35 protein-coding genes and 1 pseudogene (1 of these 36 running past the window's edge) are annotated in these 57,671 nt (G+C 72.4%); 15 read left to right on the plus strand and 21 right to left on the minus strand.

Going from position 1 to position 57,671, the window contains the following annotated elements; genetic code table 11:
- From ACF1CT_RS22605 to ACF1CT_RS22620, 4 genes and pseudogenes are all read right to left on the minus strand, one after another.
- Positions 1–298 (minus strand): annotated as a pseudogene (locus ACF1CT_RS22605) (hypothetical protein); the annotation flags it as partial.
- A 380-nt stretch (positions 299–678) separates the two neighbouring features.
- On the minus strand, positions 679–1,785 hold the full coding sequence (gene prfB, locus ACF1CT_RS22610) for a peptide chain release factor 2 (RefSeq protein WP_391785706.1): 1,107 nt from the start codon (positions 1,783–1,785) through the stop codon (positions 679–681).
- A 151-nt stretch (positions 1,786–1,936) separates the two neighbouring features.
- Positions 1,937–3,175 (minus strand): serine/threonine-protein kinase, encoded by a 1,239-nt coding sequence (locus ACF1CT_RS22615; protein ID WP_391785707.1) that lies wholly within the window; start codon positions 3,173–3,175, stop codon positions 1,937–1,939.
- Between the two features lie 268 nt (positions 3,176–3,443).
- Positions 3,444–5,102 (minus strand): serine/threonine-protein kinase, encoded by a 1,659-nt coding sequence (locus tag ACF1CT_RS22620; protein ID WP_391785708.1) that lies wholly within the window; start codon positions 5,100–5,102, stop codon positions 3,444–3,446.
- A gap of 653 nt (positions 5,103–5,755) precedes the next feature.
- Between ACF1CT_RS22620 and ACF1CT_RS22625 the strand changes: the two genes are divergently transcribed.
- The 6 genes from ACF1CT_RS22625 (at position 5,756) to ACF1CT_RS22650 (ending at position 18,249) form a co-directional block, all read left to right on the plus strand.
- Positions 5,756–9,313 carry an FHA domain-containing protein gene (locus ACF1CT_RS22625; protein WP_391785709.1) on the plus strand — a complete coding sequence of 1,186 codons (3,558 nt, stop codon included), beginning with the start codon at positions 5,756–5,758 and terminating at the stop codon, positions 9,311–9,313.
- A gap of 425 nt (positions 9,314–9,738) precedes the next feature.
- Complete coding sequence (locus ACF1CT_RS22630) at positions 9,739–11,103, plus strand: ABC transporter substrate-binding protein (RefSeq protein WP_391785710.1); 1,365 nt, start codon at positions 9,739–9,741, stop codon at positions 11,101–11,103.
- 4 nt (positions 11,104–11,107) lie between these two features.
- Entirely contained in the window at positions 11,108–12,526 is a 1,419-nt protein-coding gene (locus tag ACF1CT_RS22635) for a carbohydrate ABC transporter permease (protein ID WP_391785711.1), read from the plus strand.
- A complete protein-coding gene (locus ACF1CT_RS22640; protein WP_391785712.1) occupies positions 12,523–13,422 on the plus strand; it encodes a carbohydrate ABC transporter permease in 900 nt (299 codons plus the stop codon). The genes ACF1CT_RS22635 and ACF1CT_RS22640 overlap by 4 nt, the downstream gene beginning before the upstream one ends.
- Before the next feature lie 205 nt (positions 13,423–13,627).
- Entirely contained in the window at positions 13,628–15,937 is a 2,310-nt protein-coding gene (locus tag ACF1CT_RS22645) for a CDP-glycerol glycerophosphotransferase family protein (RefSeq protein ID WP_391785713.1), read from the plus strand.
- Between the two features lie 92 nt (positions 15,938–16,029).
- On the plus strand, positions 16,030–18,249 hold the full coding sequence (locus tag ACF1CT_RS22650) for a CDP-glycerol glycerophosphotransferase family protein (RefSeq protein WP_391785714.1): 2,220 nt from the start codon (positions 16,030–16,032) through the stop codon (positions 18,247–18,249).
- A gap of 24 nt (positions 18,250–18,273) precedes the next feature.
- On the opposite strand, the gene ACF1CT_RS22655 is transcribed toward ACF1CT_RS22650, so the two are convergent.
- The 5 genes from ACF1CT_RS22655 to ACF1CT_RS22675 form a co-directional block, all read right to left on the minus strand.
- Entirely contained in the window at positions 18,274–18,648 is a 375-nt protein-coding gene (locus ACF1CT_RS22655; protein WP_391785715.1) for a hypothetical protein, read from the minus strand.
- Positions 18,649–18,748: 100 nt separating this feature from the next.
- Positions 18,749–20,263 (minus strand): methyltransferase domain-containing protein, encoded by a 1,515-nt coding sequence (locus ACF1CT_RS22660; RefSeq protein ID WP_391785716.1) that lies wholly within the window; start codon positions 20,261–20,263, stop codon positions 18,749–18,751.
- 108 nt (positions 20,264–20,371) lie between these two features.
- Positions 20,372–21,610, minus strand: a complete 1,239-nt coding sequence (locus tag ACF1CT_RS22665; RefSeq protein ID WP_391785717.1) for a hypothetical protein — start codon at positions 21,608–21,610, stop codon at positions 20,372–20,374.
- A gap of 111 nt (positions 21,611–21,721) precedes the next feature.
- On the minus strand, positions 21,722–25,357 hold the full coding sequence (locus ACF1CT_RS22670; RefSeq protein ID WP_391785718.1) for a CDP-glycerol glycerophosphotransferase family protein: 3,636 nt from the start codon (positions 25,355–25,357) through the stop codon (positions 21,722–21,724).
- 146 nt (positions 25,358–25,503) lie between these two features.
- Positions 25,504–27,618: a CDP-glycerol glycerophosphotransferase family protein gene (locus ACF1CT_RS22675; protein WP_391785719.1), complete on the minus strand. Its 2,115-nt coding sequence runs from the start codon at positions 27,616–27,618 to the stop codon at positions 25,504–25,506.
- 372 nt (positions 27,619–27,990) lie between these two features.
- Here ACF1CT_RS22675 and ACF1CT_RS22680 point away from each other — a divergent pair, with 372 nt between their 5' ends.
- Positions 27,991–31,506: a CDP-glycerol glycerophosphotransferase family protein gene (locus ACF1CT_RS22680; RefSeq protein ID WP_391785720.1), complete on the plus strand. Its 3,516-nt coding sequence runs from the start codon at positions 27,991–27,993 to the stop codon at positions 31,504–31,506.
- Positions 31,507–31,679: 173 nt separating this feature from the next.
- Here the strand turns inward: ACF1CT_RS22680 and ACF1CT_RS22685 are convergent, their stop codons facing one another.
- Positions 31,680–32,285 carry a TetR/AcrR family transcriptional regulator gene (locus tag ACF1CT_RS22685; protein WP_391785721.1) on the minus strand — a complete coding sequence of 202 codons (606 nt, stop codon included), beginning with the start codon at positions 32,283–32,285 and terminating at the stop codon, positions 31,680–31,682.
- 238 nt (positions 32,286–32,523) lie between these two features.
- On the opposite strand from ACF1CT_RS22685, the gene ACF1CT_RS22690 reads away from it, so the two are divergent.
- The 3 genes from ACF1CT_RS22690 to ACF1CT_RS22700 all read left to right on the plus strand — a co-directional run bounded on the left by ACF1CT_RS22690 (position 32,524) and on the right by ACF1CT_RS22700 (position 34,720).
- A complete protein-coding gene (locus ACF1CT_RS22690; protein WP_391785722.1) occupies positions 32,524–33,465 on the plus strand; it encodes an ABC transporter permease in 942 nt (313 codons plus the stop codon).
- Positions 33,458–34,264 carry an ABC transporter ATP-binding protein gene (locus ACF1CT_RS22695; protein ID WP_391785723.1) on the plus strand — a complete coding sequence of 269 codons (807 nt, stop codon included), beginning with the start codon at positions 33,458–33,460 and terminating at the stop codon, positions 34,262–34,264. Before ACF1CT_RS22690 ends, ACF1CT_RS22695 begins: the two co-directional genes overlap by 8 nt.
- A 195-nt stretch (positions 34,265–34,459) precedes the next feature.
- Complete coding sequence (locus tag ACF1CT_RS22700; protein ID WP_391785724.1) at positions 34,460–34,720, plus strand: hypothetical protein; 261 nt, start codon at positions 34,460–34,462, stop codon at positions 34,718–34,720.
- 234 nt (positions 34,721–34,954) lie between these two features.
- On the opposite strand, the gene ACF1CT_RS22705 is transcribed toward ACF1CT_RS22700, so the two are convergent.
- The gene (locus tag ACF1CT_RS22705; RefSeq protein WP_391785725.1) at positions 34,955–39,967 is read right to left on the minus strand and encodes an NAD-glutamate dehydrogenase; all 5,013 of its coding nucleotides are present in this window, start codon (positions 39,965–39,967) and stop codon (positions 34,955–34,957) included.
- A gap of 390 nt (positions 39,968–40,357) precedes the next feature.
- Here ACF1CT_RS22705 and ACF1CT_RS22710 point away from each other — a divergent pair, with 390 nt between their 5' ends.
- A complete protein-coding gene (locus ACF1CT_RS22710; RefSeq protein ID WP_391785726.1) occupies positions 40,358–40,927 on the plus strand; it encodes a DJ-1/PfpI family protein in 570 nt (189 codons plus the stop codon).
- 31 nt (positions 40,928–40,958) lie between these two features.
- Here ACF1CT_RS22710 and ACF1CT_RS22715 read toward each other — a convergent pair whose 3' ends face one another.
- A complete protein-coding gene (locus ACF1CT_RS22715; RefSeq protein WP_391785727.1) occupies positions 40,959–41,630 on the minus strand; it encodes an HAD family hydrolase in 672 nt (223 codons plus the stop codon).
- A gap of 234 nt (positions 41,631–41,864) precedes the next feature.
- The gene (locus tag ACF1CT_RS22720; RefSeq protein WP_391785728.1) at positions 41,865–42,371 is read right to left on the minus strand and encodes a DUF6912 family protein; all 507 of its coding nucleotides are present in this window, start codon (positions 42,369–42,371) and stop codon (positions 41,865–41,867) included.
- 290 nt (positions 42,372–42,661) lie between these two features.
- On the opposite strand from ACF1CT_RS22720, the gene ACF1CT_RS22725 reads away from it, so the two are divergent.
- Complete coding sequence (locus ACF1CT_RS22725) at positions 42,662–43,090, plus strand: Rv3235 family protein (RefSeq protein WP_391785729.1); 429 nt, start codon at positions 42,662–42,664, stop codon at positions 43,088–43,090.
- A gap of 292 nt (positions 43,091–43,382) precedes the next feature.
- Here ACF1CT_RS22725 and secA read toward each other — a convergent pair whose 3' ends face one another.
- Entirely contained in the window at positions 43,383–46,202 is a 2,820-nt protein-coding gene (secA, locus tag ACF1CT_RS22730) for a preprotein translocase subunit SecA (RefSeq protein ID WP_391785730.1), read from the minus strand.
- 239 nt (positions 46,203–46,441) lie between these two features.
- On the opposite strand from secA, the gene ACF1CT_RS22735 reads away from it, so the two are divergent.
- Positions 46,442–47,065, plus strand: a complete 624-nt coding sequence (locus ACF1CT_RS22735) for a GNAT family N-acetyltransferase (RefSeq protein WP_391785731.1) — start codon at positions 46,442–46,444, stop codon at positions 47,063–47,065.
- Between the two features lie 102 nt (positions 47,066–47,167).
- Positions 47,168–48,343 (plus strand): winged helix-turn-helix domain-containing protein, encoded by a 1,176-nt coding sequence (locus ACF1CT_RS22740; RefSeq protein ID WP_391785732.1) that lies wholly within the window; start codon positions 47,168–47,170, stop codon positions 48,341–48,343.
- A gap of 138 nt (positions 48,344–48,481) precedes the next feature.
- Here the strand turns inward: ACF1CT_RS22740 and ACF1CT_RS22745 are convergent, their stop codons facing one another.
- The 7 genes from ACF1CT_RS22745 to mtnA form a co-directional block, all read right to left on the minus strand.
- Entirely contained in the window at positions 48,482–49,255 is a 774-nt protein-coding gene (locus tag ACF1CT_RS22745; protein ID WP_391785733.1) for a response regulator, read from the minus strand.
- 186 nt (positions 49,256–49,441) lie between these two features.
- A complete protein-coding gene (hpf, locus tag ACF1CT_RS22750) occupies positions 49,442–50,131 on the minus strand; it encodes a ribosome hibernation-promoting factor, HPF/YfiA family (protein WP_391785734.1) in 690 nt (229 codons plus the stop codon).
- A 330-nt stretch (positions 50,132–50,461) separates the two neighbouring features.
- Positions 50,462–51,196 carry a ComF family protein gene (locus ACF1CT_RS22755; RefSeq protein ID WP_391785735.1) on the minus strand — a complete coding sequence of 245 codons (735 nt, stop codon included), beginning with the start codon at positions 51,194–51,196 and terminating at the stop codon, positions 50,462–50,464.
- A gap of 133 nt (positions 51,197–51,329) precedes the next feature.
- Positions 51,330–53,096, minus strand: a complete 1,767-nt coding sequence (locus ACF1CT_RS22760; protein ID WP_391785753.1) for an LpqB family beta-propeller domain-containing protein — start codon at positions 53,094–53,096, stop codon at positions 51,330–51,332.
- A gap of 85 nt (positions 53,097–53,181) precedes the next feature.
- Complete coding sequence (gene mtrB, locus ACF1CT_RS22765) at positions 53,182–55,206, minus strand: MtrAB system histidine kinase MtrB (protein WP_391785736.1); 2,025 nt, start codon at positions 55,204–55,206, stop codon at positions 53,182–53,184.
- Position 55,207: 1 nt separating this feature from the next.
- Positions 55,208–55,897, minus strand: coding sequence for a two-component system response regulator MtrA (gene mtrA, locus ACF1CT_RS22770; RefSeq protein WP_187438793.1), 690 nt, complete (start codon positions 55,895–55,897; stop codon positions 55,208–55,210).
- A gap of 4 nt (positions 55,898–55,901) precedes the next feature.
- On the minus strand, positions 55,902–57,047 hold the full coding sequence (gene mtnA / locus ACF1CT_RS22775; RefSeq protein ID WP_391785737.1) for an S-methyl-5-thioribose-1-phosphate isomerase: 1,146 nt from the start codon (positions 57,045–57,047) through the stop codon (positions 55,902–55,904).
- Between the two features lie 140 nt (positions 57,048–57,187).
- On the opposite strand from mtnA, the gene ACF1CT_RS22780 reads away from it, so the two are divergent.
- Positions 57,188–57,671 carry the start of a glycerophosphoryl diester phosphodiesterase membrane domain-containing protein gene (locus ACF1CT_RS22780; protein ID WP_391785738.1) on the plus strand. Its footprint extends 719 nt past the window's final position, so 484 of the gene's 1,203 nt are visible here — the first part of the coding sequence; its start codon is at positions 57,188–57,190; its stop codon lies off the right edge, out of view.

Consider the following 57,671-nt stretch of genomic DNA (forward strand, 5'->3'; position numbering starts at 1 on the left):
GCTCACCGGCACCGCCCTGCTGGCCCGCGCCACCCTGCTCACCGGCGCCACCCTGCTGGCCACCCTGCTGGCCGCCCTCGCCGGTGCCACCGTTGTCGACACCGCCGAGGTCGCCGCCCCCGGTGGGCTCGCCACCGAAGTTGGCCTGAGCACTGACCGAGGCGTCGTCGGCCTCCACTCCGATACCGAGGTCGACACCCACGGCCTGCGCCGCGCCCGCGGCGGTGAGCGAGGCACCCGCGGCGATCACCGCACCAGCGGCTATCCGCGCGACGCGAACACGCGTCTTCTTGGTCATCTGTTGCTACCCCCAGTAGCTGAATTCGTCATTGGAGCAGCCCTATGCGGTCCACGGCCCTGCGGGGTCACTCGCTCCGCGGGGCCACGACCGTGCCGTGTCCATCCCGCTCCGCCCCCGATCACACCTGTCCCAGACATAAGCGTGCTGCCCTAGCACCCTGTCCACAGTTAAGGATTACGTCAAGGCCGTTTCGGGGTGTACAGACAGGTATGAGGGCTCTTGACGGGTATTCGGGACCACGACTGTGACCCGTTCGGCACACCGTGTCCCCAACTCGGCGGCGCCCGGGGGCGGGACGTCCGGCGGTGGGAAGGGAGGCACAACGCGTCGAGCCCGGGCGGAGGACCCGCCCGGGCTCGACGACCGTACGGATACGGCTACTTCTCGCTCTGCTTGCGCCAGCGGATGCCCGCCTCCAGGAAGCCGTCGATCTCGCCGTTGAAGACCGCCTCCGGGTTGCCCATCTCGAACTCCGTACGCAGGTCCTTGACCATCTGGTACGGGTGCAGGACGTAGGACCGCATCTGGTTGCCCCAGGAGTTGCCGCCGTCGCCCTTGAGGGCGTCCATCCTTGCCTGCTCCTCCTGGCGGCGGCGCTCCAGGAGCTTCGCCTGGAGGACGTTCATCGCGGACGCCTTGTTCTGGATCTGCGAGCGCTCGTTCTGGCAGGAGACGACGATGCCGGTCGGGAGGTGGGTCAGGCGCACCGCGGAGTCCGTGGTGTTGACGCCCTGGCCGCCGGGGCCGGAGGAGCGGTACACGTCGACCCGCAGCTCGGACTCGTCGATCTCGATGTGGTCGGTCTGCTCGACCACGGGCAGCACCTCGACGCCCGCGAAGGACGTCTGGCGGCGGCCCTGGTTGTCGAACGGCGAGATCCGGACGAGCCGGTGGGTGCCCTGCTCGACGGAGAGCGTGCCGTAGGCGTACGGGGCCTGGACGGCGAAGGTCGTCGACTTGATGCCGGCCTCCTCCGCGTACGACGTCTCGTAGACCTCGGTCTTGTATCCGCGCTGCTCGGCCCAGCGCAGGTACATGCGCTGGAGCTTCTCGGCGAAGTCGGCGGCGTCCACGCCACCGGCCTCGGCCCTGATGTTGACCAGGGCCTCGCGGGAGTCGTACTCGCCGGAGAGGAGGGTACGGACCTCCATCTCGTCCAGCGCCTTCCTGACGGACTCCAGCTCGGACTCCGCCTCGGCCAGGGCGTCGGCGTCGCCCTCGTCCTGGGCGAGCTCGAAGAGGACTTCGAGATCGTCGATGCGGGCGCGGAGCGCCTCGGCCTTGCGGACCTCGGCCTGGAGGTGGGAGAGGCGGCTGGTGATCTTCTGCGCCGCCTCCGGGTCGTCCCAGAGGGAGGGCGCTGCCGCCTGCTCCTCGAGCGCGGCGATGTCCGCCCTCAGCGCATCCAGGTCCAGGACGGCCTCGATCGACCCCATGGTCGAGGAGAGGGACTTCAGCTCTTCGGAAATATCGACGACTGCCACGGGTCCAGCGTAACGGCTGTCGGCGCGGACCATCCCCGGACCGCCCCTCCCGCGCGGATCGGCGCCGTCGGGCCGCACCCTCCGCGCGACGGACGTCCGCGCACCGGCCGCCGTGCGCGTCCCGTCACGGACCGTTCCGCCGGGACGGTCCTCACGGTGCCGCGGGGGCCGATTCCTTCGTGTCCTGCGGGGGCGCGCCCCCGTCGTCACCGCCGAACGCCAGCCGGCCGCCCACGCCCAGTACCGCCACCAGCACCAGCGCCGCGGCCCCCAGGGTCAGGCGGCGTTTGCGGACGGCCGCGGACTTGTTGCGGGCCGAGCCGGGGCGGGGCGCACCCGGGGAACGGGGGGCACGGGCGGTGCCGTGCGGGCCGCCGGAGAGTTCGTCGGCGGCCGGGACGCGCATGCTCGTGTGCGTGTCGCGGTTGGAGTCGGTGGACGAGCCGGGGACCAGCGGGACCGCGCCGCGGCGGCGGGGCTCCTCGGGGGCGGGGGGGTACTGCTGCTCGTCGTGGGCCCGGGGCTCCGGCTCGGTGTCCGGTTCGTCCACGTCCAGCGGCGGGATGCCCGCCAGCTGCGGGAGCTGCTCGCGCAGCCGGGACGCGAGCTCGGAGGCGCGCAGTCGCGAGGCCGGGGCCTTGGCCAGGCACTGGACCAGGAGCTGCCAGAGTTCCTCGGGTATGCCGGGGAGCGGGACGACCGTCTCCGTCACGTGGCGGCGCAGCACCGCGCCGGGGTGTCCGCCGCCGAACGGGGTGAAGCCGGCGAGGAGTTCGTACAGGACGGTCGCGAGGGCGTAGATGTCGACTGCGGCGCGGGGCGGGAGGCCCTCGACTATCTCGGGAGCCAGGTAGTCCGGGGTGCCGATGATCTTGCTGGCCTTGGTGCGGCGGGGCGTGTCGATCAGTTTGGCGACGCCGAAGTCGGTGAGCAGCGCCGGATGCGCGTTGCCGGGCCCGAGCGGTCCCTCCATGTCGAGGAGGATGTTCTCCGGCTTGACGTCGCGGTGGACCACTCCGGCGGCGTGCGCGGCGGCCAGGCCGTCGGCGACGTCCGCGATGATCGCGACGGCGGCCTCGGGCGCGAGGCGGCGTTCGCGGTCGAGACGGGTGCGCAGGTCGGTTCCCCGCACCAGGGTCATGACGAGGGCGAGGTCGTTGCCGTCGACGACGAGGTCGCGGACGGCGACGACATGGGGGTGGTCCAGTCCGAGCAGGGCGGTGCGCTCCTGGACGAAGCGGCCCACCAGCTCCTGGTCGGACGCGAGGTCCTCGCGGAGCAGTTTGATGGCCACCGGGCCCTCGGGGCCCTCCCCGAGCCAGACCGTGCCGGCGCTGCCGCGCCCCAGGATCTGGTGGGCGGTGTACCGGCTGCCGATATTCCGTGCCAAGACTGCTCCCTCAGCGGCTGGCGATGGACCGTCGCTCGTGACCCCCGGTCGACAAAGTTACGCGTCGGCCGGGGGGTTGAGTGCCCGGGACGGTGCCGGTCCTCACTTCCGCGGGCGAATTGCGGGGGATTTACCGGGGAATCCGCCGTCGGAAGTCGACATGACTACAGAGTTGATGATGTTTCGGTGGCTCAGAGCCTGCCGGGTGGCCTTCGTCCGGAAGGCGGACAGGACGTGGCCGCCCGGTCAGGGGTCACCTGACAGGCTCTCAGGAGCCGCCCAGCTCCGAGATCCAGTCGGTGACGGTGGAGAAGGCGTCGCTGATCGCCTCCCAGTAACCCTTGCCCTGGCCGATCCAGTCCTGGAGCGGGGTCAGTTCCCAGATCAGCCAGGCCGCGACGAAGAGCAGGACCAGCGTGAACAGGCAGCCCTTGAGACAGCCGAGGCCCGGGATGCGCATGGGGTTGGCGCTGCGCTGCCGCGGCTCGCGGGGCTGGCGCGGCGCGGGCTGCTGCGGAGGGGCCGGCTGCTGCGGCGGCGCGTACTGCTGACGCTGCGGCGGCTGGTACTGCTGCTGGGGCGGGGGTTGCGGCTGGTACTGCTGCTGCGGGGGCGGGGCGTACTGCTGCTGCGGGTACTGCTGGTTCTGCGGGGGGTACTGCTGGTGCTGCGGTGGCTGCTGCCGACGCTGGGGCTGGGGCTGGTGTTGTGGCTGGGGCCGCTGGGGGCGACGGCGCAGCGGGTCCTGGTCCGGATCGAGGTACTGGACCTGCGTCTGCTCGTTGCGGTCGCGGGCCGCCCGGAGCTGGGACTGCCAGGGGTGCGGGTCCTCGGGCTGCGGGGAACCGTCCGGGCGCGGCGGTACCGGCGGCATCACCGAGGTCGGGTCGGCGCCGCCCGCGCCGGAGGTGTGCTGGAGGAGGCTGGTCGCGGCGTTCGGGTCGAACGAGCCCGCGTTGCTGGGCAGGACCTGCGTCGGGTCGGCCGCGCCGGGGGTCTCCGGGACGGGCGCGGGCGCCGGGTCGGGGGCGAGCAGCGCCCCGACGCCGTCCGCGGCGGCGATCTCGGCGGAACTGGCGTGGACGCCGATGCCGGCCGCCACGGTGCGCAGGGCGCGGGCCAGGTTCTCGGCGCTGGGGCGGCGGTCCGGGTCCTTGCTCAGGCAGCGTTCTATGACCGTCCACAGCGGTTCCGGGACGGTGGTGGGGCGGCGGGGTTCCTCGCTGAGGTGGCGGTGCAGGACTTCGAGGGCGGTGCCGCCGGCGAACGGCGGGCGGCCGGTGACCAGCTCGTACAGCAGGATGCCCGCGCCGTAGATGTCGACGGCGGAGGTCTGCGGGCGGCCCTCGGCGGACTCGGGTGCGACGTAGGCGGGCGTGCCGACGAACTCATGGGTCCGGGTGAGTCCCGGGGAGTCGGCGAGACGCGCGATGCCGAAGTCGGTGAGCATCGGGCGCATTCCGCCGTCGCTCTCGTCGAGCAGGACGTTCGCGGGCTTCAGGTCGCGGTGGACGACGCCGTCGGCGTGGCTGGCGGCGAGCGCGTCCGCGATCTGCGCGGTGAGCAGGGCGGCGGCGACCGGGGTGAGCGGGCCGTTGTCGCGGAGGTACCGGTGCAGGTCGGGGCCGTCGATCAGGTCCATGACGAGGGCGAGGAGATCGCCCTCGACGACCAGGTCGCGGGTGCGCACGATGTTCTCGTGGGTGAGCCGGAGCAGCACCGAGCGCTCGCGCAGGAACCGCATGACGATGTCCGCGTCGTTGGCGAGCTCCTCCTTCAGGACCTTGATCGCGACGGTTTCACCGGGCTCGCCCGCGACGGCCGCCTCGGCACCTGCGGTCTCCCGCTGGCGGGCACGCCAGACGGTGCCCGTGGCGCCGCGGCCCAGCGGCTCCTCAAGCAGGTATTTACTGCCTACCGGCCGCACGTCATGCGCTCCCTGCGGATCGTGGTGTACACGGTGCTCCCGGATTCGTACCGGGAGTTCCGGCCCACTCTAGGGCCTGTCGTCAAACCGGCGCCGCCGTCCGCGGGACGGGCGGGTGGCGTCCGCCCGCCCGTCGGGCGCGGGGCACCGGGCTCCGCCCTGCCGACTGGGGCGGGCGCCTTCGCGGGAGGCGCCGGGCGGTCACGGGACAAGACGCGCGTTCCGGGCCGATGGTTGCCGCACCCGTCCCCGGAACCCGTCCGAAACCGATCCCATCCGGTCCGAAAACCCCCCTCGCCCCGGACCCGGAACCGGACGCGACCTGATGAAACCAAGCGAAACCGGACAGGACCCGGGTCGGATCGGGCAGCGGAACGAGGCCGCTCCGGGGCCCCGGAGCGGCCCGGCGCGCACGGAACGCCCTCCGGACGGGCCCGGACGGGCACACGACCGGCCGATCAAGATCAATTGTCGGTGGCCCCCGGGCGCATTGTCGGTGGCAGGTGCGAGGATGCCTTCAGCACGGGACTGTGGCGCGAACGCCTCGCGGCTCGTGACGAACCTGTACCGGACGACGCGTCCGTGTCGGGTGGGGGGAAATCACAGGGCCTTCCCCTGCCCGGCGCCCCGCGCAGAAGGGACCGCTGACGGCGATGCAGATCCGGCTGACCGTCCTCGCGCCGCGCAGCGGCCAGACCCCGGCGCGCGCCTGCGACGTGCTGGTCACCGCCCCGTCGGGGACGGCCCTCGCCGCCGTGGCGTCCGAGCTGGCCTCGGCCGTCTCCGGGCCCGAGGGGGCGTTCGGCGGCGGCGCGGTGGTGCTGTACGCGGGACGTGAGCGGCTCGACGACCGGCGGTGTGCGCTGGGCGAGCCCCCGCTGGTCGACGGGGCGGTGCTCTCGCTCCAGGTCCCGGGCGAGGACGAGACGGCCGACGAGGCGGTTCCGGCGCAGTTGCACGTGGTGGCGGGACCCGACGCGGGCGGGGTCCACCTGCTGCACGGCGGCCCGGTGAGGATCGGCCGCTCGGCCGAGGCGGACGTCCCGCTCGACGACCCCGACGTGTCGCGGTTGCACTGCGCGGTGACGGTGACCGAGGACGGCCTGGTCTCGGTGGCGGACCTGGGCTCGACGAACGGCACCCTGCTCGACGGCAGGCCGGTGCGCGAGCGTCCGGTCCGGCTGAAGCCGGGGGCCCTGCTGCGGCTGGGCGAGTCGGCGCTCCTGCTGACCTCCGGCGCCCGCACGCCCACGCTGGTGACGGCCCCGGACGGCGAGGGGCACCTGCGGGTGTCCGGCGCGACGGGCGGTGGCGCCGGGGAGGGCGGCCACGGATACGCCCCGGCCGCCCTCCCCGGCCCCGGAACCGGCCCGCACGCACCCGACGGGGACGACGCGCGGCCCGGCGGCCCCGGCGCGGGCGACGACGACGGCCACCCGTCGGCGCCCGGCCAGTCCCCGCGCCTCCCGGACGGCGAACCACCCCGACGGGGCGGAATAGGTGCCTGGGCGCGCAGACTCGCGGGCGGTCGGGGCGAACCGGTCCACGAGACGGAACCGCACGGGCCCGGCGCCGCCGATGCGCCGTTCCCGGCCTCCGCCGCGCCGTCGGCGGGGGTGGACGCGGAGAGTGCCTGGCCCGACCCCGCCGCCGTGCTGCTGACCGCGCTCACCCCCGGCCCCCGGCTCTGGGAGCGCGACACGGCCCATCCGGAGGCACTCGTGGTCCGGCTGGGTACGACCGACCGGGCCGAGCTGCCCGCCGTACCGGTGACCGTGGGACTGCGGGAGGCGGGTTCGCTCGGCCTGGCCGGGCCGCGGACCCGGCTCGCCGGACTCGCCCGTTCCGTGGTGGCCCAGCTCGCCGCGCTGCACTCCCCCGCCGATCTGGAGATCGTGCTGATCAGCACCGACCGGGCCCGGAGCGCCGAGGAGCGCGGACGGGAGTGGTCCTGGCTCGGCTGGCTGCCCCATCTGCGCCCGGCGCACGGCCAGGACTGCCGGCTGCTCCTCGCGTACGACCGCGAGCAGGCGACCGCGCGTACGACGGAATTGGCGCGGCGGCTGGACGAGGGCCCGCTCGGACCCGGCTGGGCGAGTCTGGACCGGACCACGATCGCCGAGGCCGCGGCACGGTACGCCGGGCCGTTCACCGTGGTGGTCGTCGACGGGGACCCCGGCTCGGCGGCACTGCGGGAGAGCACCGCCCGGCTGGCCGCCGCGGGGGCTGCCGCCGGGATCCACCTGATCTGCCTCGCCGAGACCCCGGCCGCCACCCCGGTGTCCCCGGTCGCGGCGACGTACGAGGCCGCCTGCCACGCCTCGATCGCGTTCCGCGAGTGCGGGGCGGTCGCGATGCTGAGCGGGGACGTGGCGACGGCCCTGCGGCTGCTGCGCACGGCCGACGGCCGGGCCGCGGGCCGCGGCACGGTCGCCGCGGTGGACGCGGTGTCGGCGCACTGGGCCGAGCGGTTCGGCCGGGCGCTGGCCCCGCTGCGCACGGACGTCCCGTCGTCGGCGCACGGCCGGCCCGCCGCGGCCGCGCTCCCGCTCTCCGCCCGGCTGCTTGACGAACTCGGCCTGGCCCGGGCCACCCCGGCCTCCCTGATGGCCCGATGGGCCGCCGCCGCGGACGAGCGTCCCGGCGCCGCGGCCCACGTTCCGGGACGGCGTCCGGGCGGCGGTGGCGGGACGGAGACGTACGGCTCGGGCCGTACGCCGTACCCGGCCCCGCGCGGCGCGACCCCCCGCGTGGGCGCCCAGCGCACGGGCGGCGGCCCGGTGCCGGGCGGGCGCGCGACGGGGCGCACCCCGTACCCGAGCAGCGACACCGTCACGCACATCGGCTCGCTGGACCACGGCTTCGCCCCCGACACCGCGCACGGGGCCCGCGACGGCCGTGACTCGGGGCGCACCCCGTATCCCGGCGCCGAGGCCCGGGCCGACGGCGGACGCCACGACCCGTCCGGGGACGCGCCGGGCTCCCGTTCCGGCGTGCCGGGGCGCTCCCAGCGGGTCAGCGGCCCGCGCGGCGACGCGCCCGCGGTCACGGTGCGGGGCGGCGTGGGCGGAACGGCGGCCGGCCGCGGTTCCCTGGCGGCGAACGCCGGGGTGCCCACGGACGACGGCGCGACGGCGGGCACGAACAGCCTCGGGCCGTCCGAGGCCGTCCCGGTCTTCGGGCGGCCGGTCGTGGTGCTCGGTGCCGGTCCCCGCGGCCCGGTCGGCGTGGATCTGACGGAGGAGGGCCCCCATCTCCTCGTCGAGGGGCCGTCCGGCAGCGGACGCACGGAGCTGCTGCGCGCCGTCGCCGCCTCGCTGGCCGCCGCCGACCGGCCCGACCGGCTGGGCGTGCTGCTGGTCGACGGGGCCGGGGGCGAACGCGGCGAGGGCCTGCGCCCCTGCGCCGAGCTGCCGCACGCGTTCACCCATCTGGTGGCCTCCGACCCGGTGCGGATGCGGGAGTTCGCGCAGGCCCTGGGCGGTGAGCTGAAGCGCCGAGCCGAGCTGCTCGGACAGGACGACTTCGCCACCTGGCACCAACAGCGGGAAGCGGCACGGCGGATGATCGGCCAGCGCCCGCCGAGCGCCGCCGAGCAGCGCGGCGACCTGGACTCCCCGGCGAGCGGGACGCTCCGGCTGCGGCCCGCGGGCGCGCGGCCCCCGGCTCCCGGCCCGTCCCCGCTGCCCCGGCTCGTCGTCCTGGTCGACGACTTCGACGCGCTGGTCGCCCCCGCGCTGGGCAGTCCGGGCCGTCCCGCCGCCGGTTCGGTCGTGCGGGCCCTGGAGGCCGTGGCCAGGGAGGGCGGCAGGCTCGGCGTCCATCTGGTCGCGACGTCCGCCCGTCCGGAGCGCACCGAGGACACGGATCTGGCCCATGGGGCCCGGCTGCGCATCGTGCTCGACGCCCCGGTCGTTCCGCGCTCTCCGGAGGACCCGGCACCCGGGCGCGGCCGGCTCGGCCATCCGGACGGGCGGGTGACCCCGTTCCAGGGCGGCCGGGTGACGGGACGGATACCGCGCACGGCGACGTCCCGTCCCACCGTCGTCCCGCTGGAGTGGGAGCGGATGGGGGACCCGCCGGCCCGCCGCCCGGTGCGTGAACTGGGCAACGGCCCGACGGACCTGGCGCTGCTGGCAAGTGCGCTGGAGCGGGCCGCCCGGTCGGTGGACGCCGAACCGGTGGCCCCGCTCGGGCCCGTCCACTCCTGAGACGACCGGCGGCCCGGTGTCCCGGGCCCGCACGCCGCCCGCCCGTCCGTCCATCCGCCCGCCCGTCCGTACAGAACGGACGGGCGACGGCCGGGGAGCGCCGTCACCGACCGGCACCGGCCGAGGCGCGCGACCGCACGCCGTCCTGCCCGTCCCGCCGCTCCCGCTCGGTGCGCGCGGTCCCGGTGGCAGGCGTGCCCCGGCCGCGCCCCGGATCTCCCGCCGCGAGCCGCTCATCGCGGCGGCGCACCGTCGCTCCCTTCCGGCACCCGGCCCGCTCTCCGGCGCACCGGGCCTCCATCCAGCACTGACATCACGTCACGAGCCCATCACGATCAAGGAGTTGACGCAGGGAGCGGTATTGCGGCGTCCGTACACCCGGCGTAGGACTGTGCGGACACAACGATGTGAGAGACGGGGAAGCTATGCGCACCACCCATCGGATCAGCAGAGCAGCCGCGGTGTTCACGGCCATCGGCGCACTGGCCCTCACCGGTTGCGGCGGGAATGACGACAGCGGGAAGGGGGAGCCCGGCAAGAGCACCGGCGGCGACAACGGGAGCTCGTCGGTCGCCCTGCCGAAGCTGGACGGCGAGAAGCTCTCGGTGGCTGCGGTCTGGACGGGGGCCGAACAGGCCAACTTCGTCAAGGTCCTCAAGGAGTTCGAGAAGCGCACGGGGGCGTCGGTCACCTTCGTCCCGGCGCAGGACCCGATCATCAACTTCCTCGGTACGAAGATCGCGGGAGGTCAGCCGCCGGACGTCGCGCTGATCCCGCAGGTCGGCGCGGTCCAGCAGGCCGCGCGGAAGAAGTGGGCCAAGCCGGTCGGGGCCGAGGCCAAGGCCCAGCTGACCAAGAACTACGGGAAGGTCTGGCAGGACCTCGGCACGGTGGACGGCGCCCAGTACGCCGTTTACTTCAAGGCTGCCAACAAGTCCCTGATCTGGTACAACGCGAAGGCCTTCGAGAACGCGGGCGCGTCCGAGCCGAAGACCTGGAAGGACTTCCTGGCGACCGCCGAGACGGTCTCCGCCTCGGGCATCACGCCGGTCTCGGTCGGCGGCGCGGACGGCTGGACGCTGACCGACTGGTTCGAGAACATCTACCTCTCCCAGGCGGGCCCGGAGAAGTACGACCAACTGGCCCAGCACGAGATCAAGTGGACCGACCCGTCCGTCAAGGACGCCCTGACCACCCTCGCCGAACTCTTCGGCAAACCGTCGCTGATCGCGGGCGGCGCGGACGGGGCGCTCCAGACCGAGTTCCCGGCCTCGGTCACCCAGACCTTCACCGGCGGCGACCAGCCCAAGGCCGCGATGGTCTTCGAGGGCGACTTCGTGGGCGTCAACATCGCGCAGACCAAGGCGGAGATCGGGAAGGACGCCAAGGTGTTCCCGTTCCCGGCGGTCGGCGCCGAGTCCCCCGTGGTGACCGGCGGCGACGCGGCGGTGGCGCTCAAGGACGGCAAGGGCGCGCAGGCCCTGCTGACCTGGCTGGCCTCCGTCGACGCGGCGAAGATCATGGCCGAGCAGGGCGGCTTCATCTCGCCGAACAAGGCCCTGGACGCCGCCGCCTACCCGAACGACGTGCAGCGGACCATGGCGAAGGCGCTGATCGGCGCGGGCGACGCGGTCCGGTTCGACATGTCCGACCAGGCCCCGCAGTCGTTCGGCGGTACGCCCGGGAAGGGCGAGTGGAAGACCCTCCAGGACTTCCTGAAGAACCCGAAGGACATCGCGGGGACCCAGGCGAAACTGGAGTCCGACGCGGCCAAGGCCTACAAGAGCTGACGCGATGACGACAGCAGCAGCGGGGGGCGCCGACGCGGCGCCCCCCGCCGACACCCAATCGTCCGGGCCGCCGTCGGTTCCGGCGCCCAGGAAGCCGTCCGGCGGGCCCTCCGGCACGCCGGGGCGGCGTCGCGGGAGCGTGACCGGCACCCGCCGGATCATCGCCGCGCTGTTCCTGGCACCGGCGCTGGTCCTGCTCGGCGCGCTCGTGGTCTACCCGATCGCCTACTCCGTCTACCGGTCCTTCGTCGACCAGGCGGGCACGGGTTTCGCCGGGTTCGACAACTACCGGGCCCTGTTCACGGACGACACCATCCGAACCGCGATCAAGAACAACGCGATCTGGGTGGTGTTCGCGCCGACCGTGTCCACGGCCCTCGGGCTGATCTTCGCGGTGCTGACCGAACGGATTCGCTGGGGCACCGCGTTCAAGCTGATCGTCTTCATGCCGATGGCGATCTCCATGCTCGCCGCCGGGATCATCTTCCGGCTGGTGTACGACCAGGCCCCGGAGCGCGGGGTCGCCAACGCCGTCTGGGTGGGGGTGCACGACACCTTCGCCGAGTCGGCCGGCTACCCGAACGCGCACCCTCTGCCCGTCCATCCGCTGAAGCCGGGCGGCGGCGGTTCGTTCGTCACCAAGGTGCCGGTGCACGCCGGTCAGCCGGTGCGGTTGCCGCTGGTCGGTGTGGCGCCGGCGAAGATGCCGTCGGACGCGAAACCGGCGAAGGCCGCCGCGGCGGAGCCGGGGAAGATCACCGGCACCGCGTGGCTGGACTTCACCAAGGGCGGCGGCGGACGGCCGAACGTCATCGACGCCACCGAGCTCGGGCTGAGGGGCATCGAGGTCGAGGCGGTCAAGGACGGCAAGGTGGTGGCGTCCGCGAAGGCGGGCCCAGACGGGGTGTTCACCCTGCCCGCGTCGGCCGACGGCGCCGAACTCCGGCTCCCCGCGAAGAACTTCGAGGAGCCGTACAACGGCGTCGAATGGCTCGGCCCGACCCTCGTCACCCCGGCGATCATCGGCTCCTACGTGTGGATGTGGGCCGGGTTCGCGATGGTGCTGATCGCCGCGGGCCTGGCGGGTCTGCCGCGTGAACTCCTGGAGGCGGCCCGGGTGGACGGCGCGAACGAGTGGCAGGTGTTCCGCCGGATCACGGTGCCGATGCTCGCACCGGTCCTCTCGGTGGTGCTGGTCACTCTGATGATCAACGTTCTGAAGGTCTTCGACCTGGTCTTCATCATCTCGCCGGGCTCCTCGCTTGCCGACGCGAACGTGCTGGCGCTCCAGCTCTACCGCTCCTCGTTCGGCGGCGACGCGGACCTCGGCATCGGCAGCGCCATCTCCGTGCTCCTGCTGCTGCTGGTACTCCCGGTGATGTACATCAACATCCGCCGGATCCGGAAGGAGGGGCGCCGATGACGACCGCCTCGACCACGTCCGCCGGGACCGGGCCGGTGCGGGCCGAACGGTCCCTCGCCTCGCGCGTCGCCGCACGCGCCGGGGGCGGTGCGATGCGGGTCTTCCTCGTCCTGGTGGCCCTGTTCTGGCTGATGCCGACCATCGGGCTGCTGCTCTCCTCGCTGCGCGGCGCCGACGACATCGCCGCCGACGGCTGGTGGAAGGTGTTCACCGCACCGTCGCAGATCACCTTCGACAACTACGCCCGGCTGCTGGACAATTCGACGATCACCCACTCCCTGCTGAGCACGGTGATGATCACCGTCCCGGCGACCGTCCTGGTGGTGGTGCTCGGCTCGCTGGCCGGGTACGCCTTCGCCTGGATGGACTTCCCCGGCCGCGACTGGTGGTTCCTGGTGGTGGTGGGGCTGCTGGTGGTACCGGTGCAGGTCGCCCTGGTGCCGGTCTCCAAGCTCTTCGGCGCGATCGGGATCTTCGAGACCACGTTCGGGGTGGTCATCTTCCACACGGCCTTCGGTCTGCCCTTCGCGATCTTCCTGCTGCGGAACTTCTTCGCGGAGATCCCGAGGGAGCTGCTGGAGGCGGCCCGGCTCGACGGGGCGGGCGAGATCCGCCTCTTCACCCGGGTCGTGATGCCGCTGGGCGGCCCGGCGATCGCCTCGCTCGGCATCTTCCAGTTCCTCTGGGTGTGGAACGACATGCTGGTCGCGCTGATCTTCGCGGACTCCGGTTCGCCGCCGATCACGGTGGCGCTCCAGCAGCAGGTACGGCAGTTCGGCAACAACATCGACGTACTGGCGCCGGGCGCCTTCGTCTCGATGGTCATTCCGCTCGCCGTCTTCTTCGCCTTCCAGCGCCAGTTCGTCTCCGGTGTGATGGCCGGAGCGGTGAAGTAGCGGGTGAAGCCGTGGTGACGTCGCGGCGACGCGACGGTGACATGGAACGCACGGTTGTGCGTCAACACGGGGTGGTCCTGTTCACCGTGGCAGGGCCACCCCACCTGCCGTTTCCGGGATTTGCCGTGTCTTGACGTAACTCCGGCACTCCGTCCCACGTTTGCGGACCGCCCCCACCGCACCGCGAACGCCCTCTGGATGTGTTGTGCCCCGGTTCAGTGTCATCGTGCCCGCCTACCGGGTCCAGGCATATCTGCAGGAGTGCCTGGACTCGGTGCTCACCCAGTCCTTCGAGGACTTCGAACTGATCGCGGTGGACGACCGCTCGCCCGACGCCTGCGGCACCCTCATCGACGAGTACACCGACCGGGACCACCGCGTCCGGGCCCTGCACCTGCCGGAGAACGTCGGCCTGGGCCGGGCCCGCAACGCCGGGATCGCCCGGGCCACCGGCGACTACCTGATCTTCCTGGACGGCGACGACACCCTCACCCCCGGCGCCCTGCGGGCGGTCGCCGACCGGATCGACGCGACCGGGGAACCCGACGTCCTGGTCTACGACTACGCCCGCACGTACTGGACCGGCGAGAGCGTGCGCAACACCTTCGCCGAACACCTCCGCGAGACCGGTCCCGCCACCTTCGCCCTCGCCGACCGGCCCGGACTGCTGAAAGTCCTGATGGTCGCCTGGAACAAGGCGTACCGGCGCGCGTTCGTCGAGTCCGAGGACCTCGCCTTCCCGCCCGGCTACTACGAGGACACGCCCTGGACGTATCCGGCGCTGATGGCCGCCCGATCGATCGCGGTGCTGGACCGGGTGTGCGTCGGGTACCGGCAGCGGCGCCGGGGCAACATCCTGGCCACCACCAGCCGCAGGCACTTCGACGTCTTCGACCAGTACGACCGGGTCTTCGCGTTCGTCGACGCCCGCCCCGCCCTCGCGCCCTGGCGGCCGGTGCTGTTCCGCAGGATGCTCGACCACCTCTGCACCGTGTTCACCGCCCGGGACCGGCTGCCGCGCGGCAGCCGCGCCGAGTTCTTCCGCCGGGCCCGCGCCCACCGCCGTCGCCACCGCTGCCCCGGCGCACGCGTCCCGCTCCGGGCCCGGGTCCGGCACGGCCTGATCCGGCTGGGCGCGCACCGCACGTACCGCCTGCTGTGGGCCGCGCGGGCGTGGCGCGGACGGCTGCGCGGGCGTGCGGCGGGCGCGGTCCGTGTGCTGCGCGCCGTCGCGCTCCAGTGCTACTACCGCGTTCAGCTGCGGCTGCCCGTGCGGGCGGACCGGGCGGTGTTCGCCGCGTACTGGCACCGCGGCTACGCCTGCAACCCGGCGGCGATCGAGGCGAAGGCCCGCGAACTCCTGCCCGGCCTGCGCACGGCGTGGGTCTGCCGCCCCGAGGACGCGCACACCCTGCCCGCCGCGACCCGCGCCGTCGCCCCCGGGACACGCGCCTACTGGCGGGCGCTTGCCCGTTCCAAGTACCTGGTGAACAACGTCAACTTCGACCGGCGGCTGGTGAAGCGGCGCGGTCAGGTCCTGCTCCAGACCCATCACGGCACCCCGCTGAAGACGATGGGGCTCGATCTCCGGGACCGCCCCGCGGCGGCCCGCGACATGGAGTTCGGGCAACTGCTCGCCAACGTGGACAAGTGGGACTTCTCCCTCTCCGCCAACCTCCACTCCACCCTCGTGTGGGAGCGGGTGTACCCGTCGGCCTCCGCGCGCTGCGCCACGCTGGAGTACGGGTATCCGCGCAACGACGTGTACCAGCGGGCCACCGCCGACGACGTGGCACGGCTGCGCGCGTCCCTCGGCGTCCCCGGGGGCGCCGTGGCCGTGCTGTACGCGCCCACCCACCGCGACTACCGGCGGGACGCGCCCCCCGGGCTCGACCTGGCGCGCGTGCTGCGGGTCCTGGGCCCCGGCTTCGTGATCCTGGACCGCGCGCACTACGCGTACGCGTCGGCGCCGCCCCGTGACCCGCACCCGCGCGTCATCGACGTGACCGGCCACCCGTCCGTCGAGGCGCTGGCGCTCGCCTCGGACGCGCTGATCACGGACTACTCCTCGCTGATGTTCGACTACGCCAATCTGGACCGGCCCGTCGTCCTGCACTGGGCCGACCGCGAGGCGTACGAGGCGGCCCGCGGCACCTGCTACGACCTGCGCGCCTGTCCGCCCGGCTCGATCGCGCACAGCGACGACGAGCTCCTCGGCATCCTCGCGACCCCTCACTGGTGCGGCCCCCGCTCCGCCCGGCTGCGGGCCGCGTTCCGGGAGCGGTTCTGCCCGTACGACGACGGGAACGCGGCGGAACGGGTGGTGCGCCGGGTCTTCCTGGGCGAGGGGGCCGTGCGGCCGGTGCCGGTGCCGCCCGCCGAGCGCCGGCCCGCGCCCGCGGCGAACGCGCCGGCGCGGTTCCCGGTGGGCGACCCGGCCGAGGTCGCGGTCCCGGCCGTCCGGCAGGCCCCCACCGGCGGTCTGACCGGGGCGCGGCCCGCGGACCGCCCCTGACCTCGCCCCCGCGCCCCTGCCCGTCCCCCTGCCCGCGGGCCGTGCCCGCCCGTCCCGCGGCACACGCTTTCCGAGTCCGAGAAGGAGCCCGCATGCCCCGGCTGAGTGTCGTCGTCCCCGTCCGTCACGCCCGGGGACGGCTCCGCGCCTGTCTGGAGTCGGTGCTCGGACAGTCGTTCACGAACTTCGAGGTGATCGGGGTCGACGACGGGGCACCGGACGGTTCGGGGCTGCTGTTCGACGAGTTCGCCGCCCGGGACGACCGGGTGCGGGCCGTCCACCTGCCGCCGGGGGCCGGCCCGGACGGGCGACTCGGCGCCGGGGCCGAACGCGCCACCGGGGACTACCTCGTCCTCCTGGAGGGCGATCACGTACTGCTCCCCGGCGCCCTGGCGGCCGTCGCCGACCGGCTGGCCGCCACCGGCGACCCGGACGTGCTGCTCTTCGGCCATCACCGGCGGCCGTTCCGGGGGCGCTCGCGGCCGGCCCGGTCGCTGGAGCTGCTCGCCGCTCTGCCCGACGGCAGGTTCACCCTCGCCGAACATCCCGGGCTGCTGGACATCGCGCCGGTCCGCTGGAACCGGGCAGTGCGCCGCGCCTTCCACCAGGAGGGGGGCCCGTCGTTCGGGCCGGGGCCGTACGGGGAGCGGGTGTACGCGCTGCGCACCCTCGTCGCGGCCGGATCCGTCGCGGTACTCCCCCTCGCCTGTGTCGAGCACCGCGGCCGACGGCCGCTGCCCGCCCAGCGGACTGCCGGAGCCCGGCGGACGGACGCGCCGGAACGGACCGCCGGGGCAAAACCGGCGGAGGTCCCGGCGCCGCACGCGCTCGTCGACGCCTGCACCGGCCTGATGGAGTTCGTCCGGGACCGGTCGCCGGCGCACCCCGTACCGGTGCTGCTCTTCGAGCGGGCGATGCGCGAACTCGTCGCCGAGTACGGGGCGGTGACCCGTCGGCGCCGGCGCTACGTGCGGTCGGTGGCGGCCTTCCACCGCGCGCACCGGCCCGTCGGCCACCGCTTCCCGGCGGGCGCCGCCGGTCTGCGACCGCGGCTGATGGGCGGCGGCCGGTATGCCGCGCTCCGCGCCCTGGACGCCGCGCTGGGCCTGCGCCGGACCCTGCGGGCGGTGCCCGGCAGGCTCCGTTCGCGGGTCCGCCGCGCGCTCGTCGGGCCGTACTACTGGTGGCAGCGCAGGCTTCCGCTGGATCCGCGGCTCGCGGTCTACGCGGCGTACTGGAACCGGGGGGTGAGCTGCAATCCGGAGGCGGTGTTCCGCAAGGCCGGGGAGCTCGCTCCCCGGGTGCGCGGCGTGTGGGTGGTGGCGGAGAACCAGGTGGACACGGTGCCCGAGGGGGTCGACCACGTGGTGCCGGGGACCCGCCGCTACTGGCGGCTGCTGGCCCGTGCCACGTACTTCTTCAACAACGTCAACTTCCCCGACCACCTGGTCAAACGCCCCGGCCAGGTCCATGTGATGACCCACCACGGCACCCCGCTGAAAATCATGGGGATCGATCAGCAGGACTATCCGGCGGCGGCCCAGGGGCTGAACTTCGACCGGCTGCTGCGGCGCGTCGACCGGTGGGACTGGAGCGTCTCCGCCAATCCGCACTCCACGGAGGTGTGGGCGCGCGCCTACCCCGGCACCGCCCGCCCCCTCGAATCCGGCTATCCGCGCAACGACGCGCTCACGACGGCGACCCCGGAGCACATCGCGGCGATCCGCCGGGGTCTCGGCATCCGGCCCGGTGCGCGCGCCGTCCTGTACGCGCCGACGCACCGCGACTACGAGGCGGCGTTCACCAGCAGGCTCGACCTGGTCCGGTTCTGCGAGGCGCTCGGCCCGGACACCGTGGTGATGGTCCGCGCCCACTACTTCTACGAGGGCGCCGGGCTGCCCGCGCACCCCTCGCTGCTGGACGTCTGCGAGCATCCGCGGATCGAGGAGCTGTGTCTGGCGGCGGACGCGCTGGTGACGGACTACTCGTCGGTGATGTTCGACTACGCCCATCTGGACCGGCCGATCGTGGTGCACGCCCCGGACTGGGAGACGTACCGCACGGTGCGGGGGGTCTGCTTCGACCTGTTGTCCGGGCGGCCCGGCGACACCCCGGGGGCGGTCTCCGGGAGCACCGACGAGCTGATCCGGATCTTCCGCGACGGCGATTGGCGCAGTCCGGCGAACGAGGCGCTGCGGGCCGCGTTCCGGGCCCGGTTCTGCCCGTACGGGGACGGCCGCGCGGCGGAACGGGTGGTACGGCGGGTGCTGCTGGGGGAGGACGCGGAACCGGCGGCCGGACGGGTCCGGTGACCGGTCCCGTCCGGCGGTGCGCGGTCAGCGCCGCTGACCGGCCATCACCGTGACCAGGCCGACGACCACGAGCAACGAGCCGCCCCAGGTCCACATCGAGGTCCGTTCGTGCAGCACGGTCGCCCCGGCCAGCACGATCAGCAGGTACCCGAGTGCGTTGAACGGGTAGGCGATGGACAGCGGGACCGTCGCCAGGGTGGTCATCCAGGCGACGGCGGACACCGCGAAGACGACGAGGCCGAGCACCACCCAGGGGCTGGTCGCGGCACGCAGGGCGACGGACCCGCCGCCGTGCGCGGCGGCGGACGCGGCCCCCTTCATCCCGTGCTTGAGCATGATCTGGCCACCCGCCGAGGAGAACACGGCGAACAGCAGCAGCATCAGGCTGGTGAGGGTCAAGGTCTTGCTCCTGACTGTGCCGGCCGGGGTCCCGGACGCCGGGGCGGGGGCGGGACGGGGAACGGTGGCGTCGCGGGCCGTCGGCCGCTCCCCACCGGGCTCAGGCGCCGACCCGGTCCGCGGGGACGTACTGTCGGTTGAGGATGTCCTGAACATCGACGTGCTCTCCAGCGATGATCGTCTCGGCCGCGTGCGGGGTGAGCAGGGCGACGTACTGATAGCCGAACAGCGTCGGCCGGATCCGGGTGAGCAGCTTCGACAGTCCGTTCAGGACCGCCGGGAGCGGCCCGCCGCCGAGCAGCGCCCAGAACGGGGCACCGGTGGACGCGAGGTGCAGGACGTCGTATCCGGCGCCGCGGACGGTGCGGCGCAGGCTGGCCCGGGTGAAGAAGCGCAGATGTGTTTCGTCGAGGATGCCGCGCCGGTCGTAGTCGAAGACCCCGAGCGCGACCCGCAACCGCGAGTACCAGTGACTGAAGTTCGGTACGGAGAGCAGCACCTGTCCGCCGGGGCGCAGCACACCGGCGATCTCGGCGAGCACCCGCTCGGGCCGGGAGAGGTGTTCGATGACGTCACCGGCGACCACGTAGTCGTAGCCGGTGCCGATCGCCGCGGGCAGTCCCGCCTCCAGGTCGGCGAGGTGGAATCGGGTGCACTTCTCGCGCACGCCGGGGACCTCGACGTAGTCCACGCCCGTCACCTCGTGGCCGAGGGATTCGAGACGCTCGGCGAACAGGCCGCCCGAGCAGCCGAGGTCGAGGACCCGGCCGGGCGGCAGGCCGCGCATCCGTTCCAGGATGACCGCGTGCGAGGAGCCGTCGCCCTCCTTGAACGCGTACTCGACGGGTTTGGGGATCCAGCGGCAGGTGCCGAATCCCTTGACGGCGAGCCGGTATTCGAGGACGTCCTTGACGACGTCCTTCGCGTATTTCATGCCGTTGACGTAGCAGATCTCGTCGCCGTAGAAGGTGGGGACCGGGATCTCCCTGATCCGCATTCCGGCGTCGAGGAGCTGGACGATGATCTGGGTGTCGAAGTCGAACGCGTCGGTGTTGCGGTCGATCGGCAGTTTCCTGAGTGCGGCGACGCTGTAGGCGCGGTATCCGGAGTGGAATTCGGTGAGCCGCGAGCCGAGGAGGACGTTCTCCAGTCGGGTGAGAACGCGGTTGCCGAGCCATTTGTACACCGGCATGCCGCCCTTGAGCGCGGAGCCGGATTTCATCATGCGCGAGCCGAACACGGCCTCGCATTCGCCGCGTTCGATCGGTGCGACCATGTCGGGCAGGAATTCGGGAGCGTACTGCCCGTCGCCGTGCAGCAGCACGACGATGTCGAGTCCGTGCTCGGCGGCCAGGGCGTATCCGGCCTTCTGGTTCCCGCCGTACCCGAGGTTCTTGGTGTGCCGCATGACGACGGTGCGCGGCATGCCCTCCGTCTGCGACCAGCGGCAGCCCGCGGTGAAGGTCGCGTCATGGCTCGCGTCGTCGAGGATGAGGATCTCGGCGATCTTGGACCGGAAGTCCTCGGGGATGCGGTCGAGGGTCCTCTCCAGCGTCGTCTCGGCGTTGTACGCGACCACCAGGATGCCGATCCTGGGGCTCGGGCTTTCCGTCACGGGGCGTTCTCCAGTCGTGCTCGCGGGTACTCGCTGATCGGTGGTTCGGTGCTCGAAGGGCCGTCGCCCCGGAGGCGGTGGAGCGGTGGGGCGCGGCCCGGCGCCCGGTCACGTGACGGGGGAACCGGTGGGCCGCGCGGCACGGGGGGCCGGGTCCGGGGCCTCGGCGGCGCCCCACGGGGGCGGGGCCGGCGGTGCGGCGAGGATCCCGCGGACCCCGGCGGCCAGGCCGAGGGCGAGGACGACCCAGCCGGCCTCGCCCAGGTGCAGCACCGTGTCGCTCCAGCGCACGGCGGAACGCCCCTGGTAGCCGAGGAGGGCGGTCAGGCCGAGCAGGCAGCTGTACACGGCGCCCTCCCGGAAACCGATGACGAAGAGCCCGGCGGCCGCCCAGGTCAGGTACTGGAGCGCGGACGCGGTGGAGAGGAGGAGCAGCAGTCCCATCGTGAAGCCGACGACCACCGGCAGTTGCGCGGGACGCAGCAGGGCCAGCCACACCCCGGCCGCCGTGCAGGCCAGGACGAACAGGAAGTGACCGTCGCCCTGGACGAAGCCGATGAACGAGTCCGGCAGTCCGAGCACGTCGGCGAACCGGACGATGCCCCAGAGGCGCCAACTGCCGCCCGCGTACTCCAGCACGTTCCGCATGAGGTGCTCCGGCACCGTCACCAGGACCGGACCCCAGACCAGGGCGATCAGGGCGGTGAAACCGGCGGTGAAGCGCGACAGGGCCGGGCGGCCCGCCCGCAGCGCGACGACGAACAGCGCCGGGATCGCCACCACGGGGACGAACTTGACGCTGATCGAGAGCGCCGCGACCACCCCGGCGGCCAGCGGCGACCTGCGGTCCACCAGGAGGTGGGCGGCGGCCAGGACGAAGGTGATGGCGACCGCGTCGGTGTTGCCGTGGTAGCCGGAGGTGGCGATCAGTACCGGGCTGAGGGCGACACCCGCCCCGCAGGCGACCGCCGCGCCGAGGGAGGCGCGGCGGCGCACGATCTCGAACACCAGCAGGGCGCAGAAGAAATCGGCGATCGAGGCGGGTGATCTGATCAGGGTTCCGAACGGGATTCCGAGTCCGGAGAGTTCATGGAGGCCGAGCAGCATCCACCCGGCCAGCGGCGGGTGGTTGTAGACGGGCAGTCCCGGCAGCGGCTGTTCGTAGATCCGAATGGGGCCGTACCGCACGACGGCCGCGGCGAAACCGCTGAAGATGTGCACATCAGCCGGACCTGGTTTGTTCGCCGCGATCAGCATTCGGGTGAGGAGACCCGCGGCCGCTGCGGCGAGCACCACCGTTCTCGCCCGCCGCACGTCCCGGGTCACACACCGCATTCGGATACCCATGAATACAGAACGTAGCAACATGAGGACTCCACGTGACGCAATGATGCGCGCACGCACGGGTATCGAGGTGTCAATTCCATGCAAAGCGGCACGGGCATCCGCATTCCCGTGTCACTCGGACGGCCCAGCGGCAACCGGGGGGTCCTTCCGCAGCATGCGGTCGGCGACGGCCGCGGCGGCGTGCCCGTCGTCGAGGTCGCAGAAGTCCCGGCGGAACGCCTCGTACGCCCGCGCGTGCGGCTCGGTGGCACGCTCCGGGTCGCGCAGCGCCTCGATGAGGCCGGTGGATCCGGGGATCAGCGGGCCGGGGGCGCGGGCCTCGAAGTCGAAGCAGAACCCGCGCAGCGTGTCGCGGTAGTGCGCCAGGTCGTGGGTGTGGAACAGCATCGGGCGGCCGGTGAGGGCGAAGTCGAACATCAGTGAGGAGTAGTCGGTGACCAGGACGTCGCTGATCAGCATCAGTTCGCCGACGTCCGGGTGGCGCGAGACGTCGCGGACGAAGCCGGTGCCGCTGTCCGGGAGCCGGTCGGTGACGAGGTAGTGGCGGCGCACCAGCAGGACGGTGCCGGCGCCGAGTTCGCGTTCCGCCTCGGCGAGGTCGAGCCTCAGGTCGAGGGCGTACCGGCCGCCGCCCTGCGGCCGGTCCTCGCGCCAGGTCGGCGCGTACAGCACGACCCGTTTGTCCGCGGGGATGCCGAGCCGTTCCCGTACGGCCGCGGCGACCTTCGTCCGGTCCGGGGCGCGGAACAGGTCGGTGCGGGGGTATCCGCACTCCAGGACCTCGCCCTCGTACCCGAACGCGCGTCGCAGGACCGGGGTGGAGAAGCTGTTCGGGGAGACCAGGACGCTCCACTGGCGGGCGCGGTGCGCGATGGTGGCGATGTACGCGGCGTTGGCCTGCGCGGTGCCGGCGAGGTCGAGGCCGATGCGTTTGAGGGGGGTGCCGTGCCAGGTCTGGACGACGAACTGGCCGTCGCGCCGCTCGAACCATTCCGGGAGCTGGGTGTTGGTGACGATGTGACGGCTGGTCGCCAGCGCCTCGTGCCACGCGGCCGAGCCGTGTTCGACGGCGGTGACGCCGTCCGGGACGCGTGCCTGCTGGTCGCGCACCACCCACAGGTGCTCGTGGTCGCCGCCGCGCCGGATCAGCTCCTCATGGACGGCGCGGGGCGAATCGGAGTACTGGCGGCCGTCGAAGCTGCTGTACAGCACGGTGTCGCGCAGCGGCCCGGTGCTCAGGTCCCGGTACGCCCCGCGCAGCAGCCGTTCGGCGCGCGGGCCGCGTTCCGCGGCGGTGAGCACCGGCGCGGAGGCGATCAGCAGCTGGTCGTGGAAGCGCCGTTCGACGGTGTAGTCCCGGCCGCCGAGGGTGCGGGTGGCCGGGAGCGCGCGGTGCGAGGCGACCGGGATGCGCAGCGGGGCCTCGTACGCCTCGGTGCCGTCGGCGGTGCGCTCGCGGAGGAAGAGGTACCAGTGCCCCCGGCCCAGCGGGAGCGGCCCGCCGGGGCCGTCGACGGCGTCCGGCCGGAGCACCGCCCGGAAGCGCCGTGCCCCGGATTCCCCGGAGAACGCGATGGGGAGGACGGTCTCCTCGTCGTGCGCGCCGTGCCGGGCCACGAGTTCGACGGGACGTCCCGGGAGGTCGGGGTAGGTGCCCTCCAGGACGAGTCGGCCGTCGTGCGCCCAGGTCGCCAGGTCGGCGGCGGGCTGGACGGTGCGGTCGCTGATCAGCAGGTTGCCCCGCGCGCTCGCGGTGAGCCCGAGTTCGCGCCGCACGCCCCCGGTTCCGTCGGCGCCCCCGTCCGCGCCCGTCTCCCCGTCCGCGTGCCTGTTCCCGTCCAGTGGGTAGCGGCCCGGGAGGACCGGGCCCGGTACGTCGATCGGTGTCCTGCGGCCGTCCGGCCCGACGAGGCGCAGGCTGTAGGCGACCTGTGCGGGTGACGTGCCCTCGCCCGCTGCGGGCCGGGCCTCGGCGAAGGCGTCGAGCGGCACGTCGGCGGTGAAGCGCCGCCACCGCGCGGCCGGGGACCCGGCGTCCTCGTGCACCGTCACCGGGCAGTCGAAGGAGGTCCCGGAGGGGTGGTGGGTGAGGGAGAGGCGCAGCGGCTCCCTGCCGAGCCGGTCACGGACCATGCCGTCGATCACCACACCGGCCGGCCCGGTGTCGGTGCCACGCGCCCGGTGCGACTCGAAGCGGGCGTCGATCCGCTCCGCGTGCAGCACCAGCGTGCCGCCCTCGAAGGCGGGCACGATCCGGTGGTCGCCGTCGGGCCGGTGCACGGGCGGCGGGGCCGGGGCCTCGTTCGTCGAGAGGCCGGAGCGGCGCAGCATGCCGTGCCCGGCGATGCCGATCTCCGCCCGCCAGGTGAGGCGTCCGGGTCCGCCGGTGGCGTCGATGCGGAGCCGGGCCGGGTCGATGACGGTCTCGAAACCGGACCGGTCGTAGTCGTGCAGGCTCTGCCGCGAGCGGGCGGTGGCCTCGGGGTCGACGACCGTGCGCAGTCTCAGCGGCACCAGGTGGCGGCGCCCGGCCCGCAACCAGCCTGCCCGGAACTCGCTGCCGCGCGAGGTGGCGGGGAGGTTGCGGATGTAGGCGTGGCCGGACAGGTGCAGCCTGCCGTCGCGCCACCGGGCGTCCCGCAGCCGGGCGGTGAGCGGCAGGTCCCGTTCGGTGACCCGCAGCACCCGGGGCGGCACCGGGGCGCTGAGCACCGGGAGGGAGGCGCTGCGCCGGCGCGCGCCCCGGACCGCGAAGGCGCCGGGTTCGGCCTTGTCGTGTGCGAGCAGTGCCAGCAGCTCGTCCGTCCGGCGCTCTCGCGCCAGGTGCCACATCAGCCGCAGCCGCAGCGGGAGCGCGTCCAGGACCGCGGGGTCGACCTGGTCGGTGAACTCGTTGGCGTAGGTGAGGAACGCCCGCCGGTACTCCTCGTCGCCGTCGGGCAGCGCCTCCATGAAGTACCACAGGTCGTTGGCGAGGACGTGGGCGTCGTAGCGGCGTTTGTCGGCGGCGCCGCGGTGCTCGTCGAGGAAGGCGGAGACGCCGAGGACGTGCGAGGCCCGGTCCTGGACGCCGCGGACGACGGCGCGGCGGGAGGTGATCGAGCCCGCGCGTTCGCGCCAGTGGTAGACGGTGTCCTTCAGCACGTCGACGGAGCGGGCCAGGAAGTGGGCGGGCAGGACGACCGGGACGTCCTCGTAGAGCGCGCCGACGGGGAAGGCGAAGGCGTGCTCGTCCCAGAAGGAGCGGCGGAAGACCTTGTTGCAGGCGATCCGGTCGGCGGCGAGTTCCCAGTCGCGGGTGATGTGGGTGCGCAGCCGGGTCGTCGCCATCGGCGTGCGGAAGTTGGGCGACTGCTGGAGCTTCCCGGAGGGCTTCAGCCGCAGCACGTTGCCGGAGGCGAAGTCCGAGCCGGTCTCGTCCAGGGCCGCGAGGAGCAGTTCGTACGCGCGGCGCGGCAGCACGTCGTCGCTGTCGGCGAAGGCGAGGTGGCGGGCGCCCGGGTGGCAGTGGCGGACCCCGGTGTTGCGGGCGTGCCCGAGTCCGCCGTTCGCCTGGCTGACGAGCCGGAACCTGCCGTCCCGGGCGGCGAATCCGGTGGCCACGGCCGCGCTGCCGTCGGTGGATCCGTCGTCGACCATCACCACCTCCAGGTCGGTCATGGTCTGCTCCGCGAGGGACTTCAGGCAGTCCGTCAGGTAGAGCTCCACGTTGTGGACGGGTACGACGACACTGAGCCGTGGCGGCATGGCGGGACGTCCTTCATCGGGGCCTGACTGTGCGTACGGCTCAACCGCGAGGACGCCCCGGGGTCACCGGTCGCGGTCTCTCCCGAACGGATGACATCGGCCGCGGCGTGCTTACGCACCGCCGTTCGGAGAGCACGGGACGGCCTTCACGTGCCCTCGTCCAGGAACAGCCGCCGCACCACGCGCTCGGCGGCGTGCCCGTCGTCGTACGGGCAGAAGCGCTCCCGGAACGCGGTCCGCAGCCGGGCCGCCTCCGCCGAGCGCCACTCGCCGCCGCGCAGCGCCTCCAGCAGTTCGTCGTCGGTGGTGGTGACCGCGCCCGGGGTGTCGCCGGGACGGCCGGAGAGCAGGTCGAAGTAGGTGCCGCGGGAGGCCCGGTAGGCGGCCCAGTCCGGGGCGTGGGTGATGATCGGGCGGTCCAGGCAGGCGTAGTCGAACATCAGCGACGAGTAGTCGGTGATCAGCGCGTCGGAGGCCAGGCAGAGTTCCTCGACGGACGGGTACCCGGTCACGTCCCGCACCCGGGCGTCGTCGCCCAGGCGCGCCGAGCGGCCGTAGAAGTAGTGCGCCCGCACCAGCACCACGTACCGCGGCCCGAGTTCGCGGGTCAGCCGGTCCAGGTCGACCAGGGGGACGAAGCCCTTGCGGTAGTCGCGGTGGGTGGGCGCGTACAGCAGGACGGTGCGGTCCGGGCCGATCGCGAGGCGGCGGCGGATCTCGGCGGCTCGTTCGGGTCCTGCGGTGAAGTAGACGTCGTTGCGCGGGTAGCCGAGGTTCAGGTGCTCGTAGCCGGACGGGTAGACCCGGTCCCAGATCTCGGTGGTGTGCGGGTTGGCGGAGAGCGAGAGATCCCACTGGTCGGCGTGGGCGACGATCCGTTCCAGTCCGGCGCCCCGGGTGAGGGCGGGGTAGGCGCGCTGGTCCAGGCCCATGGTCTTCAGCGGGGTGCCGTGATGGGTCTGGAGGTAGCGCTGGCCGGGACGTTTGGTGAACCCGCCGGGAAAGCTGGAGTTGTTGATCAGGTAGGTGGCGCTCGCCATGGCCCGCCAGTAGGCGCGGGAGCCCTCGATGACGTACGGGACGCCGGGGGGCATGCGGTCGAGGTGGCGGGAGGAGACGGCCCAGACGCCCCGGACGTGCGGGGCGAGTTCGAGGGCCTTGGCGTGGATGGCGGCCGGGTTGCAGGCGACGCCGCGGTTCCAGTAGGCCCCGTAGACCGCGAGGCCGGGGTTGAGCGGGCGGTGCAGGTCGGTGCGGTAGGCGGCCCGCATGACCCGGGACCGCAGCGTCTTCCTGCGGGCCAGCAGGGCGGCCCGGCCGCGGGTGCGGGCGGTGCGGGCGGTCTCCCGGGCGAGGAGGGACGCGTAGCTGCCGGGAAGGGCGGCGGCGCGGTGGAAGGCGGCGCGGTCCTCGGGGGCGATCCGGCCCGGGTCGTCGCGCACGGCGCTCAGGTGGCGGACGCGGGCCTCCTCGGTCCGGGGGTCGTGGCCGGTCTCGGCGCGCAGGCGTTCGTAGGCGTCGAGTACCGCGAAGTGGCCGCGACCGGGGGTGGTGGCGAAGGTGCCCCCGCGACGCACGCGGTGGCGGACGCAGATCCGGTCGAGGGCGCCGAGGGTGCCCGCGTCGGCGGCGAGGAGGCCGGCCCGCAGGACGGGAAGGACGTCCTCGTACGGTCCGTCGGTGAAGCGCAGTCCGTGCGTGGTCCACAGGGAGCGGCGGAACAGGCGCGGGACGGTGGTGGACAGGGCGTCGCGCACGAGGCCGGACGCCGTTCGCGGCGTCCGCTCCCGGCCCACCGCCCCCCGCTCCGGCACCGTCGGCCCGCGCCCCGCCCCGTCGGTGTCCCCGTCGGCGTCCCCGGGTCCGGGCTCCGGGGTGGTGACCTCGCCCCACCAGTCGACCCGGTCGTGCCCCAGCAGGAGCACATCCGGTCCGCCCCCGGCCAGCCGCTCGGTCATCGCCTCCAGCGCGCCGGGGCGCAGCAGCGCGTCGCCGTCGAGGAAGAGCAGATACCGCCCGCGCGCCTCGGCCGCCCCGGCGTTGCGGGCCGGACCGGTGCCCCGGTGTTCGGGGAGGGTGAGCACCCGGACCCGCGGGTCGCGGGCCGCGAACTCGGCGGCGATCCTGGCGCTGCCGTCCCGCGACGCGTCGTCGACGACGATCAGTTCGGGTCCGTCCGGGCCCTGGCCGAGCACGGACTCCAGGGTGGCCCTGAGGTATCCCTGGGCGCGGTGGACGGTGACGACGACGCTGAGGAGCATGGCAGTCGAGGATAACGACCTCGTCGTACCGCCCCGTGACCGTTCACCGGCCCTCGCCGCCCGGCAAACCCTTCCGGTCACGGCGCCGGGGAGCGGGAGCGGCGGGCCTCCGGGGCCCCGCGGCTCCGGCTCCCGCGTGGTCGCCGGTCGCGACGGCGCCGCCCTCGCTCCCTCCTCCGCCCCGGACGCGACGCCGCCCGGCGCCGCTCGCCGGTCCGCCCCTCTTCCGCTTCCCGGGCCGTCGGGGCCGTCCCGTGCTCCGCGGCGGGGCTGGGGAGCGGTCCTGGGCCCCGCGACCGTCCGTCCGTGTCGTGTGTTCACCCGATCGGGGCAGTGCCGGTGACCCGTGGCGTTCGACCCGGTTGAGCGGGCATGAAGCCGCGCCTCAGTGTCGTCGTCCCGGTCCACAACGTCGAGGATCACCTGGAGGATTGTCTGCGTTCGGTGGCCGGGCAGTCGGTCGGCGACGTCGAGGTGGTCCTCGTCGACGACGGTTCGACGGACGACAGCACGGCCATCGCCGAGGACTTCGCCGCCCGTGACCGGCGCTTCCGTTACGTGCGCCAGGACAACGCCGGACTGAGCGCGGCCCGCAACACGGGCGTGCGGCTCACCACGCCGGACGTGCCGTACCTCGCGTTCGTCGACAGCGACGACGTCGTCGTCCACGACGCCTTCGCGCGGATGCTGGCCTCGCTGGAGTCGACCGGCTCCGACCTCGCGACCGGCAACGTGTGGCGGCTGGACGAGCGGGGGCGGCAGCAGGCGTGGCAGTACCGCTGGCTGACCGCCGACCGGGCCCGCACCCACATCAGCCGCGATCCCCGGCTGCTGACCGACCGGGTCGCCTGGAACAAGGTGTTCCGCCGCTCCTTCTGGGACCGGCACGCCTTCGCCTTCCCGGAGGGGCGGCTCTACGAGGACACGCCGGTGATGATCCCGGCGCACTATCTGGCGGGCTCGGTCGACGTGCTGCACGAGCACGTCTACTACTGGCGGGTCCGGGAGGGGTCGATCACCCGGCGGCGCACGGACGTCCGGGGCGTCCGGGACCGGATCGCGATGTGCGAGCGGGTCAGCGCGTTCCTGGCGGGCCGGGGCGGGCGGGCGAACGCGGGGGCGCGGCGGCGTTACGACCTGTCGTGCCTGCGCGACGACTTCGTGTACTTCCTGGAGGGGCTCGCGACCGGCGGGCCCGCGTACCGGGAGGCGTTCATGGCGGGCGCCGGCGCGTTCCTGGACCGGATGGAACGGATGGACGCGCCGGGCCGGGACGCGGTCGAGGAACTGCCGGTGGAACTGCGGCTCAAGTGGCGGCTGGTGCGGGAGCGCAGGCTCGCGGACCTGCTGACCGTGCTGGCCTTCGAACGGGCCAACGGTTCCGGGACGTTCACGGTCGGTGGCATGCCGGGGCTGCGGCAGGCGGGCTTCCCCGGGCTGCCGGACCTCTCGCGCGTCGCCCGCGCCGATCTTCCGGCCGTGGCACGCCTGCTGGGGGCGCGTTGGGGCGACGACGGGAAGCTGCGGCTGCGCGGCTACGCGTACGTCCGCAATCTGCCGGCCGCCTCGCCGAGGCACTCGCTGAAGATGGGCATGGTGCGTTCGGTCCACGGCCGACAACTGCGCACAGTGCCGGTGCGAAACGTTCCCTCACCCGAGGCGACCATCAACTCCGGTCAGGAATTGCACAGTTACGAGCACTCCGGCTTCGAGCTGACCCTCGATCCGCGTCGGCTGCGGGACGGCGAGTGGATGGTCGGCGTCATGGTGGCCGCCCACGGCACGGTCCGCCGGGTGGCCGTGCGGGCGGTGGAGGCGGGGGCCGTCCAGCCGCTCGTCCACGACCTGGGCGACGGCCGACGGGCGGTGCTCGACTACCGGGGCGGACGGCTCCGGCTTGCCCTGACCCGGCTGCCCGCCCGGTGCGAGGGCCGCCGCTTCGGCGAGGAACTGGAACTGACCGGCCGGGTGTACGCGGAGGTCCGGCCGAGGGCCGTGGTGCTGACCTGCGACGGGGTGCCGGACCAGGAGTTCGGCCACCCGGTCGAGTACCGGGCGGACGACCGGTTCACGGTGCGGATCCCGCTCGCCGACCTCGCCGGGATGGCGACCGCGCCGTCGGCACCGCACCGGGCACCGCACGAGGTGGAGCCGGAGCCCGGCGGGCGGTGGCGCGTGCGGCTGGTGATGGCGGACGGATCACGGGTGCCGCTCGCCGCGGCCCCGGACTCGGCCCCGCCCGTGGTGGCCGACGCGGCGGGCGAACTGGTGCTGGATCTGAGCGGGCAGCCGTTCGTGGACACGGCGGTGTGGACGGCGGAGGGCGCGCTGCGGGTCGAGGGGGTCACCGGCGCCGGAACGCGGGGGCGGCAGGGCGACGGACCGGCCCGCCTGGTCCTGCGGCACGAGACGCTGCGCGAGACGGTGACGGTCCCCGTGACCCACGCCGCGCCGCGCACGGGCGCGGGGACGTACGGGGAGAGGACCGCCGGGGCGCACGAGGGGCGCCGTTTCACCGCGTTCCTGGCACCCTCGGTGGCGGCGGGGCTGCCCGAGGGCCACTGGGAGGCGAGTCTGGGCGGCCGGCCGGTCCGGGTGCCGGCCACGCTCGACGCCCGGCTGCCACCGGCGCGCCCCGGCACGGGTGCCCTCTCGTCCGGCCGTGAATTCGCCCTGGAACGCCGGTTCGGCGACCGGATGACCCTGTGGGCCGGTCCGGTCCTCCCGGTCGCCGAGCGGGGCGCGTTCCGCCGGGCCGAACTGCGCTCCACGCACTACTCGGCGCGGCGCGCGCTGCCGCTGCGGGACGCCGTTCTCTACACGGGCGGCGGCTCGCCGCGCGCCGTGCACGCCGAGCTCGTGCGCCGGGGCGTGGAATCGGAGCACCTGTGGGTCACCGACGGGCTCCACGGACACGTCCCGCCCTCCGCCGCCCCGGTCGTCGAGCGCAGCACCGCCTGGTACGAGGCGCTGGCCCGGTCCCGCCGGATCGTCACCGCCGGTCAGCTGCCCGAATGGTTCGAGCGGCGCCCCGGCCAGACCGTCGTGCAGACCTGGCACGGCACCCCGCTCGGCCGCTTCGGCTCCGATCTCCGCGGCACCCTGTACGCCGACCACCACGCCCACACCTCACTGCCGCACCGGGCGGCCCAGTGGTCGTTCCTGGTCTCCCCGAGCCGCCGCTCGACACCGGTGCTGCGGCGCGCGCTCGGCTACCGCGGCGAGGTCCTGGAGGCGGGCTCCCCCGCCAACGACCTGCTGTTCTCCGCCGACCGGGCCAAGACCGCCGGGCGGGTACGGCGCCGGCTCGGCATCCCGGACGGCCGCCGGGTCGTCCTGTACGCGCCGACCTACCGCGACCACCTGGCCCATCCGTCCTGCGGCGACGACACCCGCCCCCGCTACCGCTGGGACCCGGCACTCGACCTGACCGCACTGGCCCGCTCCCAGGGCGACGGCCACACCCTGCTGGTCCGACGCCACCCCCGGGTGACCGGGAGCGTGCCCGAGGAGCACGGCGTGCGCGACGTGTCGGCGCACCCGGACACCGCGGAACTGCTGCTGATCGCCGATGTCCTGGTGACGGACTACTCGGGGGTGATGTTCGACTTCGCGCACACCGGTCGGCCGATGCTCTTCCACAGCTACGACCTGGCGCACTACCGCGACACGGTGCGCGGCTTCTGCCTGGACTTCGAGGCCAGGGCCCCGGGCCCGCTGCTCGCCCGCACCGACGACATCGCCGCGGTGCTGCGCGACGCCGGGACACTTGCCGCGTCGGCGGCCCGGTACGCACAGGCCTACGAGAGCTTCCGCCAGGACTTCTGCGACCTCGACGACGGCCGCGCGGCGGCCCGGGTCGCGGACCGGCTGCTCGCCGAGGGATAGGACCCGTACCCGGATCCGGCGCGCCGCCGGCCGGGGAGCGCGGGAGAGCCCTCGGCCGTACCGGACGGCCCCGGTGGTCGGCCCGTGCCGGTCCCGAGCCCTCCGGACCGCGGCCGCCTCAGAGGCTGTCGGGCGGCCTCCGGCCGGGCGGCCGAAGGCCATCCGACAGCCTCTCAGCTTCTGAGTGCCGCGACCGCCGAGGTGGCCAGGTCGTCGAGGTAGCCCCGGGGCAGCGGGGTGCGGACCACCGCGAGGCGCCAGTAGAGCGGGCCGACGATCAGGTCCAGCGCCCGGTCCGGGTCGCTGCCCTCGGGCAGTTCGCCGCGCGCCACCGCGTCGCGCACGACGACGGCGGCGATGCCCTGCTGCGGGTCCAGCAGTGCGGCCTTGATCGTGTCGGCGATCTCCGGGCTGCGGACCGCCTCCACCAGCAGGTCCGGGATGACCTGCGAGGCGACCGGGTGACGCAGGGCGTAGGAGGCGAGCTCCAGCACGGCGCGGACGTCCCCGTGCAGCGAACCGGTGGCCGGGGCCGGCACGCCCTGGACGGCGACGGCGGAGACCAGGTCGAGCACCAGCGCCAGCTTGGACTTCCAGCGCCGGTAGACGGCGGTCTTGCCGACACCCGCCCGCCGGGCGATGCCCTCGATCGACATCCGCGCGAAGCCCACCGCGGCCAGTTCCTCGAAGACCGCGCTGCGGATCGCGTCGGTGACGTCCTCGCGGAGCACGGCGGCCCCGGCGGGGGCGCGGCGGCGGGTTCCCGGGTCGGTGGTCATGGCCGAATCATAGTCCGTCACGACGAAACGGTTGCGTTGCGACGCGCTCGCGGCCTACTCTCGGCGTTGCGACGATACGGTCCCGTCCCGTCGAAGGTATCCGTCTCCGTCGGCGATCCCGTCCCGCCGGGGCTCCGCCCCGTCGAGGTTCCGTTCCTTCGGGGGTCCGTTGCGTCGGCGATTCCGTTCCTCCGGCCGTCCCGTGTCCCGCGTTCCAGCCCTGCCGTCGAAAGCGATCGTGGTGAGCCAGACAACAACCCCAGCGGCCCCGGCCGACACCCCCGCGCCCGCGCATCTCCCGGCCTACGCCCCCGGTGAGCTCGACGCGCTCGCCGCCCGGCACGGGCTGACCATGAGCGGGGCCCGGCCCTCGCTGAGCTCCTACGTCCGGCAGCTGTGGGACCGGCGGCACTTCATCACGGCGTTCGCCACGGCGAAGCTGACCGCCCAGTACAGCCAGGCGAAGCTCGGCCAGATCTGGCAGATCATGACCCCGCTGCTGAACGCGACGGTCTACTACTTCATCTTCGGCGTGCTGATGAACACCAAGCGCAACGTCGAGGACTTCATCCCGTTCCTCGTCACCGGCGTGTTCATCTGGACCTTCACCAGCAGCTCGATCACCGCGGGCACCCGCGCGATCACCGGCAACATCGGGCTGGTCCGGGCGCTGCACTTCCCGCGCGCCTCGCTGCCGATCGCGCTGGCCCTCCAGCAGCTCCAGCAGTTGCTGTTCTCGCTGGGCGCCCTGGTGGTGATCCTTGTGGGGTTCGGGCAGTTCCCCAAGCCGTCCTGGCTGCTGGCGATACCGGCGCTGCTCCTCCAGGCCCTGTTCAACACCGGCGTCTCCATGGCGGTGGCCCGGCTGACCGCCCGGACCCCGGACATCGCCCAGCTGACGCCGTTCATCCTGCGCACCTGGATGTACGCCTCGGGCGTCATGTGGAGCGTCGACCAGATGCTCAAGGGCGACCGGGTCCCGCACTACGTGGTGGTGATGCTGGAGTGCAACCCGGCCGCCGTCTTCATCGACCTGATGCGGTTCGCCCTCATCGACAGCTTCGGCGCCTCCCATCTGCCGCCGCACGTCTGGGTGATCGCCGCGGGCTGGGCGGTCGTGTGCGGCGTCGGCGGTTTCGTGTACTTCTGGCAGGCGGAGGAGCGGTACGGACGTGGCTGAGCAGAACGGCAACACCGGCGGGACCGGCACCGACGAGCGGGTGCCGACCGTCGTCGCGAACGAGGTGCACATCACCTACAAGGTCAACGGCGCCCGCACCGGCAAGGGCAGCGCCACCTCGGCACTGAGCCGGATCGTCTCGCGCCGGCAGGCCCCCGGAGTGCGCGAGGTGCACGCCGTGAAGGGGGTGAGCTTCGTCGCGTACCGGGGCGAGGCCATCGGCCTGATCGGCTCCAACGGTTCGGGCAAGTCGACGTTGCTGAAGGCGATCGCCGGCCTGCTGCCCGTGACGAAGGGCCGGGTGCTCACCCAGGGCCAGCCGTCGCTGCTGGGCGTGAACGCGGCGCTGATGGGCGATCTGACCGGGGAGCGCAACGTGGTGCTCGGCGGCCTCGCGATGGGCATGTCGCGCGAGGAGATCCGCGAGCGCTACCAGGACATCGTCGACTTCTCCGGCATCAACGAGAAGGGCGACTTCATCACGCTGCCGATGCGGACGTACTCCTCCGGCATGGGTGCCCGGCTGCGGTTCTCGATCGCCGCGGCCAAGAGCCACGACGTCCTGCTGATCGACGAGGCGCTGTCCACCGGTGACGCCAAGTTCCAGCGGCGCAGCGCGGAGCGGATCATCGAGCTGCGCAAGGAGGCGGGCACGGTCTTCCTGGTCAGCCACAGCAACAGGTCGATCACCGACACCTGTGAACGGGCGATCTGGCTGGAGGCGGGGACTCTGCGGATGGACGGACCGGCGGCCGAGGTGGTGGCCGCGTACGAGAAGTTCAACTCCCGGGGGAAGTGAGCGGGGCGGCGGGCGGACGACGCCCGCCGCTCGCACACCACCCGGGCCGCCGGTTCCCGGTGCGGGGAGACGCCGGCCACCGCGCCCGCCCCGCAGGCGCGGATATCACCTGGTGCCGGTGGTCGGCATCGCCATGCACGGACTGGTCACGGAGCAGCGGACGGCCGGGCTGAGCCGCGCCCATGTCGAACTGCGGTGACCGGCGGCATCGTCCACGTCCGCGACCGCAGCACCTACGGCACGACGTGGCGCCCGACGGCGGGGAAGTCCGGCCCGGGGCCCTGGCGGGAACTCGGCACGGCCGGGCGGCAGTTCCGCGGCGGCGACGAACTCCAGCTTGCCGAGGGCGTGGTGCTGTCCCGCAGCGGCCGCCGCTTCCCGACCGAGCTGGCCCAGGAGTGGCAGCGCCGCCGACCGCCCCCACCGTCCGCGGCGGCCGAGACCCGCGTGTTCTGACGCACGCCCCGGGCCGGGCCCTCGCGCCCGCGGCGCCGCCCGCGGCGCCGCCCGCGGCTCCCCGCAACGAGGGCCGGGACCGCCACCGGGCCCCGCGGCCTCGCGACAACGTGAGGGGGGCGGGACGGCCACCGGAACCCCGGTGTCCGCCCCGCCCCGTCGAGCCCTCGTCAAGGGCTGTCCCACAATCCCCGGCGGGCCCTCGGAGCCTGTCGGGTGATCTCCGACCGGCTCTCAGGCGTGCGTGCGCAGCAGCGTCCGCATCGTCCGCATGGCCACCGACAGGTTCGCCAGGTCGAACGCGTCCGAGCCCCGGATCTCCTCAAGGGTGGAACGCGACCGGCTGAGGATCGCCGCGTTCTTCTCCTCCCACGCCTCGAACCGCTCCTGAGGTGTCGAGGTCCCGTTGCCCACGGACAGCACGTCCCCGGTGAGCGCGGCGTGCGCCGCGTACAGGTCCTCACGGATGGAGGCGCGGGCCATGGACTGCCAGCGGTCGGCCCGCGGCAGTTCGATGATCCGGTCCATCAGCTGGGTGATGCCCAGCCGGTCCGCGAGGTCGTAGTACACCTCGGCGACGGCGAGCGGAGCCTTGCCGGTGCGCTCGGCGATCGCCACGATGTCCAGCGCCGGGAAGGCGGAGGAGAATCCGGCGACCCGCTGGGCCAGCTCGCCGGGGACGCCCGCCTCGGTCAGCTCGTCCAGGATCGACTGGTACCACTCCAGGTCGGCGCCCTGGAGCATCTTGGGCAGCTCGGCCCAGACCTGCTCGACGCCCGCCTTGAAGAAGCCGATCGTCTCGGCGATCGCCAGCGGCTGCGGCCGGTTGCCGAGCAGCCAGCGGGTGCCGCGCTCGACGAGCCGGCGCGAGTGCAGCCGGATCTGGGTCTGCACATCGGCGGCGACCTCGTTGTCGAGTGCCTCGACCGCGTCCCACACCTGGCCCAGACCGAAGATCTCGCGGGCCGCGAACTGCGCCCGCACGATCTCCTCGATGGACGCGCCGGTCTCCTCCCGGAACCGGTGCAGGAAGCTCGAACCACCGGAGTTCACGGTGTCGTTGACCAGCACCGTGGTGATGATCTCCCGGCGCAGCGCGTGCCCGTCGACCGCCTCGGGGAACCGCTCGCGCAGTTGCTGCGGGAAGTAGGCGTGCAGCAGCGTCTGCAGGTGCGGGTCGTCCGGCAGGCTGGTCCGGATCAGGTCCCGGGCCGCCGTGATCTTGGTGTAGGCGAGCAGCACGGCCAGTTCCGGCTGGCTCAGGCCCTTGCCACCGTTCAGCAGTTCGCGGATCTGCCGGTCGTTGGGCAGGAACTCCAGCCCGCGGTCCAGGTCCCCGTCGCGGCCCAGTCGGCGCATGAAGCGCTGGTGGGCGTGGAGCAGGGAGGCCGACTGGGCGGTGGCGTTGGCGAGCGCCACGTTCTGCGCGTAGTTGTTGCGCAGCACCAGGCGGCCGATCTCGTCGGTCATGTCGGCGAGCAGCTTGTTGCGCTGCTTGACGGTCATGTCACCGTCCCGGACGAGGCCGTTGAGCAGGATCTTGATGTTCACCTCGTGGTCGGAGGTGTCCACACCGGCACTGTTGTCGATCGCGTCGGTGTTGATCCGGCCGCCGCCCCGGGCGAACTCGATCCGGCCGAGCTGCGTGGCGCCGAGGTTGCCGCCCTCGCCGACGACCTTGGCCCGCAGGTCCTGGCCGTTGACCCGGATCGGGTCGTTGGCCTTGTCGCCGACGTCCGCGTTCGATTCGGCGGACGACTTGATGTACGTGCCGATGCCGCCGTTCCAGAGCAGGTCGACGGGGGCCCTGAGGATGGTCTGCATCAGCTCGGCGGGCGTCATCTTGGTGATGCCGGGCTCGATGCCGAGCACCTCCCGGACGTGTGCGTTGACCGGGATCGACTTGGCGGTGCGCGGGTGGACGCCACCGCCCGCGGAGAGCAGGTCCTTGTCGTAGTCGGCCCAGGAACTGCGCGGCAGGTCGAAGAGGCGGCGCCGCTCGGCGTACGAGGTGGCGGCGTCCGGGGTGGGGTCGATGAAGATGTGCCGGTGGTCGAAGGCGGCGACCAGGCGGATGTGCTCGGAGAGCAGCATGCCGTTGCCGAACACGTCACCCGACATGTCGCCGACGCCGACGACGGTGAAGTCCTGGGTCTGGGTGTCGTGGCCGAGTTCGCGGAAGTGCCGCTTGACGGACTCCCAGGCGCCGCGGGCGGTGATGCCCATGCCCTTGTGGTCGTAACCGGCGGAGCCTCCGGAGGCGAACGCGTCGCCGAGCCAGAAGCCGTAGGAGACCGCGACCTCGTTGGCGATGTCGGAGAACTTCGCGGTGCCCTTGTCCGCGGCGACGACCAGGTAGGTGTCGTCCTCGTCGTGCCGGACGACCTCCTTGGGCGGCACGACCTCACCGGCCACCATGTTGTCGGTGATGTCGAGCAGCGCCGAGATGAAGGTGCGGTACGAGGCGATGCCCTCGGCCATCCAGGCATCGCGGTCGACGGCCGGGTCCGGGAGCTGCTTGGCGACGAAGCCGCCCTTGGCGCCGACCGGCACGATGACGGTGTTCTTCACCATCTGCGCCTTGACCAGGCCGAGGATCTCCGTCCGGAAGTCCTCCCGCCGGTCCGACCAGCGCAGGCCGCCTCGGGCGACCTTGCCGAAGCGCAGGTGCACGCCCTCGACGCGCGGCGAGTAGACCCAGATCTCGAACGCCGGGCGGGGCGCCGGCAGGTCCGGGATGGACTGCGGGTCGAACTTCATCGAGACGTAGCCGTGCGGCGTGCCGTCCTCCTCCGTCTGGAAGAAGTTGGTGCGCAGGGTGGCCTTGATGACGGTGAGGAAGGAGCGCAGGATGCGGTCCTCGTCGAGCGAGGCGACCTGGTCCAGGGCCCCGTCCAGCTCCTCCAGGAGCCCGTCGGTCAGCTCGGTGCCGGCGCTCTGCCGCTCCGGTGCCATCCGGGCCTCGAAGAGGGAGACCAGCAGCCGGGTGGTGTGGACGTTGTTGCGGAGAGTGCTCTCCATGTAGTCCTGGCTGAAGGTCGAACCGGCCTGCCGCAGGTACTTCGCGTAGGCGCGCAGCACCATCGCCTGGCGCCAGCTCAGACCGGCGCCGAGCACCAGCGCGTTGAAGCCGTCGTTCTCGGCGGCGCCGGTCCACACTGCCGCGAAGGCGTCCTGGAACCGGTCGCGGGCGTCGTCGGCGAGGTAGTTGCCGCTGCCGTTGGTCTGCGGCATCCGCAGCCCGAAGTCGTAGATCCAGGCGTGGGTGCGGTCCGCGCAGCGCAGCTCGTACGGGCGTTCGTCGACGACCTCGACGCCGAGCCGTTGCAGGGCGGGCAGGACCGCGGAGAGGGAGACCTGCTCACCCGTGCGGTAGATCTTGAAGCGGCGCTCGCCGGGACCGGCGCCGACCGGCTCGTACAGGCTGAGGGCGAAGTCCTTCCCGTCCTTCTTGAGCGCTTCGAGGTGGACCAGGTCGGACACGGCGGCGCGCGGCGAGTGGTCGGCCTTGTAGCCCTCGGCGAACGAGTGGCCGTACTGGCGCAGCAGCTCGGCGGCGCGCTCCTCGCCGCACTCGGCGGTGAGCGCCTCCTGGAAGCCGTCGGCCCAGGAACGGGCGGCCTCGACGAGCCGGGCCTCGATGCGGTCGGCCTCCGCGTCGGTGAGGTGCGGCAGCTCGGTGCCCGGTGCGACCCGGACGACGAAGTGCAGCCGGGAGAGGATCGACTCGGTGTTCCAGGCGGTGAAGTCGACGCTGATGCCGCCCAGTTCCTCCTTGAGGATGTCGATCAGCCGCAGCCGCACACCGGTGGTGTAGCGGTCGCGCGGCAGGTAGACGAGGGCGGAGTAGTAGCGCCCGTACTCGTCCTGGCGCAGGTAGAGCCGCAGCCGGCGGCGCTCCTGGAGGTACAGCACGGAGGTGACGATGGAGCGGAGCTGGTCGACGGGCGTCTGGAACAGCTCGTCGCGCGGGTAGGTCTCCAGGATCTGGACCAGGTCGCGGCCGTCGTGGCTGTTGGGCGAGAAGCCCGCGCCCTCCAGCACCTCGGCGACCTTGCGGCGGACGACGGGCACCCGGCGCACCGACTCGGTGTAGGCGGCGGACGAGAACAGGCCGAGGAAGCGGCGCTCCCCGACGACGTTGCCGTCGGCGTCGAACTTCTTCACGCCGACGTAGTCGAGGTAGCTGGGGCGGTGGACGGTCGCCCGGCTGTTGGCCTTGGTGAGGACGAGGAGCCGGTGTTCGCGGGCCTTGGCCCGGACGTCGGCGGGCAGCCGGTCGAAGGACGGGCTGACCGGGTGGGCCTCGTCGACGCTGTGGTGCGGGTCGGAGCGCAGGATGCCGAGGCCGGTACCGGGAACGGCGGCGAGGGCGTCGTCGTCCTTCAGCTCGTACTCGCGGTAGCCCAGGAAGGTGAAGTGGTCGGCCGCCAGCCAGCGCAGCAGCTCCCTCGCCTCGTCGACCTCTTCGTCACCGAGGTCGTCGAGCGGCTCGCCGGGCAGGTCGTCGGCGATGCGCAGCGCGGCCTCGCGCATCTTGCCCCAGTCCTCGACGGCCTCCCGCACGTCGGAGAGCACCCGCAGCAGGTCGGCGGCGATCTGCTGGAGGTCGGAGCGGTCGGTCTCGCGGTCGATCTCGACGTGGATCCAGGACTCGACGAGCGCGTCGTGCGGCAGCTCGGCCCCGGCGGCCCTGGACGCCTTGGCGGCCTTCCGGCCCTGCGGGGTCGTCGGGAGGCCGTTGCCCTCGGTGAGGACCTCGATGAGCTTGCCGGTGACGTCGCGGCGGACGACGACCTGCGGATGGATCACGACATGGATGCCGCGGCCCTGTCGGGACAGCTCGTTGGTGACGGAGTCGACGAGGAACGGCATGTCGTCGGTGACGACCTCGACGACGGAGTGGCTGCACGTCCAGCCGTTCTCCTCGACGGTCGGGGTGTGCACCCGGACGTTCGCCGTGCCCTGCGGACGGTTCTCCGCGAGCCGGAAGTGGGAGGAGGCGGCGCCGAAGACGTCGACGGGGTCGCGGCTGCCGATGTCCTCCGGGGCGGTGTGCAGGTAGTAGCGCTGGAGGTAGGCGAGGACGGTGTCCTGGCCGGGACGTTCCTGCTCGGTCCCTGCGGCTGCTACGCGCACCCGCGGGGCACCGCCCGGGCCACCGACACCACCGCCCGGGCTGTTGTCAGCTACCTTGGCGGCCCGTGCGAGCAGCTCGGCCTTGGCTTCGTCCAGCTTGGTCTGCATGTCCTCTGGCTCCTGTCGCGCGCCGTTGCGTGACGTAGGTGTAAACAGCGACGTACCGCCACGACACGGGGTTTCCGGTCAGGTTCGACGCTATGCCGCTTCGAGAGATTCCGGGGGCCATATGGGCCATTTTTGACGCTCGTCCCGGATGGAGAGGATCAGTCGCGGCCCGGGTGCTGTCGCACTCCGGGCGCAGGCCGGGGGCTTCGCTGCCCCCGAGGCGTATCGCGCTGATCACGGGGTCCAGGCTATCTCGACACCACCCATAACCGTCACGAGCCGCATGTGTACAAAAGACGGTCCGGAAGTTTGACACTCTGGACAGCGCGTCGGCCCGTGTTGCCGCACTCTGGTAATCGGAACAGGCCGACGAACCGTGGGAGCCCCGCCATGGCACCGAAGATCCTGATCGTCACCGGCGACGCAGCCGAGTCCCTGGAAGTCCTCTATCCCTATCAGCGGCTGCGCGAGGAGGGGTACGACGTCCACATCGCGGCTCCCGCCCGCAAGACCCTCCGCTTCGTGGTCCACGACTTCGAACCGGGCTTCGACACGTACACCGAGAAGCCCGGCTACACCTGGCCCGCCGACCTCGCCTTCTCCGAGGTCGCCCCGGAGGACTACGTCGCCGTGGTCGTGCCGGGCGGCCGCGCACCCGAGTACCTGCGCAACGACCCCGAGCTGCGCAAGATCCTCAAGGCGTTCTTCGACTCGGACCGGCCGGTCGCCCAGATCTGCCACGGCCCGCTGATGACGGCGGCGGTCGACGCGCTGACCGGTCGGCGCGTCACCGCGTATCCCGCGCTGGAGCCGGACATGCAGGCGGCGGGCGCCGCCTTCGAGGACCACGAGGCGGTCGTCGACGGCGTACTGGTCTCCTCCCGTGCCTGGCCGGACCACTCGGCGTGGATGCGCGAGTTCCTGAAGGTGCTCCGCGCGAAGGCCCCGGTGACCACCTGACGGCACCCGTGGGGCACCCCGGGCACCCGCGTCATTCGGCCATGCGCCTGGCCAGGTCCGTGGCCTCGGCCAGGCTGTCGACCACGGGCACCCCCGCCGCCTCCAGGCTGGACCTGCTGTGCGATCCCCCGGTGTAGAGAACGGCCCGCGCACCGACATGGGCCGCGGCCACGGCGTCGTCCACGGCGTCGCCGATGACCACGGTGCGCTCCGGGGAGACGCCGTCCAGCGCGGCGATGTGCCGTTCCATGTGCCGCGCCTTGCTGCCGCCGGACGGGCCGGTGCGCCCGTCGACCCGCAGGAAGTGCCGTTCGATGCCGTACCCCCGCACCACGGGGACCAGCTGGTCATGGCCGTACATGCTCAACAGCGACTGGCTCCCGCCGGCCAGTCGCCACCGCGAGAGCAGGTCCGCGGCGCCTTCGGTGAGTCCGCAGGCGGCGCGCCGCTCGGTGTAGTGCCGGTGGAAGACCGTGTCCATCCGCTCCCATTCGGCGTCCGTGGGCAGCCTGCCCATCAGCCGCTCGTAGAAGCGGGGTATCGGGACGCAGTACGTCTCGCGGTACTGGTCCAGCGTGATCGGCTCCAGGCCCACCTCGCCGAAGGCGGCGTTCGTCGCGCCGATCACCGCTGCGTTGTCGTCGAGCAGAGTGCCGTTCCAGTCCCAGACCAGATGCGTGCGGTGCTTCCCGTGCGTCCCCATGACGGAGAAATGTACCGCTCCGGGCTCCGAGGGAGGTACGGGTCGTCCCCGGAGCTCCGCTCAGGCCTCAGAGCCTGTCGGGTGACCTCTGACCGGGCGGTCACGTCCTGGCACGCACGCTTCCGGCGTTGCCGAAAGGACCGAGCAGCTCCGCCACCGGGCCCTCCCGGCGCCTGGGAACCGCACGCGCCATGCCGCGTCCGCCTTCCGGTCGAAGGTCACCCGACAAGGCTCTCAGCCGATCAGGTTCGGGATCTCCTGGATACCGAACCACAGCAGTTCGTGGTCCTCGGCACCGTCCACGGTGAACTGGGCGTCGTCGTCACCGTGGTCCGCCGCGCCCAGCGCCGCCGCCGCCGCGCTGACGTCCTTCTCCGCGTCGTCCGCGTCGACGTGCACCGAGGCGGCCTCGGCCAGGGCAACGGAGGACGCGATCCGCACCTCCCCGAGCGACGAGGCGTCGAGGCTGCGGTCCGGGTCGGCCACGGCCGCACCGTCCGGTACGTCGACGGCGACGACGACCCGCCGCCGGACGACCCCGGGGTCCCCGGCGATCAGCCGCAGCGAGGCGGCGGCGGCCCGGTTGAGCGCCGCGTACTCCAGTTCCTCGATGTCGTCGGAGACGTACCACTCGCGCAGCCCGGGCGTCACCGCGTAGGCGGTCAGCGGGCCGGGGCCGATCTCGCCCGCCCGATGCGCCGCTGCGAGACCGGAGAGGGTCAGAGGGACGTACACGCGCATGGCTTGCCGCTTTCGTAGTCGGAAACGCCCTCAGGATACGTGCGACGTCCCCCTTTGGGGCTACGCGCACCCGGCCCGGCCCGTCCACCCGGCGACCGCCTCTCACCCTGCCCGCGCCCGCCGTGCCCTCCGCGGCGCACCACCCCTGTCACCCGGATAGGTGATTCACCCCGCCCCTCTCCGGGGGCACACCGGTGCTTGCGAGCGCCTTCCTGCCGCCGTAGAAGATCCCCACCAGAAGTTACTGCCCGGTATCGAGCCGGGCCTCGGAAGCACGGGGGCGATGCGCGATGAGCACGAACAGGACCCGACCCGTCGGACGGCACGACCGCGGCAGGCCCGAGACCGTCCCGCCGCAGCGCACGAGGGGGCCCCGACGCGTCCGCCCCCATCAGTGGTTCGCCGAACGTCTGCTTGCCGTTCTCAGCGGCCAGCGCCCGGTGCACTGGATGCTCGGGCACACCATCGGCGACGCGTACGACCAACTCGCCGAACTGGCACCGCGCACCCCGCTCAGGGGCCGCGGGGCCCGCCCGGTGATCCGCATGTGCCACGGCGCCCAGCCCGTCCCGGGCGTGGTGGAGGCGTGCGCGAGCATCGCGGCGGGCGAACAGGTGCGGGCCATCGCCTTCCGTCTGGAACAGGGCAGGGACCTGCGCTGGCGCTGCGCGGCGGTGGAACTGGGCGACGAGAGGCTGCACGCGACCGCGCCCCGATGAACACCCCGCGCCGTCCGGGACGGAACGCCTGAGCCCGAAACCGGAGGAGGCCCGACACGGTCCGACGCGGTCCGACGGAAAGGCTGGGACGAGCCGGACCGCGCCCGGAAGGAGCGCGGGGCGGAGCAAGGAGGGCGGGGTGGAGAGGGGAGGAGAGCGGAGAACGAGAAGCGGGGCGGAGAACGACAACGGGCCGGGGCCGGGCACCCACGAAGGGTGCCCGGCCCCGGCCACAGCCCCGCCTGTGCCGGCGGCGCGGCGATGCCGCCGACGCCGACGCAGCGGCGTGCCGCTACTTCTTCCGGCGGCGCCCGCCGCCACCGCTCTTCTGCGCCTTGCGCCGCTCCGCCCGGGTCATCCCGCCGGAGCCGGACGCCGCGGCACCTTCGTCGCTGGAGAAGTCGCCCTCGACGACCCCGCCCTCGCCGTCCACCGTGGGAGCGGAGAAGTGCAGCCGGTCCGGACGCTGCGGGGCGTCGAGCCCCTTGGCCCGGATCTCCGGCCGCGCCGCCGGGACGAGGTCCTCCTTGGCGAGCGAGGTCCGCTCGGCCTCGTCCTGCACCGGAACCTCCTCGACCTGCTGCTCGACCTGGACCTCCAGGTTGAACAGGTAGCCGACGGACTCCTCCTTGATGCCCTCCATCATGGCGTTGAACATGTCGAAGCCCTCGCGCTGGTACTCCACCAGCGGGTCCTTCTGCGCCATGGCCCGCAGGCCGATGCCCTCCTGGAGGTAGTCCATCTCGTAGAGGTGCTCACGCCACTTGCGGTCCAGGACGGACAGCACCACACGCCGCTCCAGCTCACGCATGATGTCCGAGCCGAGCTGCGTCTCGCGCGCCTCGTACTGCTCGTGGATGTCGTCCTTGATGGACTCACCGATGAACTCGGCGGTGATCCCGGCCCGGTCGCCGGCCGCCTCCTCCAGGTCCTCGACGGTGACCTTCACCGGGTAGAGCTGCTTGAAGGCGCCCCACAGCCGGTCCAGGTCCCACTCCTCGGCGAAGCCCTCGGCGGTCTCCTGGCGGATGTAGTCGTCGATCGTGTCGTCCATGAAGTGGCGGATCTGCTCCTGGAGGTCCTCGCCCTCCAGCACCCGGCGGCGCTCGCCGTAGATGACCTCGCGCTGCCGGTTGAGCACCTCGTCGTACTTCAGGACGTTCTTCCGCGTCTCGAAGTTCTGCTGCTCGACCTGCGACTGGGCCGACGCGATCGCCCGCGTCACCATCTTGTTCTCGATCGGCACGTCGTCCGGCACGTTGGCCATCGACATGACCCGCTCGACCATCTGCGCCTTGAACAGCCGCATCAGGTCGTCGCCGAGCGACAGGTAGAAACGGGACTCGCCCGGGTCGCCCTGACGTCCGGAACGGCCGCGCAGCTGGTTGTCGATACGCCGCGACTCGTGCCGCTCGGTGCCCAGGACGTAGAGCCCGCCGAGCTCCTTGACCTCCTCGAACTCCGCCTTCACGGCCTGCTCGGCCTTCTCCAGCGCGGCGGGCAGCGCTGCCGCCCACTCCTCGACGTGCTCGACCGGGTCGAGACCACGCTGGCGCAGCTCGGCCTCGGCGAGGTCGTCGGGGTTGCCGCCGAGCTTGATGTCGGTGCCTCGTCCGGCCATGTTCGTCGCGACCGTGACGGAGCCCTTGCGGCCGGCCTGGGCGACGATCGTCGCCTCGCGGTCGTGCTGCTTGGCGTTGAGGACCTCGTGCTGGACACCGCGCTTGGAGAGCTGCTGCGAGAGGTACTCGGACTTCTCGACCGAGGTGGTGCCGACCAGGATCGGCTGGCCCTTCTCGTGCTTCTCGACGATGTCGTCGACGACCGCGGCGAACTTCGCGACCTCGGTCCGGTAGATCAGGTCCGACTGGTCGGCGCGGATCATCGGCCGGTTGGTCGGGATCGGGACCACGCCGAGCTTGTAGATCTGGTGGAACTCGGCGGCCTCGGTCATCGCCGTACCGGTCATGCCGGAGAGCTTGCCGTAGAGGCGGAAGAAGTTCTGCAGGGTGATCGTGGCGAGCGTCTGGTTCTCGTCCTTGATGTCCACCCCTTCCTTCGCCTCGATCGCCTGGTGCATGCCCTCGTTGTAGCGGCGACCGGCGAGGATACGGCCGGTGTGCTCGTCGACGATCATGACTTCGCCGTCGATGACGACGTAGTCCTTGTCCTTCTTGAAGAGTTCCTTGGCCTTGATGGCGTTGTTGAGGTACCCGACGAGCGGGGTGTTCACCGACTCGTAGAGGTTCTCGATGCCGAGCCAGTCCTCGACCTTCGCGACGCCGGACTCGTGGATGGCGACGGTCCGCTTCTTCTCGTCGACCTCGTAGTCGCCGGTCTCCTCGATGCCCTTGAGCGGGTTGCCCGCCTCGCCCTTGGTCAGACGCGTGACCAGCTTGGCGAAGTCGCCGTACCACTTGGTGGCCTGGTCGGCGGGGCCGGAGATGATCAGCGGCGTACGGGCCTCGTCGACGAGGATCGAGTCGACCTCGTCGACCACGGCGAAGTTGTGGCCGCGCTGGACGAGCTCGTCCGCCGACCACGCCATGTTGTCGCGGAGGTAGTCGAAGCCGAACTCGTTGTTCGTGCCGTACGTGATGTCGCAGGCGTACTGCTCACGGCGCTGGGCCGGCGTCATGTTGGCGATGATGCAGCCGACGGACAGGCCCAGGAACTTGTGGACCCGGCCCATCAGCTCGGAGTCTCGCTCGGCCAGGTAGTCGTTGACCGTGATCAGGTGCACGCCCTTGCCGGACAGCGCGTTGAGGTACGTCGGCAGGGTGCCGACCAGGGTCTTGCCCTCGCCGGTCTTCATCTCGGCGACGTAACCGAGGTGCAGGGCTGCGCCGCCCATGAGCTGGACGTCGTAGTGGCGCTGTCCGAGGACGCGCTTGGCCGCCTCACGGACGGTCGCGAATGCTTCGGGAAGCAGGTCGTCCAGGCTCTCGCCGTCCGCGTACCGTTCCTTGTACTCGTCGGTGAGCGCCCGCAGCTCGGCGTCGGAGAGGTTGATGAAGTCCTCTTCGATGGAGCTGACCTGGTCCGCGATGCGGTGCAGTTTGCGCAGGATCTTGCCTTCGCCTGCACGCATGAGCTTGTTGAAGACGGACACTGAGGCTGGTCTCCTTGCCGGTCGGGCCTGGCACTGGGTCGTGTGATGGACGCTGGCGCGGGCACGGCAGGCGGGCCCCACCGCAACGGCCATCGTAAGCGAGGACCCCGCCGCGCCGGGAGGGCTGCCGCCGCGTCGACCGCTCCGTCCCCTCCGAGTCAACGGACGGAGGGCTCCGAAGGTGCCGGGAAGTCCGAAAAGTGTTCGCTTCCCGGGCACCGCCTCACCAGAATCCGTTCATGGAACCGATCACGCTCACCACCGGGCGTCTGCTGCTGCGCCCCTTCACCGATGCCGACGCGGACGGGATCCACGCGGCCTGTCAGGATCCGGCCATCCAACGCTGGACGGTCGTGCCCTCCCCGTACCGGCGCGTCGACGCGGAGCACTTCGCCCACGAGATCTGCCCGGACGGCTGGCGGGACGACTCCATGTACAACTTCGCGGTGGTGCTGCGCGACGGCGGAGCCCTGGCGGGCGCCCTCGGTCTCACCCGCCGCAACCTCCCGGACACGTTCGAGGTGGGGTTCTGGACCGCCGAGGAGCACCGGGGCCGCGGCCACGCGACGGAGGCGGTCCTGTCCGCCGCCCGCTGGGCCTTCGCCTCGCTCGGCTGCGACCGGCTGGAATGGCGGGCCGAGGTCGGCAACACCGCCTCGCGCGCCGTGGCGCTGAGGGCCGGCTTCCGGATGGAGGGCGAACAGCGGTCGGGGCTGCTCAACAAGGGGGTGCGGCGCGACGCCTGGGTCGGTGCGCTGCTCCCGTCCGATCTCGGGCTGCCGAGCGGCCGGGCCTACCTGCCCGCGGCCGACCGGCCCACCGGTCCCCCGTCGGACCGGGCCGTCCCCGGGACAGCGCGATGAAGGTCCCCAGTACGACCGCGCCGCCCGTCCTCTCCGCGCTCCCGGCGGGCGGCCGACGGATTCCGCGGTCCGCTGTCAGTGCCTGCGTCTAAGGTGCCGGGCATGACGTCTGTGCCGCCTCCCGCCGTCGAACTCTCCGCCGACCGGGCCCGCAGGATCGCCCTGCGGGCCCAGGGCTTCCTGGGGGCCCCGAACCGCCGGGCCGGGGTCCCCGGGGTGCTGCGGCATCTCGGCGCCGTCCAGCTCGACACGATCTCGGTGCTCGCACGTTCGCACGAACTGATTCCCTACGCGCGTCTCGGCGCGGTCGGCCGGCGCACGATCGAGGAGGCGTACTGGTCGGGCGGCCGCACCTTCGAGTACTGGTCGCACGCGGCCTGCATCCTGCCGGTCGAGGAGTGGCCGCACTTCGCGTTCCGCCGCCGCGCGTACCGCAACCGCCCGCACTGGCACCACGACCTGCCGGACGGCGCCTACGAGACGGTGATCAAGCAGTTGCGCGCCGAGGGCCCCCTGACGGCGACGGAGCTGGGCGGCGCGAAGAACGGCGGCGAGTGGTGGGACTGGTCGGCGTCGAAGGTCGCCGTGGAGCGCGCCCTGATGTACGGCGAGGTGGTGTGCACCGAACGCCGCGGCTGGAAACGGGTGTACGACCTCGCCGAGCGGGCCCTGCCCGACGCCGTGCTGCACGACGATCTCGACGACACGGAGTGCCTGCGCCGGCTCGTGGCGCTCGCGGGGCAGTCCCTGGGCATCGGAACCCGCGCCGACATCGCGGACTACCACCGGCTCAAGGGCGAGCAGTTCGACGCGGTGGTGGCGGACTCCGGCCTGGTGCCGGTGACGGTTCGGGGCTGGGCGAAGCCCGCCTGGGCGGATCCGGCGGCGCTGGCCTCGGAGCCGCGCGGGCGGCATCGCACGACCTTGCTGTCGCCGTTCGACTCCCTGATCTGGGAGCGGGCGCGCACCGAGCGGATCTTCGGCTTCACACACCGCTTGGAGGCCTACGTCCCCAGGCCCAAGCGGATACACGGGTACTTCGCCATGCCCCTGCTGGCCGCAGGACGACTGCGGGGTCGCGTCGACCCGGCCCGCGAGGGCAGCACGCTGGTCGCCCGCCAGGTGTCCCTGGAGGGCCGCGGAGCGGTGGAGCCGATGGCCGCGGCCCTGGTGGAGGCCGCGTCCTGGGTCGGCTGCACGCATGTCCGGCTGGAGCGGGTGGACGCACCGGAACTGCGCGGGCCGCTCGCTCAGGAACTCGCCCGCGCCCTGGCGTGAACCCTCGTCCCGGCACGAGCCCTCGTCCCGGCATGGGTCCACATCCCGGCATGGGTCCACATCCTCATGCGAGCCCGTGTCCCGTACACCGCACCCGCCGGTGTCCGGACCGGTTTCCTCACCCCGCCCGCGGGCCAATCACCTGATCTCCAGGATCTTCTCCCGCATGGCATAGACCACGGCCTCCATCCTGGAGTGCAGTTGCAGCTTCTCCAGAATGTTGCGGACGTGGTTCTTCACGGTGTTCTCGGAAATGAACAGTTCCTTCGCGATATCGCGATTGTTCATACCCGTCGCCACGAGTTTCAGGACTTCGAGTTCCCGGTCGGTGAGCCGCGGGGCCGGCACGAGCCGACGCTCGTCGGTCCGCTGGATCATCGATTTGAACTCGGTGAGCAGTTTGGAAGCCATGGAAGGGCTGATCTGGGACTGCCCGTCGGCGACCGCGCGAATCGCCGTGGCCACCTCGTCCGTGGAGATCTCCTTGAGGAGGTAGCCGGTGGCGCCCGCCTTGATCGCGTCGTAGAGGTCGGCCTCCTCGTCACTGATCGTCAGCATGATGATCTTCGCACTGGGGGCCACCTCCTTGATCGACGTACAGGCCTCGATACCGCCGCGCCGGGGCATCCGCACGTCCATCAGAACGATGTCGGGCAGCAGGTCGGCCGCCTTGTCGACGGCCTCCGCGCCGTCACCCGCCTCGCCGACGACCTCGATGTCCTCCTCCTGGGCGAGGACGATCTCCAGACCTCGGCGGAAGAGCGCGTGGTCGTCCACGACGAGGACCCGGATCGGTTCCTTGCGGAAACCGCCGTCCGCGTCCGCACCGGCGCGATCGTCGGTGTGATGCGCGTCGCGACGGTTCGCGTCGCGGTGGTTCGCGTCGCGCACGGGCCCGAAGGTGTCCGCCATCGTTTCTCCCCCTGAAGGCCACGGCCTGAAGTTCGCAAACGGTCCGCCAACGGCAGTCCACAGAACACCGGTTGGCTTGGGACGACATGATTTCATGCCCGGGCGCCGGAGCGGTGATCCCGCTCTCCGCACACGCGTGCCCCCGGTAGCACACAGACGCTCCGGGGGCACCGCGGAAGGGGTGCGTCAGCCGCCGAGCGCGCCGCCCGCACCGCTCGCGCCATCGGCGGCCAGCGGGTCGGTCCTCAGGTGGATGACACCGTAGTCGTAAGCATGCCGTCGGTAGACGACACTGGGTTCCTTCGTCTCGGAGTCGACGAACAGGTAGAAGTCGTGCCCGACCAACTCCATCTCGTAGAGCGCCTGGTCGAGCGACATCGGTGCGGCGACGTGCGTCTTCTCGCGCATCACCAGCGGCCCCTCGCCCTGCACCTCCAGCGAGCCGAACCTGGTGGTCGGTACGGCCTGGTCCTCTTCGCCCGGGACCAGTTCCCCCTCACCGTTGAACGACGCCGCGCCCGGAACGATCTCGCCCACCTCGGCGGCGGGGATCCGGCCGTTGCCGCGGCGGCTGTAGCGCTTGTCGTGCTGCTTGCGCAGCCGCGCCTCCAGCTTGCCGGTGGCCAGGTCCAGCGCCGCGTACGGATCGCCCGCCGCCGCCTCGGCCCGGATGACCGGCCCACGCGAACGGAGCGTGATCTCCACCCGGTCGGAACGGTCGGCCTGACGGGGATTCAGCTCCTTGGACACCTCGACGTCGAGGCTGATCACCTTGCCGTCGAACTTCTGGATCTTGTCCAGCTTCAGCTTCTCGGCCACGTGCTTGCGGAACCGCTCGGGCACCTCGGTCTTGCGGCCCTTGACGACGATGTCCACGCAGAACTCCGTTCCCGGATCGCTCCGCTCGGTGGCGGAGCATCTCCCTTTTGCACCAGGCCCCGGTGACGACCGGAGCCGCGGACTCGGTGACTGCCACCTCCTGCTCCCCCGCCGGTGGGATCTCGACCCCGCCGGCATTCCTGCTTACGAACTGTCGGTGAGCTACCTGCCCGAAACCTGGTGGTGCATTCATTGAGGTCCGGCATTCGCCATTCCTCACACAACCGAACATAGCCTGCCCGGCCGGATCTCGGCACCCGCTACTCGCACGTACCTCCGTTCAGGTCTTTTTGCTCACTCACTACCAGCAACGATGCACGTTCACGATCAGTTCCGGTTTATTTCGAAGGCCGAGGGAGAGACCGCGACAACGGCCGCCCGTCCCCCGCCGTGCGAAGCCGTCCCGCGCCCCCGGGCACCGCCCATCGCCGCGCCGGTCGCCCGGGCGGCCTCGGCCAGCGAGGCACCGGTCGTCAGCAGATCGTCCACCAGCACCACCCGCCCGGCGGCCAGGAGCCGCTCGCCCCCTGCCACGACCTCCAGGGCGCCCGCGAGATTCTCCTGCCGCTGCCGGGCTCCCAGCCCCACCTGGTCGACGACCGCGCGACGCTGCCGAAGCACCGGCACCACCCGGGCCGCCACACCCCCGCGCCGCAACTCACCGGCGGCGGCCAGCGCCATCCGCCGCATCGGATCGTGTCCCCGCGCCGCCACGGCCCGACGCGCCGACGGCACGGGCACCAGCAGCACCGGCCCCGCCGCGCCCCGATGTCCGGCAGCGGCCCGAACTGCCCCGGCCAGCGCCTTTCCGAGCGCCCCGGTCAGCCCCAGCGCGCCCCTTTCCTTGTGGGCCAGGAGCACCGCGCGCACCGCGTTCGCGTACGCCGCGGCCGCGTACACCACCGGCAGGCCCGCGGGCTCCGGTACGGGCCTCACCCGACGCGGAACCCCGCCGTACAGATCCGCCCGGCAGTCCTCGCACAACTCCGCACGTGGCCTGCCACAACCACCGCAGAACACCGGCAGGACCAGTCCGGAGATCTCCCGCCACCATCCCCGCATGACTCCACTGTGCGCTTCGCGGGAAGACCCGGCCACCCCTGTGGAAAACGCGGAACGGTGGAAACAGCCGTGCGACCGACCGCTTTCCCCGGCGGGGCCGGCACCGGCCGTTCTCCCCGGCCGGGCCGGGCCGTCAGCCGGGGTAGACCAGCGCCGTGCCCTCCTTGACCACCGCCTGCCAGTTGTCCCCCGGGGAGAGTTTCACTATCCCGTCGCTCAGCGTCGCCGCCATCAGCGGCAACTGCTCGTCGTCCGCCGCCGCGATCGACAACACCTGGTTCAGCCCGGGCAGCGCCCCCGACGCGGGCGCCGAACCGTCCGTCTGCACATAGCGCACCTGCTGCACGCCGCCCTGCTCCCTGCCGACCACCACGAGGCGGCTCCGGCCCGACCACGACATCGCCGTGACATCCGTCAACTGCGGTGCGGCCTGGCGCAGATCCACCACCGAGACCTGCTGCTCCTCGCCCTCTCCGTGCCGCTCGACGCGGCCGATCCTCAGGGTCGTGTGGCCGTCCTGAGTCACCAGGAGCGCGATGCGCACACCGTCCGCGGACATCCGCAGGGCCTCGATCCGGCCGTCGCCGAGACCCGGCACCTCGACCTCCTGCGGCTTCCCGGTGCCTCCCACCAGGCGCAGCAGCCTCGGTCCGCCCCGATCCCGGTCGGCCACCCAGAGATCGCCCCGGCCGTCCCAGCTCGGCGCCGACAGACGGTCCTGTTCCTTCTTGCCCCTGCTGATCACCAGGGCCGCCGAAAGCTCGTTGTCCGAGACGATGGACGACGTGTAGAGGGAGGTCTTGTCGTACGAGACCGCCGCCGCCCACTGTTCGTCGCGGGCCACGGCTATCTCGCCCGCCCGCAGCGCGGAGCCGAACGGACCGGACACCGGTTCGGGAGTCCCGCCGCCCCTCGTGCTGCCGGGAATCCGCTCCATGTGCCCCTTGGCGTCGACGAAGTACTGGCTGTCCAACCCGCTCGACGAACCGTCCGACGCGAACTCCTCGGCCTCGTTCGCCGCAAGCACACACAGCTTGGAGTCGTCGGAACGCTGCAAGTGGACCTCTTCGATCCGCGCGGACGTCAGATCCCGCACGGTGTAGAGGATCTGTGCGGCCATCATGCGGCAGGTCCCCTGCCCGACATCGTCCGCCTTCTTGCCGAGGGGAACGCTCAGCACGTTGTTGTCGTCGGCCGGCAACGACGTGACCCCCTTCTTCAGCGCCGTGCCCGGGGGAAAACCGGAGCGGACCACCGGACGCAGCCAGTCGGTCGGGCCCGCCAGGAGACGGCGGACCGCCTGGGTCACGGTGTCCATCCGGGTCGCGGGGTCCGTCCGGCTGCGCAGATAGACGGGGTCGGCCACCAGTGTCGGCCGCTCCCCCGTCCGCCCGGTGGCGAAGTAGTACTTGTCGACCGAGCGGTAGAGCCGCCTGAAGTCAGACTGGCCCAGCAGCAGTCCGTCGGGCACCACGTCGATGCGCCACTCCTTGCCGTCCGGCCCGTCCTCCCTCACCAGGTGCAGCGTCTCGTTGTAGTCGATGGGGGCGAGCGGCTGATAGGCGCTCTGGCCGTCGACCGTCGCCACCTTCTCGCCGGTCAGGGTGTAGGCGAGCTCCGTGACGCCGGGATCGTTGTCGTTCAACGGGCGGTCGCTCCGATTGGGCGCCTCGGCGAGCACCGTCGTGAACGCACTCGGCCGCCAGGTGCCCCGCGCCCGCTGCGTCAGGTACTGGCGCGTCGTCTCGAACTTCGGGTCATCACTGGTCATGGACTCCAGGAAGCCGTCGACGATCTCGTTCGGGGTGGCGTTGGCACGCGGTGCCACGGCGTACACCTGCACCTGCGAATCACCGAGCGGCGGGCCGTCGACGGGCTTGACGTCCCCCGTCGTGGGCATGGAGCTGCACGCGGACAGCAGCACCACACCGGACCCGAACAGCGCCAACGCCCCCCGTACGCGTCCGTACCCGACCCTGTGACGGTCAGCGCCCACGATCCGTGTCCCCCCACTCCGGGTTCCGTGTCTCCGAGTCGATGCCGCCCCCGGGGCTCCCGCCCGGCCGGTCCTCGGCGGCGCGCGCCACCACCCGCGCACCGCTGCCGGGCAGGGCCGCCGGATGGACCGAGGCCGGCGCCGTCCGGGCGGTCGCGGCGGACACCGGCAGTGCGGGCCGGTCGCCGGCCCCGGGCTGGACCGGGACCGCCGCCAGCCGGTGTCCGTCCCCGGTACCGGCCGGCAGGGCCCTCCCGCGGTTCTCCCGGTTGCGCCGGGAATCCTCGGGTTCCAGCGGTATCGGCGAACCGCGCAGCGGCTCGTCCGCCGTACGCGGCAGAGTCAGCCGGAACTGCGACCCCCCGCCTGGTTCGCCCCACGCCTGCAGCCAGCCGCCGTGCAGCCTGGCGTCCTCCACGGCGATGGACAGCCCGAGCCCGGTGCCGCCGGTCGTCCGCGCCCGGGCCGGATCGGCACGCCAGAAGCGGTTGAACACGCGGGTGGCCTCGCCCGGCTTGAGCCCCACCCCGTAGTCCCGGACGGCAACGGCGACCGCACCACCGGCCACCCCCATCCGCACCACGACGTCCCGGCCCTCACCGTGCTCGACCGCGTTGACGACGAGGTTGCGCAGGACACGCTCCACCCGTCGCGCGTCGGCCTCCGCTATCACCGGCTGCCCGTCGCCGACCACTCTGATCCGGGTGCCCTTGCGTTCGGCCAGCGGTTCGGCCCCGCCGATCACCCGGTTCACGACCTGCCTCAGGTCTATCGGTTCGGCCTCCAGCGCCGCGGCGCCCGCGTCGAACCGGCTGATCTCCAGCAGGTCGGAGAGCAGCGACTCGAACCGGTCGAGCTGGTCCCCGAGCAGTTCCGCCGATCGCGCCGTCACCGGATCGAAGTCACTGCGTGCCTCGTGGATGACGTCGGCGGCCATCCGTACGGTGGTCAGCGGTGTCCGCAGCTCGTGGGACACGTCGGAGACGAACCGCCGCTGCATCCGGGACAGCTCCTCCAACTGCTGGATCTTCAGCTGCAGGTTCTGCGCCATCTTGTTGAAGGCTTCACCGAGCCGGGCGATGTCGTCCTCACCCGTGACCTTCATCCGTTCCTGGAGCCTGCCGGCGGAGAGCCGTTCGGCGATGCCCGCCGCCATCCGCACGGGCGTGACGACCTGCCGGACCACGAACCACGCGATGGCCCCGAGCAGCACGACGACGAACAGTCCCGCGGTCGCCAGCGTGCCCTTGACCAGGGTCAGCGACTTCTCCTCCTGCGTCAGCGGGAAAAGGTAGTAGAGCTGGTACGGGTTGTGATCGATGTCGTACAGCCGCTTGCCCACGACGAGTCCGGGCTCCGAATCCGGCCCGTTCGCGTACTTGATCTCGGAGTACGTCTGGAACGCCCCGGAGCCCTGGTTCACCTTGTCCCGCAGCCGCTGCGGGACGCTCGCCGCGTCCACACTGCCCGAGCCCCGCGGCGCACGGGTGCCGTCGTCCGCGCTGAGTGCCACCACGTTGAAGGCGTTCTTGCCACCACTGGCGAGCTGGTCGACGAGCTCGGTCCGCCAGGAGTTGTTGGCCGTCGTGCCGTCCGCGGTGTCGCCGCCCTGGCCTCCCCGGTTGAGCGGAGCGTTCGCCTTCTCCTGGGCTGCGGCGAAACCACCCGCGGCCTGTGTCTGGGCGGCCTTGCCCTTCGCGTCGAGCAGGCCGTTGCGCACCTGCCCGATCACGACCAGCCCCAGGAGCAGCACCACGGTGAGCGACATGAGCAGCGTGCCCGCGACGACCCGCAACTGAAGGTTGCGGCGCCACAGCCGCACGGCGGGCAGCAGCGGACGCCGTACCCAGCGCATCAGCAGCCGCGGCACGGGGCCGCCGGGCGCCCGGTCGTGGAACAGCCGGCCACCCTGCAGAAGCCGTCCGGCCCGGGACCCCCTGTGTCCGGAAGCGGCGGCCCGCTCCGCACGGGCTGCCGACGCCCCGGGCTGCGGAGCAGCGCCACCCTGGGACATGTCAGCTCGGTCCGGCCTTGTAACCGACCCCTCGGACCGTCACCACGATCTCGGGCCGTTCCGGATCCTTCTCGACCTTGGAGCGCAGGCGCTGCACGTGGACGTTCACCAGCCGGGTGTCGGCGGCGTGGCGGTACCCCCACACCTGCTCCAGCAGCACCTCACGGGTGAAGACCTGCCACGGCTTGCGCGCGAGCGCGACCAGCAGATCGAACTCCAGCGGTGTCAGCGCGATCGACTGGCCCTCCCGCTTCACGGAGTGACCGGCCACGTCGATGACCAGGTCCCCGATGGCGAGCTGCTCCGGTGCCGGTTCCTCGGACCTCCGCAGACGTGCCCTGATCCGGGCCACCAACTCCTTGGGTTTGAACGGTTTCACGATGTAGTCGTCGGCCCCGGACTCCAGACCCACCACCACATCGACCGTGTCGCTCTTGGCAGTGAGCATGACGATCGGCACACCCGACTCGGCCCTGATCAACCTGCAGACCTCGATGCCGTCCCTGCCGGGCAGCATCAGATCCAGCAGGACCAGGTCCGGCTTGGCCTCACGAAATGCGGCAAGTGCCTTGTCGCCGTCCGCTACGAACGACGGTTCGAACCCTTCACCACGCAGCACAATCCCGAGCATCTCGGCAAGTGCGGTGTCGTCGTCGACGACAAGGACGCGTCCCTTCATAATCGACATCATCCCATTAGCTAATCGTTACCTGTGATGATCTGGCACACAGCTCTGCCAGTCCGGTCCCGGTGACCGGGGAAACCGCGCCCTCTTCCGTGACGATCGCCGTGACCAACTCCGGCGGTGTGACGTCGAACGCGGGGTTGTACGCGGTGGTCCCGGCGGGTGCCACACGCACACCACCGGCTTCGTCCCCGCCGGCCCCGGCCCGCGGCGCTGTGAACTCGGTCACTTCGTCCCCTCTCCGCTGCTCCACGGTGATCGACGCACCGTCCGGGGTGTCCAGATCCACGGTCGTGGTGGGCGCCACCACGATGAACGGTACGTGGTGATACTTCGCGAGCACCGCCAACGGATAGCTCCCCACCTTGTTCGCCACCGAGCCGTCCGCGGCGATGCGGTCCGCCCCGATGAGCACGGCGTCCACCTTCCCCGCGGCGAACAGCGACCCCGCGGCGTTGTCCGTGAGCAGGCTGTACGGCATGCCGTTGCGTGCCGCCTCGTACGCGGTCAGCCGGGCGCCCTGCAGCAGCGGACGCGTCTCGTCCACCCAGAGCCGGCGCAGCCGCCCCTCCCGGTGCGCGGCGAGCGCCACGGCGAAGGCGGTGCCCTCGCCCCCCGAGACGAGCGCCCCGGTGTTGCAATGGGTCAGCAACTGATGCCCGCCGCCCGACAGCAGTTCGTCCAGCAGCACGAGCCCGTACCGTGCCATGCGCGCACTGGCCTCGGCATCCTCCCGGTGCAACGCCCTGGCCTCGGCGAGCGCCGCCCGGGCAGCCCGCCCGGAATCCGCGCCCTTCTCCATGACGGTCCGGTACACGCCCGCGACCCGTCGCACCCCGTACCCGAGGTTCACCGCGGTGGGCCGCGCCCCTTCAAGCAACCCCGCGGCAGCCGCCACGTCCTCTCCCCGGGCGGCCGCGAGCGCCACCCCGTAGCCCCCGGCGATCCCCAGCAACGGCGCGCCGCGCACCGCCAGCGAACGGATCGCCCGCACCAGCGCGGGGACGTCGGTGCACACCAGCTCGACCTCCTCGGCCGGAAGCCGCGTCTGGTCGAGAAGCACCAGCACGGGGCCTTCCGGCGGCTCGGCCCAGCGAAGTACGGAAAGCGCGGGAGGCTCCGTGCCCACCGGCGGTTGCGCGTCCTGATCAGCCATCCGCCCAGTCTGCCCGGTGAGCCACCCGCAAATGAAGCCACCGAGGAGATACGGCGCCAGGCCCGGACCGGAGCTGCGCGTGGCACGATGGCTGCCAACCTGCCGTGCCGATGAGCGGACAGCACCGTTAAGGAGCGAGAATGAACGACACTCCGGGCTGGGCCTCGCCCGGATCTGCCCCCTCCGAGGGCCAGGGGGCCGACGTTCCCCGGCCTTCCCGGCCCGTCGACGGCAGCGGCCCGGCAGGAAACTGGTCCCCCACGCAGCCCCCGGCCGGGCAGTGGTCGCAGCCGGGCCCTCCCGGCACAGGTCCCGGAGTGCCGGGACCTGCTCCCGGCTGGGGCGGCGGGCCCCAGGGGCCCGGCTGGGGACAGCCGCCCCTCGCGGCCAAGCCCGGCGTCATCCCGCTCCGCCCACTCGGTGTCGGCGAGATCCTCGACGGCGCGGTATCCACGATGCGTGCCCACTGGCGCACCGTGCTCGGCATCACGTTGACCGTGTCCGTGGTCGCCCAGCTCGCCACGATTCTCATGCAGCGCTACCTGCTGCCCGCCCCGCCCACGATCGATCCGAACGCGACCGGCTCGGAAGCACTCCGGCAGAGCGCCGACTCCGCCCAGTCCT

This window comes from Streptomyces sp. NPDC014734, from assembly GCF_043083325.1.
Lineage (GTDB): Bacteria > Actinomycetota > Actinomycetes > Streptomycetales > Streptomycetaceae > Streptomyces.

Excerpts from the sequence above, each read along its gene's own strand:
- mtrA (WP_187438793.1), bottom strand. The coding sequence starts at position 55,897 with ATGATGTCGATTATGAAGGGACGCGTCCTTGTCGTCGACGACGACACC.
- ACF1CT_RS22715 (WP_391785727.1), bottom strand. The coding sequence starts at position 41,630 with ATGGGGACGCACGGGAAGCACCGCACGCATCTGGTCTGGGACTGGAAC.
- ACF1CT_RS22755 (WP_391785735.1), bottom strand. The coding sequence starts at position 51,196 with ATGCGGGGATGGTGGCGGGAGATCTCCGGACTGGTCCTGCCGGTGTTC.
- ACF1CT_RS22725 (WP_391785729.1), top strand. The coding sequence starts at position 42,662 with ATGAGCACGAACAGGACCCGACCCGTCGGACGGCACGACCGCGGCAGG.
- ACF1CT_RS22665 (WP_391785717.1), bottom strand. The coding sequence starts at position 21,610 with ATGGGTATCCGAATGCGGTGTGTGACCCGGGACGTGCGGCGGGCGAGA.
- mtnA (WP_391785737.1), bottom strand. The coding sequence starts at position 57,047 with ATGGCTGATCAGGACGCGCAACCGCCGGTGGGCACGGAGCCTCCCGCG.
- ACF1CT_RS22670 (WP_391785718.1), bottom strand. The coding sequence starts at position 25,357 with ATGCCGCCACGGCTCAGTGTCGTCGTACCCGTCCACAACGTGGAGCTC.
- ACF1CT_RS22675 (WP_391785719.1), bottom strand. The coding sequence starts at position 27,618 with ATGCTCCTCAGCGTCGTCGTCACCGTCCACCGCGCCCAGGGATACCTC.
- ACF1CT_RS22720 (WP_391785728.1), bottom strand. The coding sequence starts at position 42,371 with ATGCGCGTGTACGTCCCTCTGACCCTCTCCGGTCTCGCAGCGGCGCAT.
- ACF1CT_RS22685 (WP_391785721.1), bottom strand. The coding sequence starts at position 32,285 with ATGACCACCGACCCGGGAACCCGCCGCCGCGCCCCCGCCGGGGCCGCC.
- ACF1CT_RS22625 (WP_391785709.1), top strand. The coding sequence starts at position 5,756 with ATGCAGATCCGGCTGACCGTCCTCGCGCCGCGCAGCGGCCAGACCCCG.
- ACF1CT_RS22630 (WP_391785710.1), top strand. The coding sequence starts at position 9,739 with ATGCGCACCACCCATCGGATCAGCAGAGCAGCCGCGGTGTTCACGGCC.
- ACF1CT_RS22740 (WP_391785732.1), top strand. The coding sequence starts at position 47,168 with ATGACGTCTGTGCCGCCTCCCGCCGTCGAACTCTCCGCCGACCGGGCC.
- ACF1CT_RS22635 (WP_391785711.1), top strand. The coding sequence starts at position 11,108 with ATGACGACAGCAGCAGCGGGGGGCGCCGACGCGGCGCCCCCCGCCGAC.
- ACF1CT_RS22745 (WP_391785733.1), bottom strand. The coding sequence starts at position 49,255 with ATGGCGGACACCTTCGGGCCCGTGCGCGACGCGAACCACCGCGACGCG.
- ACF1CT_RS22680 (WP_391785720.1), top strand. The coding sequence starts at position 27,991 with ATGAAGCCGCGCCTCAGTGTCGTCGTCCCGGTCCACAACGTCGAGGAT.
- ACF1CT_RS22760 (WP_391785753.1), bottom strand. The coding sequence starts at position 53,096 with ATGCCCACGACGGGGGACGTCAAGCCCGTCGACGGCCCGCCGCTCGGT.
- mtrB (WP_391785736.1), bottom strand. The coding sequence starts at position 55,206 with ATGTCCCAGGGTGGCGCTGCTCCGCAGCCCGGGGCGTCGGCAGCCCGT.
- ACF1CT_RS22735 (WP_391785731.1), top strand. The coding sequence starts at position 46,442 with ATGGAACCGATCACGCTCACCACCGGGCGTCTGCTGCTGCGCCCCTTC.
- ACF1CT_RS22710 (WP_391785726.1), top strand. The coding sequence starts at position 40,358 with ATGGCACCGAAGATCCTGATCGTCACCGGCGACGCAGCCGAGTCCCTG.
- ACF1CT_RS22705 (WP_391785725.1), bottom strand. The coding sequence starts at position 39,967 with ATGCAGACCAAGCTGGACGAAGCCAAGGCCGAGCTGCTCGCACGGGCC.
- ACF1CT_RS22650 (WP_391785714.1), top strand. The coding sequence starts at position 16,030 with ATGCCCCGGCTGAGTGTCGTCGTCCCCGTCCGTCACGCCCGGGGACGG.
- ACF1CT_RS22640 (WP_391785712.1), top strand. The coding sequence starts at position 12,523 with ATGACGACCGCCTCGACCACGTCCGCCGGGACCGGGCCGGTGCGGGCC.